General features: G+C 53.7%; 60 protein-coding genes (2 of these 60 cut by a window edge). 23 read left to right on the top strand and 37 right to left on the bottom strand.

Annotated features, from left to right (window positions below; all coding sequences use genetic code 11):
• On the bottom strand, positions 1-379 hold the 5' portion of the coding sequence (locus tag PS2015_RS04130; RefSeq protein WP_058021039.1) for an SDR family oxidoreductase. 314 nt of this gene lie to the left of the window's left edge; only the first 379 of its 693 coding nucleotides appear in the window; the start codon lies at positions 377-379; its stop codon lies beyond the left edge, outside the window.
• A gap of 178 nt (positions 380-557) precedes the next feature.
• Here PS2015_RS04130 and PS2015_RS04125 point away from each other — a divergent pair, with 178 nt between their 5' ends.
• A complete protein-coding gene (locus tag PS2015_RS04125; protein ID WP_058021038.1) occupies positions 558-1,847 on the top strand; it encodes a serine hydrolase domain-containing protein in 1,290 nt (429 codons plus the stop codon).
• A gap of 44 nt (positions 1,848-1,891) precedes the next feature.
• On the opposite strand, the gene PS2015_RS04120 is transcribed toward PS2015_RS04125, so the two are convergent.
• Positions 1,892-2,830, bottom strand: coding sequence for an alpha/beta hydrolase (locus tag PS2015_RS04120; protein WP_058021037.1), 939 nt, complete (start codon positions 2,828-2,830; stop codon positions 1,892-1,894).
• Positions 2,831-2,976: 146 nt separating this feature from the next.
• Positions 2,977-3,663: a zinc metallopeptidase gene (locus tag PS2015_RS04115; RefSeq protein ID WP_058021036.1), complete on the bottom strand. Its 687-nt coding sequence runs from the start codon at positions 3,661-3,663 to the stop codon at positions 2,977-2,979.
• A gap of 102 nt (positions 3,664-3,765) precedes the next feature.
• Between PS2015_RS04115 and PS2015_RS04110 the strand changes: the two genes are divergently transcribed.
• On the top strand, positions 3,766-3,993 hold the full coding sequence (locus PS2015_RS04110) for a hypothetical protein (protein ID WP_156412651.1): 228 nt from the start codon (positions 3,766-3,768) through the stop codon (positions 3,991-3,993).
• Positions 3,994-4,078: 85 nt separating this feature from the next.
• Here PS2015_RS04110 and PS2015_RS04105 read toward each other — a convergent pair whose 3' ends face one another.
• The gene (locus tag PS2015_RS04105; protein ID WP_058021034.1) at positions 4,079-5,224 is read right to left on the bottom strand and encodes an acyl-CoA dehydrogenase family protein; all 1,146 of its coding nucleotides are present in this window, start codon (positions 5,222-5,224) and stop codon (positions 4,079-4,081) included.
• Between the two features lie 14 nt (positions 5,225-5,238).
• Positions 5,239-6,489, bottom strand: coding sequence for an acyl-CoA dehydrogenase family protein (locus tag PS2015_RS04100; protein ID WP_058021033.1), 1,251 nt, complete (start codon positions 6,487-6,489; stop codon positions 5,239-5,241).
• 412 nt (positions 6,490-6,901) lie between these two features.
• Between PS2015_RS04100 and PS2015_RS04095 the strand changes: the two genes are divergently transcribed.
• Positions 6,902-7,258, top strand: a complete 357-nt coding sequence (locus PS2015_RS04095) for a helix-turn-helix domain-containing protein (protein ID WP_058021032.1) — start codon at positions 6,902-6,904, stop codon at positions 7,256-7,258.
• A 155-nt stretch (positions 7,259-7,413) separates the two neighbouring features.
• Positions 7,414-8,022 (top strand): Hsp20/alpha crystallin family protein, encoded by a 609-nt coding sequence (locus PS2015_RS04090; protein ID WP_058021031.1) that lies wholly within the window; start codon positions 7,414-7,416, stop codon positions 8,020-8,022.
• 10 nt (positions 8,023-8,032) lie between these two features.
• On the opposite strand, the gene PS2015_RS04085 is transcribed toward PS2015_RS04090, so the two are convergent.
• From PS2015_RS04085 to PS2015_RS04055, 8 genes are all read right to left on the bottom strand, one after another.
• A complete protein-coding gene (locus PS2015_RS04085; protein WP_237113370.1) occupies positions 8,033-8,992 on the bottom strand; it encodes a DMT family transporter in 960 nt (319 codons plus the stop codon).
• A gap of 31 nt (positions 8,993-9,023) precedes the next feature.
• Entirely contained in the window at positions 9,024-9,176 is a 153-nt protein-coding gene (locus PS2015_RS15575) for a hypothetical protein (RefSeq protein ID WP_156412650.1), read from the bottom strand.
• A 443-nt stretch (positions 9,177-9,619) separates the two neighbouring features.
• Positions 9,620-10,084 (bottom strand): hypothetical protein, encoded by a 465-nt coding sequence (locus tag PS2015_RS04080; protein WP_058021029.1) that lies wholly within the window; start codon positions 10,082-10,084, stop codon positions 9,620-9,622.
• 64 nt (positions 10,085-10,148) lie between these two features.
• Positions 10,149-10,550 carry a hypothetical protein gene (locus PS2015_RS04075; RefSeq protein WP_058021028.1) on the bottom strand — a complete coding sequence of 134 codons (402 nt, stop codon included), beginning with the start codon at positions 10,548-10,550 and terminating at the stop codon, positions 10,149-10,151.
• A complete protein-coding gene (locus PS2015_RS04070) occupies positions 10,543-11,817 on the bottom strand; it encodes a serine hydrolase domain-containing protein (protein ID WP_058021027.1) in 1,275 nt (424 codons plus the stop codon). Before PS2015_RS04070 ends, PS2015_RS04075 begins: the two co-directional genes overlap by 8 nt.
• Positions 11,818-11,886: 69 nt before the next feature.
• Positions 11,887-12,924, bottom strand: coding sequence for an alcohol dehydrogenase (locus PS2015_RS04065; protein WP_058021026.1), 1,038 nt, complete (start codon positions 12,922-12,924; stop codon positions 11,887-11,889).
• A 35-nt stretch (positions 12,925-12,959) separates the two neighbouring features.
• Entirely contained in the window at positions 12,960-15,062 is a 2,103-nt protein-coding gene (locus PS2015_RS04060; protein WP_058021025.1) for a 3-hydroxyacyl-CoA dehydrogenase NAD-binding domain-containing protein, read from the bottom strand.
• A gap of 51 nt (positions 15,063-15,113) precedes the next feature.
• Positions 15,114-16,328 (bottom strand): 3-oxoadipyl-CoA thiolase, encoded by a 1,215-nt coding sequence (locus PS2015_RS04055; RefSeq protein WP_058021024.1) that lies wholly within the window; start codon positions 16,326-16,328, stop codon positions 15,114-15,116.
• Between the two features lie 161 nt (positions 16,329-16,489).
• Between PS2015_RS04055 and PS2015_RS04050 the strand changes: the two genes are divergently transcribed.
• The 6 genes from PS2015_RS04050 to PS2015_RS04025 all read left to right on the top strand — a co-directional run bounded on the left by PS2015_RS04050 (position 16,490) and on the right by PS2015_RS04025 (position 22,993).
• Complete coding sequence (locus tag PS2015_RS04050) at positions 16,490-17,638, top strand: acyl-CoA dehydrogenase family protein (RefSeq protein WP_058021023.1); 1,149 nt, start codon at positions 16,490-16,492, stop codon at positions 17,636-17,638.
• Positions 17,639-18,400: 762 nt separating this feature from the next.
• The gene (gene speD, locus PS2015_RS04045) at positions 18,401-18,892 is read left to right on the top strand and encodes an adenosylmethionine decarboxylase (protein ID WP_058021022.1); all 492 of its coding nucleotides are present in this window, start codon (positions 18,401-18,403) and stop codon (positions 18,890-18,892) included.
• A 66-nt stretch (positions 18,893-18,958) separates the two neighbouring features.
• Positions 18,959-19,825: a polyamine aminopropyltransferase gene (speE, locus tag PS2015_RS04040; RefSeq protein ID WP_058021021.1), complete on the top strand. Its 867-nt coding sequence runs from the start codon at positions 18,959-18,961 to the stop codon at positions 19,823-19,825.
• Between the two features lie 75 nt (positions 19,826-19,900).
• Positions 19,901-20,812: a universal stress protein gene (locus PS2015_RS04035; RefSeq protein ID WP_169792267.1), complete on the top strand. Its 912-nt coding sequence runs from the start codon at positions 19,901-19,903 to the stop codon at positions 20,810-20,812.
• A 1-nt stretch (position 20,813) separates the two neighbouring features.
• Positions 20,814-21,560, top strand: a complete 747-nt coding sequence (locus tag PS2015_RS04030) for an endonuclease/exonuclease/phosphatase family protein (RefSeq protein WP_058021019.1) — start codon at positions 20,814-20,816, stop codon at positions 21,558-21,560.
• Between the two features lie 5 nt (positions 21,561-21,565).
• Positions 21,566-22,993 (top strand): phospholipase D-like domain-containing protein, encoded by a 1,428-nt coding sequence (locus PS2015_RS04025; RefSeq protein WP_058021018.1) that lies wholly within the window; start codon positions 21,566-21,568, stop codon positions 22,991-22,993.
• Here the strand turns inward: PS2015_RS04025 and PS2015_RS04020 are convergent.
• Positions 22,953-23,873 (bottom strand): universal stress protein, encoded by a 921-nt coding sequence (locus PS2015_RS04020; protein ID WP_058021017.1) that lies wholly within the window; start codon positions 23,871-23,873, stop codon positions 22,953-22,955. The two genes, PS2015_RS04025 and PS2015_RS04020, sit on opposite strands and share 41 nt — an antisense overlap.
• Positions 23,874-24,042: 169 nt before the next feature.
• On the opposite strand from PS2015_RS04020, the gene PS2015_RS04015 reads away from it, so the two are divergent.
• Positions 24,043-24,477 carry a universal stress protein gene (locus tag PS2015_RS04015; protein WP_058021016.1) on the top strand — a complete coding sequence of 145 codons (435 nt, stop codon included), beginning with the start codon at positions 24,043-24,045 and terminating at the stop codon, positions 24,475-24,477.
• Positions 24,478-24,479: 2 nt separating this feature from the next.
• Positions 24,480-25,244 carry a fumarate/nitrate reduction transcriptional regulator Fnr gene (fnr, locus tag PS2015_RS04010; RefSeq protein ID WP_156412649.1) on the top strand — a complete coding sequence of 255 codons (765 nt, stop codon included), beginning with the start codon at positions 24,480-24,482 and terminating at the stop codon, positions 25,242-25,244.
• Positions 25,245-25,270: 26 nt separating this feature from the next.
• Here fnr and PS2015_RS04005 read toward each other — a convergent pair whose 3' ends face one another.
• The gene (locus PS2015_RS04005; RefSeq protein WP_058021015.1) at positions 25,271-26,152 is read right to left on the bottom strand and encodes an MBL fold metallo-hydrolase; all 882 of its coding nucleotides are present in this window, start codon (positions 26,150-26,152) and stop codon (positions 25,271-25,273) included.
• A gap of 96 nt (positions 26,153-26,248) precedes the next feature.
• Between PS2015_RS04005 and PS2015_RS04000 the strand changes: the two genes are divergently transcribed.
• The 3 genes from PS2015_RS04000 to PS2015_RS03990 are packed head-to-tail and all read left to right on the top strand — an operon-like array spanning position 26,249 to position 27,478.
• Positions 26,249-26,593: an ArsR/SmtB family transcription factor gene (locus PS2015_RS04000; protein ID WP_058021014.1), complete on the top strand. Its 345-nt coding sequence runs from the start codon at positions 26,249-26,251 to the stop codon at positions 26,591-26,593.
• A complete protein-coding gene (locus tag PS2015_RS03995; RefSeq protein WP_211271216.1) occupies positions 26,593-27,027 on the top strand; it encodes a YeeE/YedE family protein in 435 nt (144 codons plus the stop codon). Before PS2015_RS04000 ends, PS2015_RS03995 begins: the two co-directional genes overlap by 1 nt.
• Before the next feature lie 19 nt (positions 27,028-27,046).
• On the top strand, positions 27,047-27,478 hold the full coding sequence (locus PS2015_RS03990; protein ID WP_058021012.1) for a DUF6691 family protein: 432 nt from the start codon (positions 27,047-27,049) through the stop codon (positions 27,476-27,478).
• Here PS2015_RS03990 and PS2015_RS15880 read toward each other — a convergent pair whose 3' ends face one another.
• Positions 27,479-28,369 carry a spermidine synthase gene (locus PS2015_RS15880; RefSeq protein WP_250636817.1) on the bottom strand — a complete coding sequence of 297 codons (891 nt, stop codon included), beginning with the start codon at positions 28,367-28,369 and terminating at the stop codon, positions 27,479-27,481. It abuts the gene before it with no gap.
• On the bottom strand, positions 28,366-29,010 hold the full coding sequence (locus tag PS2015_RS15875; protein ID WP_335338254.1) for a fused MFS/spermidine synthase: 645 nt from the start codon (positions 29,008-29,010) through the stop codon (positions 28,366-28,368). Before PS2015_RS15875 ends, PS2015_RS15880 begins: the two co-directional genes overlap by 4 nt.
• Positions 29,011-29,154: 144 nt before the next feature.
• On the opposite strand from PS2015_RS15875, the gene PS2015_RS03975 reads away from it, so the two are divergent.
• A complete protein-coding gene (locus PS2015_RS03975) occupies positions 29,155-30,492 on the top strand; it encodes an MATE family efflux transporter (RefSeq protein WP_058021011.1) in 1,338 nt (445 codons plus the stop codon).
• A 90-nt stretch (positions 30,493-30,582) separates the two neighbouring features.
• On the opposite strand, the gene PS2015_RS15570 is transcribed toward PS2015_RS03975, so the two are convergent.
• From PS2015_RS15570 to PS2015_RS03945, 7 genes are all read right to left on the bottom strand, one after another.
• Positions 30,583-30,732, bottom strand: coding sequence for a hypothetical protein (locus PS2015_RS15570; protein ID WP_156412648.1), 150 nt, complete (start codon positions 30,730-30,732; stop codon positions 30,583-30,585).
• 43 nt (positions 30,733-30,775) lie between these two features.
• Positions 30,776-31,309, bottom strand: a complete 534-nt coding sequence (locus PS2015_RS03970; RefSeq protein WP_058021010.1) for an SRPBCC family protein — start codon at positions 31,307-31,309, stop codon at positions 30,776-30,778.
• Between the two features lie 12 nt (positions 31,310-31,321).
• Positions 31,322-31,693 (bottom strand): DUF1428 domain-containing protein, encoded by a 372-nt coding sequence (locus PS2015_RS03965; RefSeq protein WP_058021009.1) that lies wholly within the window; start codon positions 31,691-31,693, stop codon positions 31,322-31,324.
• An 88-nt stretch (positions 31,694-31,781) separates the two neighbouring features.
• Positions 31,782-32,861: a phosphotransferase family protein gene (locus PS2015_RS03960; protein WP_058021008.1), complete on the bottom strand. Its 1,080-nt coding sequence runs from the start codon at positions 32,859-32,861 to the stop codon at positions 31,782-31,784.
• A gap of 29 nt (positions 32,862-32,890) precedes the next feature.
• Complete coding sequence (locus PS2015_RS03955; protein WP_058021007.1) at positions 32,891-33,592, bottom strand: histidine phosphatase family protein; 702 nt, start codon at positions 33,590-33,592, stop codon at positions 32,891-32,893.
• An 81-nt stretch (positions 33,593-33,673) separates the two neighbouring features.
• Positions 33,674-34,807, bottom strand: coding sequence for an acyl-CoA dehydrogenase family protein (locus tag PS2015_RS03950; RefSeq protein WP_058021006.1), 1,134 nt, complete (start codon positions 34,805-34,807; stop codon positions 33,674-33,676).
• 18 nt (positions 34,808-34,825) lie between these two features.
• The gene (locus PS2015_RS03945) at positions 34,826-36,025 is read right to left on the bottom strand and encodes an acyl-CoA dehydrogenase family protein (protein ID WP_058021005.1); all 1,200 of its coding nucleotides are present in this window, start codon (positions 36,023-36,025) and stop codon (positions 34,826-34,828) included.
• 197 nt (positions 36,026-36,222) lie between these two features.
• Here PS2015_RS03945 and PS2015_RS03940 point away from each other — a divergent pair, with 197 nt between their 5' ends.
• Together PS2015_RS03940 and PS2015_RS03935 are read left to right on the top strand one after the other, a co-directional pair.
• Positions 36,223-37,053 (top strand): SDR family oxidoreductase, encoded by an 831-nt coding sequence (locus PS2015_RS03940; RefSeq protein ID WP_058021004.1) that lies wholly within the window; start codon positions 36,223-36,225, stop codon positions 37,051-37,053.
• 50 nt (positions 37,054-37,103) lie between these two features.
• Positions 37,104-37,922, top strand: coding sequence for an undecaprenyl-diphosphate phosphatase (locus PS2015_RS03935; RefSeq protein ID WP_058021003.1), 819 nt, complete (start codon positions 37,104-37,106; stop codon positions 37,920-37,922).
• On the opposite strand, the gene PS2015_RS03930 is transcribed toward PS2015_RS03935, so the two are convergent.
• Positions 37,900-39,264, bottom strand: coding sequence for a lipoprotein N-acyltransferase Lnb domain-containing protein (locus PS2015_RS03930; protein WP_156412647.1), 1,365 nt, complete (start codon positions 39,262-39,264; stop codon positions 37,900-37,902). The two genes, PS2015_RS03935 and PS2015_RS03930, sit on opposite strands and share 23 nt — an antisense overlap.
• A 177-nt stretch (positions 39,265-39,441) precedes the next feature.
• Here PS2015_RS03930 and PS2015_RS03925 point away from each other — a divergent pair, with 177 nt between their 5' ends.
• The 3 genes from PS2015_RS03925 to PS2015_RS03915 all read left to right on the top strand — a co-directional run bounded on the left by PS2015_RS03925 (position 39,442) and on the right by PS2015_RS03915 (position 42,532).
• Entirely contained in the window at positions 39,442-40,995 is a 1,554-nt protein-coding gene (locus PS2015_RS03925; RefSeq protein ID WP_058021001.1) for an acetolactate synthase large subunit, read from the top strand.
• Between the two features lie 201 nt (positions 40,996-41,196).
• Positions 41,197-41,472, top strand: a complete 276-nt coding sequence (locus PS2015_RS03920) for a PLDc N-terminal domain-containing protein (RefSeq protein ID WP_335338253.1) — start codon at positions 41,197-41,199, stop codon at positions 41,470-41,472.
• A gap of 19 nt (positions 41,473-41,491) precedes the next feature.
• Positions 41,492-42,532, top strand: coding sequence for an amidohydrolase family protein (locus PS2015_RS03915; RefSeq protein WP_058021000.1), 1,041 nt, complete (start codon positions 41,492-41,494; stop codon positions 42,530-42,532).
• Positions 42,533-42,547: 15 nt separating this feature from the next.
• On the opposite strand, the gene PS2015_RS03910 is transcribed toward PS2015_RS03915, so the two are convergent.
• The 3 genes from PS2015_RS03910 to PS2015_RS03900 are packed head-to-tail and all read right to left on the bottom strand — an operon-like array spanning position 42,548 to position 44,288.
• Entirely contained in the window at positions 42,548-42,976 is a 429-nt protein-coding gene (locus PS2015_RS03910) for a PaaI family thioesterase (RefSeq protein ID WP_058020999.1), read from the bottom strand.
• A 3-nt stretch (positions 42,977-42,979) separates the two neighbouring features.
• The gene (locus PS2015_RS03905) at positions 42,980-43,195 is read right to left on the bottom strand and encodes an NF038104 family lipoprotein (RefSeq protein WP_058020998.1); all 216 of its coding nucleotides are present in this window, start codon (positions 43,193-43,195) and stop codon (positions 42,980-42,982) included.
• A complete protein-coding gene (locus tag PS2015_RS03900) occupies positions 43,188-44,288 on the bottom strand; it encodes a patatin-like phospholipase family protein (RefSeq protein ID WP_058020997.1) in 1,101 nt (366 codons plus the stop codon). Before PS2015_RS03900 ends, PS2015_RS03905 begins: the two co-directional genes overlap by 8 nt.
• A 174-nt stretch (positions 44,289-44,462) precedes the next feature.
• Between PS2015_RS03900 and PS2015_RS03895 the strand changes: the two genes are divergently transcribed.
• Positions 44,463-45,200: a tetratricopeptide repeat protein gene (locus PS2015_RS03895; RefSeq protein WP_058020996.1), complete on the top strand. Its 738-nt coding sequence runs from the start codon at positions 44,463-44,465 to the stop codon at positions 45,198-45,200.
• On the opposite strand, the gene PS2015_RS03890 is transcribed toward PS2015_RS03895, so the two are convergent.
• Complete coding sequence (locus PS2015_RS03890; protein ID WP_058020995.1) at positions 45,190-46,224, bottom strand: aminopeptidase; 1,035 nt, start codon at positions 46,222-46,224, stop codon at positions 45,190-45,192. The genes PS2015_RS03895 and PS2015_RS03890 overlap by 11 nt on opposite strands.
• Before the next feature lie 4 nt (positions 46,225-46,228).
• Positions 46,229-47,020: a glutaminyl-peptide cyclotransferase gene (locus tag PS2015_RS03885; protein ID WP_058020994.1), complete on the bottom strand. Its 792-nt coding sequence runs from the start codon at positions 47,018-47,020 to the stop codon at positions 46,229-46,231.
• Between the two features lie 72 nt (positions 47,021-47,092).
• Here PS2015_RS03885 and PS2015_RS03880 point away from each other — a divergent pair, with 72 nt between their 5' ends.
• A complete protein-coding gene (locus tag PS2015_RS03880) occupies positions 47,093-47,440 on the top strand; it encodes a histidine triad nucleotide-binding protein (protein ID WP_058020993.1) in 348 nt (115 codons plus the stop codon).
• On the opposite strand, the gene mtnA is transcribed toward PS2015_RS03880, so the two are convergent.
• The 7 genes from mtnA to rng all read right to left on the bottom strand — a co-directional run.
• Positions 47,437-48,552 carry an S-methyl-5-thioribose-1-phosphate isomerase gene (gene mtnA / locus PS2015_RS03875; RefSeq protein WP_335338252.1) on the bottom strand — a complete coding sequence of 372 codons (1,116 nt, stop codon included), beginning with the start codon at positions 48,550-48,552 and terminating at the stop codon, positions 47,437-47,439. The genes PS2015_RS03880 and mtnA overlap by 4 nt on opposite strands.
• Positions 48,553-48,638: 86 nt before the next feature.
• On the bottom strand, positions 48,639-49,052 hold the full coding sequence (locus PS2015_RS03870) for an ExbD/TolR family protein (RefSeq protein ID WP_058020992.1): 414 nt from the start codon (positions 49,050-49,052) through the stop codon (positions 48,639-48,641).
• A 155-nt stretch (positions 49,053-49,207) separates the two neighbouring features.
• Positions 49,208-49,792, bottom strand: coding sequence for a TetR/AcrR family transcriptional regulator (locus PS2015_RS03865; protein ID WP_058020991.1), 585 nt, complete (start codon positions 49,790-49,792; stop codon positions 49,208-49,210).
• 185 nt (positions 49,793-49,977) lie between these two features.
• Complete coding sequence (locus PS2015_RS03860) at positions 49,978-50,712, bottom strand: DUF445 domain-containing protein (RefSeq protein WP_058020990.1); 735 nt, start codon at positions 50,710-50,712, stop codon at positions 49,978-49,980.
• Complete coding sequence (locus PS2015_RS03855) at positions 50,712-51,578, bottom strand: carbon-nitrogen hydrolase family protein (RefSeq protein WP_058020989.1); 867 nt, start codon at positions 51,576-51,578, stop codon at positions 50,712-50,714. Before PS2015_RS03855 ends, PS2015_RS03860 begins: the two co-directional genes overlap by 1 nt.
• Positions 51,579-51,581: 3 nt before the next feature.
• Positions 51,582-55,637: a YhdP family protein gene (locus PS2015_RS03850; RefSeq protein ID WP_058020988.1), complete on the bottom strand. Its 4,056-nt coding sequence runs from the start codon at positions 55,635-55,637 to the stop codon at positions 51,582-51,584.
• Positions 55,638-55,646: 9 nt separating this feature from the next.
• Positions 55,647-56,553 carry the 3' portion of a ribonuclease G gene (gene rng, locus PS2015_RS03845; protein WP_058020987.1) on the bottom strand. The gene runs 578 nt beyond the window's last position, so the window shows 907 of its 1,485 coding nt (coding positions 579-1,485); its start codon lies beyond the right edge, outside the window; its stop codon occupies positions 55,647-55,649.

Here is a 56,553-nt window from a genome sequence, read left to right as displayed (position 1 = left end):
CGCCCTGTCGCAGGTTGGGCATCAATTTCTGCGTCAATAGCACGGGCGCGACAGTATCTATATTGAACACAGTCAACCAGTCCTCTGCCGAGAGTTTTCCAAATGATGCATCTCTCGGACCGTATATACCCGCGTTGTTGATCAATACATCAACCGGACGGCCATCAAGCTGGCCCACCAGTGCGTCAAAACTGTCCGGATCACCCAGATCCAGCGCAGCCAGGGTCAGCCCCGGATTAGACGCCGCCAGCTCTGTGAGCGCAGGCACCGCCTGTGGGTCTCGAGCCGTTGCAATCACCTCATGACCCGCTGCCAGCGTCTGTCTGACCAGCTCCAGACCTATGCCCCGATTGGTGCCCGTAATTAAATAAACTGCCATTGTTATACTCCCCTGCTTAGATAGCACCAAAGCTACCATGACTAACCGGATCTTGTCAGGTTATCGCGCGCCAACGCACACTTGTCGCTACGCTGGCATCTTAGCTGTGTCGCACGGTAACTGTTTGATATACACTGCTGAACAGTTGTTCGAATCAGTTAGGGAGTCGAGGAAAGTCATGAAACTACAATTAAAATCACATTACCTGCTCAGTCTGCTGCTGAGCGCTCTGCTGGCCCTTAGTAGCCCGCTTTACGCCCAGGACCGCGACCTGGGCCAGGCCAGCCCGGAAAGTGTTGGCTTAAGTGAGGCCGGTATACGCGAACTGGCCGAAGGCATGCGCAACGCTGTTGATGAAGGCAATCTGGCCGGCATCGTCAGCACCCTGATACGTAAGGGCAAGGTTGTGCACATGGACGCCTATGGTTATCAGGATCTGGAAAATCAGGTGCCGGTTAACGAAGACACCCTGTTCCGTATTTTTTCCATGACCAAACCGGTCACCGGTGTGGCGCTGATGATGCTGCACGAAGAAGGCAAGTTCAGCCTGGACGATCCGGTTTCCCGTTACATTCCAGAACTGCAGGGCCTGCAGGTGGCCAAAGAGGACGGTCCGAACGGTATCCCGGTCACTGAACCGGCAACCCACGAAATGACCATCCGCGAACTGATGTCGCATACTGGCGGCCTGACTTACGGTATGTTCTCCCGCTCCCAGGTTGACTCCATGGTTGTCGCCGCCAACCTGCTGGATGACACCAGTACCCTTAAAGACATGATCGACAAGCTGGCGAAAATCCCGCTGCGCCAGCAGCCCGGTACCCTGTGGCACTACAGTGTTTCAGTAGATGTTCAGGGTTATCTGGTGGAAGTGCTGTCCGGCCAGACCTTCGAACAATTTCTGCATACACGCCTGTTTGAACCGCTGGGCATGAATGACACCGGATTCTCCGTGCCTGACAGCAAGCGCGACCGCTTCGCTAAAATGTACCAGTCCACACCGGATGGTCTGGTGGCACCCGGCGATAATCTGGGCGGTGAGTACCGACATCCGGCTAGCTTCTTCGGTGGCGGTGGCGGCCTGGTATCCACCATTGGCGACTACATGAAATTCACCCAGATGCTGGCCAACGGCGGCGAGCTGAACGGCGTGCGCATCCTGTCACCGGAGTCCGTACTGACTATGCGCAGTAATCAACTGCCGGCCGGCATGGCGGAGATTCCGGGCTATCCGGGGAACCAGTTTGGTGTGGACTTTGCCATTGTCACCGACCCGGCGCGTAACGACGGCATGAGCGAGGGCAGCTATTGGTGGTGGGGCATCGGCGGCACCTGGTTCTGGATCGATCCGGTGGAGGACCTGGTGTTTATTGGCATGATCCAGAACCGTAATCTGATGTATGCGCGGCAGTTGCAGGGCATCAGTAAGCGGCTGGTTTACTCTGCCATTACCGAGTCGAATAAGTAAGACTTCGTTCTTTTCATGAGCGGCCCGGGCAAGGGTGAGCATCATCACGCCCGGCCGCATCTTGTGGTTAAATCGGCGCACGGCACCCAGCTGCCGAATACATATCGCAAACCTCGCGAAGAAATTGCCGCTGGTACTGACATATGTGATTCATCCGGAAAAATGTGGCTATGAATGCGTAGCCCCGGAAAACTGCGCTGCCGCAACTGATTGACCAGCCTGGGTACCAGATCCGCCACCTCCGGCCAGCCATGCTCGTCATTCCACGAAATCACCTGTTCAACCTGCTCTCTTAGCACAATATTTTTCTCAGCGATCTTCAGCGCATCGGCACGCAAACTATCTTTGTTCTCCAGCGCGCCTGCACCAACAAACACACTGGCAGGCAAATCTTTGTGACAATCTGCATAGGATTGCTCCCATTGCCAGAATTCTTCCTGCCGCCACCAGATGGCCGGGCTACCGAGAATGTAGTTCTGGAAGGCGCCGGGCTCAGTAAGCAACACCCACACCCCGAACAGGCCGCCCAAGGAGACCCCCTGTAACGTGGAATTTTTGGGATCGACCGGATAACGGCGCTCGATCAGAGGCTTCAGCTCCTCCTGCAAAAACCGGAGAAAATCCGCGCCGCCTGCTTTTTCAGTAGCCCCCAGCGCCCTTATCTCTGCCTCGCCAGGATCGCTTGGTGCGTAATCTCTGTTCCTCCTGGCCATGGACTCCCACAGAGTCTCACCCGGATAACCGATACCAATAACAAAAGACGGAGGCATTTCACCGCCTTGTGTGAGCATACGCTGGGTCCCAGTCAAAGAAGCGAATGACGCATTGCCATCAAGCGTATAAATCACGGGATATCTGGCATTGCTATCAAAGCCTGGCGGTTTGCCGACAAAGATTCGCAAGATACCTTTGGTATGTTTTGATTCGATGTCAAAGTATTCGCATGAGAATAGACCGTTCATGGGGATGGTGGACTGTGTCATGTTGTCTTCCCGTCACTATGATTGGACGGCTGAGTATAGGGGCCTGGCATCAAAAATTGCAGTCTTATATTTTCGCGACTGCTTTCGTATAATAAGTAACATGAGAGGCGGAAAGCGTTCTGTCTCCAGAGAAAAGGTCGGCAGATTCAACGGCGCAGCACCATTAGCCAGCGACCGATATTGACCACGCTGGCGAGCGCGCCCGCGAAGTAGGTGAGTGCGGCGGCTTTGAGGACCTGGCGGGCGCTGTGGAGTTGTTTCTCCTGCAGGTACTCGCCTTCGGCGAGGATGGGCAGGGCTTTGTTAAAGCTGGCGTCCCACTCTTCCGGCAGGACAATCAGGTAAGCCATGGCACCGGCCAGTTGCAGCAGTACGCTCAGTCCGATGACAGTACCGATGGCAATGGGTGAACGCAGCACCAGCGCCGCGACGGGGACGGACCACATCAGTGCAATGCCCATGCGGTTCAGTTTGGCGGCCAATGGCATGTACTTCTTGCGCAGCTCAAAAATGGATTCCTGGCGGTGGAACTGGATGGCGTGACCTACTTCGTGGGCAGCGACTGCCACGGCGGTGACCGATCGGCCGTGATAGTTGCTGGGACTGAGCCGCACCATTTGCGCCTGAGGGTCAAAGTGATCACGGCCTTCTTCGGTTTCTTCCACCTGAATGCCATCCAGCTTGAAACGCTGAATCAGATGCCAGGCCAGCTCGCCGCCGGTGCCGGGCATATCGGGCACCTCGCGATGGTGTCGCTGCATAACAAACTTCACCCATAGCTGCGGTGCGAACACCAGCGCAGCGAGCAACAGGCCAAGCACTAAAAAAATCATGCAGAAATAACCTCGCCCGGCTTGATTTCGGGCAGCACTTTAATGATAATGATTCTCATTACGATAAAAGCCAATATCAGTTCTCAAATAAGAGAGGTTAGCATGTCAGGATATTTCATCTACGCCAGTGTTCACGATGGCAAACCACAGCTTCAGGTGGTGGATGCCGATTCCAGCGAGACCTGCCTGAACTGGTCAGGCAAGGAAGATCAGCCACAGCCCTCAGATCAGGACCTGCAGGAACTGTTCCGACGACTGCTGTTACTGAGCTGCCGCCAGAAGCTGAAAGCGCGCATCGCACAGGAAAAAGACAAGGGCGCCCGGCACTGAGCGCCTCTGTCAGCATTAATCCGTTGCGGTCCATCGCATTACATACAGACCGAGCCCCCAGCTCAGAAGCCTGATATAGCCTGGTTCAGAATCCCCGCAGGCGGGCATAACGATCCCGATGAAAACCGGCATCACCCAGAGTCTGTTGCGCCACCCTTGCACGCTTCAGGAAGAAGCCGATGTCAAATTCATCAGTCATACCAATGCCGCCGTGCATCTGTACTCCTTCATTGCTGACCAGTTCATACACCTCAGAAAGTTTGGCTTTGCACATACTGGCCAAGGCCGGGATGTCTTCGGCATCATCACCGCGATCCAGTTCGGCGAAAGCCTTACGCACCAGCGACTTACACAGCTCAATCTCCGAGTACATGATAGCCGCGCGATGCTGCAGAGCCTGGAAGGCGCCAATCTGCACGCCAAACTGGGTGCGCTGCTGCAGGTACTCGACGGTGCGCTCGAACACTTCCTGCACGCCGCCCAGCATCTCCGCCGCCAGACCGATGCGGCCGATATCCAGGGTCTGCTCCAATGCGCCACGCCCCTGACCTTCAGCCCCCAGTAGCGCACCTGCAGGCACCTTGACGTTGTCGAACTGCACATTACCAACATTGCGGCTGTCGACCATGTTCAATCGCTGAACGCTGATGCCCGGCGTCTTGGCATCGACTACAAACAGACTGATACCGTCGGCATCGTCGGCTGCACCGCTGCTACGAGCCACCACCACAAAGTGATCGGCAACATGGGCATCCAGTACAAACTGTTTGCTGCCGTTCAGCACGTAACCGTCGCCGGATTTTTCGGCTGTCATGGCGATACGCGATGGATTGTGCAAAGCACCTTCTTCCAGCGCAAAGGCCAGCACTGTTTCACCGCCTGCCACTTTCGGCAACAGCTCAGCTTTCTGAGCTTCTGTGCCAGCCAGATTGATGGCGGTCGCACTGAGCAGCACAGTGGAAATCAGCGGCGTCGGTACCAGGGTTCGTCCAGTCTCTTCCAGCACAATACCCAGACCCGAATAACCAAACTCAAAACCACCAAAGGCTTCAGGTATGGCCATACCGGCCCATCCCAGACCCACCATGGCCTGCCACAGCTCATCCGAATAGCCGCGCGCATCCTGACTGTCGCGCAGTTGCCGTAGCACCGTCACCGGCGCTTTTTCGCGACAGAAATCGCGCGCCGATTCCTGCAGCATCACCTGATCTTCATTTAATACCAATGACATGAGTGAGTCCTCCCTTACTTCTTGCTACTGGTGTTGGCGACCATGGAGGTCATGTCCGGCAGCCCTAGCACTCGTTTGGCAATCACATTAAGCTGTACCTCGTAGGTACCGCCTTCAATGGAATTACCCTTGGAGCGCAACCACTGCCGCGTGGTATCGAGTTCCCTGGCGTCGAAGTCACTGCCATCATCAGTGAGCGACTCCCAACCCAGCGCCTGGGTGCCTGCTGCCTTCAATGCCAGTTCGTAGCGGCGCTTGTTCAGCTCACAACCGTAATTCTTCAGCATGGAGGATGTGGCATTTGGCCCCTTACTCTGCTTGGCCTCTTGCGCTGAGCGCTGCGAGGTCAGCGAGAAAGCTTCGCTGTCGATCATGAACTGGGCAATCTGATCGCGCAGCGCCGGATCTGACAGTTTGTCGGTATCACCCCGATAGTGCATGGCCGTCTGAGGCAGCGCGTCGGCCAGACCGCCCCGATTATTGCGCCCGCTGCTCAGGCCGAAGCCGGAGATCATGGTGCGCTCGTGCTGCAGCAGTCGCTTGGCGATGGTCCAGCCATCATTCAAACGACCCACCACATTGCCTGCGGGCACACGCACGTTATCGAAAAAAGTTTCGCAAAACACCGAGTTGCCACTGATCAATTTGATGGGTTTGGTAGTGACTCCGGGCGACGCCATATCAAACAGGATAAAACTGATACCGCTATGTTTGGGCGCCTCAAAATCGGTGCGCACCAGACAGAATATCCAGTCGGCCTTGTCGGCATAAGAGGTCCAGATCTTGGAGCCGTTGATGACGTACTCGTCGCCATCCAGGATGGCCTTTGTGCCCAGGCCGGCCAGATCAGACCCGGCACCCGGCTCACTGTAACCCTGACACCAGCGAATCTCGCCCCGCACAATCTTCGGAATATGCTCCAGCTTCTGCTCGTGGGTGGCCATCTCCAGCAGCACCGGCCCCAGCATGCTGATGCCAAAGCTGACCAGTGGCGGACGCGCTTTGATACGCTGCATCTCTTCTGCCAGCACCATACTCTCCGCCTTGCTCAGACCGCCCCCGCCGTATTCGGCCGGCCAGGTGGGTGTGGTCCAACCTTTATCAGCCATGCGCTCCAGCCAGATTTTGCTGTCGGGGTTTTTGAAAACAGCGTTGCGGCCACCCCAGACCACTTCATCTTCGGGCATGGGCGTGCGCATCGAGGCCGGGCAGTTTTCCTCCAGCCAGGCGCGGGTTTCCGCGCGGAAAGTTTCCAGATCCTGCAAGGGGCACCTCCAATAAGTAAGTCTTGATCACCGCCAAGAGTGTAGCAAGTCAAATCAGTTAAATCAGCAGCATCTATGTCAGTGTGGACTGAGATTCACAAGCGTTATTGCAAGTAAAATCCACTAAATGAGCATTAAATTACTCATAAATTATCATAATATTAATTTTTGAGTCTTATTCTGCTCAATAATTAACATATCGACAATTTATGAGCATTATATTGCGCACAAGTACAGGAGAAGTCATGAAGCTGACCATTCAAACCCATCTGGGAGGAATCTGGCACGACGCAGCCTTGCTGTCTCTGCATGATCTACTGCGCGATTGAGGCGTCAGCGATCGTCTGCTCAACATGCCAACATTCGGATTTCAGACACTCGACAATCGCCTGAAGAAGTGGGGATTACTGCCATGAAAAAACTCGACCTGTCTGCCACTGGTCGTGAAGATTTCTTGCGCGAACAGCTCCTGTTAAATCTGACGGGAACAATCTCCGAGGGAGAACTACTGAAACGCTTGCGCAAAGGCCTGCTTGGCATGAGCCAGTCAGACTTCTGCAAGCTGGCCGGCATCAGTCGTCGCTCACTTTCTGACATCGAGAACAACAGGGGCCCATCAACTACCGCCACTCTGAATGCTGCTTTCGGTATCTTTGGTCTGCGCCTGAGCCTGCTGCCCATGAATGCAGAGCTGACCAAGCTGGTGTGTGCGGATTTTCAGACCTTGGATGGGTTGCCGTTTCATATCAAGCGGTTCAGGCAGGAGTAGCTGGAGACCCAGTGGATCATCCCCACTTCCGCGGGGAACACGCGCCCCGGCCGAAGGGAGCTAAAGCCTGCCGACTCTATAACAACCCACAATACTTGAAATTCCGCCAAAAGCCCCTATCTGAATCATCGGATTTCTTCAGGAGGGTGACGCCCATGAACAAAACCATCTTGTATTCACTGGCTGCCGGGCTGGGTCTCTGCCTGACACTCATCGCCTGGCTGGCCTGGTCAAACTGGCAGCTGCAACAGCAGGTCGCAACGCTCAGCGACAACAATGTTGAACCTGAACCAGATTGGCTGCAGCGCCTGGCACCCGCTACCCCGCAAAACCAAGCCCCGGCCAACCTATGGGATCCTGGCTGGGATCCTTTTGCTGAGCTCGACCGCATGCAGCAGCAAATGGACCACATGATGCAGAGCAGTCTGTTTAACATGGGTGCAGGCATGCGCGGCAGTCAGTTCAACTTCCAAAGCGCGCAGCCAGACTTCAGGGTTGAAGAGGACGACGACGCCTACTACGTTCACATCACAGTCCCGGAAGGAAGCGAACTTGAACTGAGCTCTCAGCTTGACGGTCAGACATTAACCGTCAGCGGTACGGTCACGTCCTCGCAGAACAATTCAGCTAACGGCATGACCCGAAATTTCCGCCGCAGCAGTCAGTTCACACGCCAGATACCTCTGGGCAAACCGGTGGATAGTTTGGCCATGAGCACCGAGTCTGATGGGCAGCGGGTGTTGATTACATTGCCCAAAGCATGATGACGGGCAGTTAACGCAATCGGCTGCGCACCAGGCGTGGCAAACGACCGTCAATAAACGTGAGGCCCAGAAAAATCACCAGCATGCCGGTCAGATGCGATAGCAGAATCACTTCCTGAAGAATAACAGTCCCCAGCACAATGGCCGAAACCGGGGCGATCAGTGTAGTAGTCGAAAAGTTGGTCGCTCCCACCAATGGCAGCAACCGGTACATAATCTGAAAGGTAAATGCCGTTGAGATGAGGCCGATGGCCAGCGCCGCCAGCCAAGTGCCCGGCAAGGTCATCGCGGGCAGGCCTTCACCGATAAATGCGACCGGCAGCGATGTCACCGCAGCACCGGTCAATGCGATCGACGTTAATGCTGTCGGTTCCACATCACGAAAACTGCGCGCCACATTCAATGCCAGCGCGTAACACAGTGTGGCGAGAAGACAGGCACCAATCGCCCATAATCGCGTCTCACCGCCGCCTTTCAGTGCCGGCAAAGCCAATATGGTCACGCCGGCAAAACCAGCCACCACACCTGCCGCTTTGGTAGCGGTAATGCGTTCACCGTTCACCCAGAAGTGCGCAACAATGACCGTGACAATGGGTGTCAGTGCATTGACGATAGCTGCCACACCGCTTGCCAGACTGGCCTGCGCCATCGGAAACAGGGCAAAGGGTATGGCGTAGTTCAAAACACCGAGCATACCCAGCTTCAGCCACAACACCGGGTCTCGTGGCACCGATTTACGCATCACAAATAAAAACAGCCAGCACCCCAGCGCGCCAATGCTCACCCGCAATGCTGTCACCCACAGCGGCCCGACTTCTCTAATCAATAGAGCATTGAAAATAAAAGAGCCGCCCCAGACTGTGCCCAGAAACACAATCCAGAACCATTCGCGCGCTGTCATGATGGTTGTCCGATAAAGAAAAACGGGCGCATTATGCGCCCGATTGGGGTGGGTTTCCAGTAATCGCAAGTTTGGGTGTACTCCCCCAAAAAACCACACTCTACTGAAAGTCCGATTTATCTTCTTTACGCTTATGAATCCAGCGATATTCAACCCAAGTCCCGACTGTGATTGCTACCAGCAGAACCCAGACCGAGACTCCAGCCAAATATGCAGCGATAGCAATCAAACCTACAGCGATTGTTCCTGCCATGATGAGCATTCCTGATATCAGAATTAAATTGGCAATGCAGAGTTCACACTGCTATAAAAATGATATTAGTAGCACATAGAAAACAGTACTCTTTGATCCATAGCTAGAACGCATCGTAGCAAGGTGAAATCATTGTTCGCACTCAGTGACATAATATCTACTTATAGCCCAGCTGTTAATGGCATTCTTACTGCCGGGCTGGCTACAATCGTTATCCCCCGATATCTGCGAGAACCAATTACTGGCCGGTTCATTGGTTTCAAAGATAGCGCACTTATTTACATTTTTATCAGCTGGTACTTTTTTTCCTTTACCATGGTTGTGCCGAATTTTGGTTTCTCACTTGAATCCGTGTTTCGAACCTTAGCAGCAACATGTGCCCCCTTTGCAGGAGCATTAGTATTAGTCTGGTTGAGCGACAGGTTTCGATGGGATATCACCAATCAGATTCGAAATAAGTAGCGTTTTCGCAAATAAATACTCGCTGGAATTGAGAATATTACAGCCAAGACTACGAATGAAATTATGACTGACGGAGTACCCGAATCAACAAAAAACTGTTTACCCAAGAAGGAATATTCATAGCCAACATAAATCAAAAAGCTGTTTATCGCCGAGATCGCCTTCATACCCAAGAAGACTAGCGGCGTGCATAACAAAGCCATCCAGCCGGAATTAACCAGTGATGCTGCCCTTTTGTGATCGCTCTCCATTTTATAAATCATCGCGGTAGAGACAACAACCATCATGATGTTCACCGGCTCAAATAAATAACTCAATAGATCCTTGTCAACATAAAAGTGACTTCCCTCACTTTGAATCAATAGTGCGTAGTTCAGGCCCGCATCAATGAAGTGCAGGAGTGCAAATACCGAAAAGTAAGTCAGGGCAAATAATCGAGCGCCCATTTCACTTCCCCCTCTGGTCATCAAGCACTGGCAGCCTAAACCGCCAGCACTTTGTCATTAACAATCAGCTCTGATCTACGACATGCTGCACAGCAGCAAATGCAGAACCACCAACAATACCCTGAGCCGCCCAAACTGCAGTTGTTCGTACCGCTGTGTTCCCGGCAAGCAATCCAACTCCATAAACAACAGCCTGGATAGCAGGAATGAAACCACCACCAACCATTTCTATTTCGGTACAATCAAGCTCTCTCATGATCAAACTCCCTTTTGATTTATAAAGACAAACTGAGCAGCACAGCGCGAATAAGTATCGTTCGTGCAATGCATACCCTAAAGAGTTATAGATGAGAAAATCAGGAGTTTCAGATTTTTTTACAAAAAATCGTAAAATCGCAAAATCAAATAGCGAGTGCCACCGCCACACAAATTGCAGGGCGGCGGCCGTATGAACTTTATCAATCAATAATCGCCTGATTCACCACATTGTGGAATCCTTCCCGGATTTTAATGTGTGAGTAAGGTCGCACCTGCGTCAGGATGATGGCCACCAGCTCTTCTTCAGGATCTATCCAGAACAGCGTACCGAAGGCACCTCCCCACGAGACGGAACCTTCACTGTCAGAGGTATGTGCGACTGCACGATCCAGAACCACGGAATAACCCAGGCCAAAACCCATTCCGGGACCGCTGAGCCACAGTGGCAGATCACCGGTATGATTGGCGAAAATCAGCTCAACCGTTTTGGATCCAAGCAAACGCACACCGTCCAGCTCGCCACCGTTAAGCATCATTTGCTGAAAGCGGATGTAATCGTGCGCCGTGGACACCAGACCACCGGAGCCAGAAAAGAAATTGCGCGGTTCTGCGACGTAATTGCTGCGCTCATCACCCACCTCAGTCAGGCGTATACGATTTTCATTGCTGGCATCGGGTCCGTACAGAGAGGCAAAACGGTTCACCTTATCGCGCGGCAGATAAAAATGCGTGTCGCGCATCTGCAGGGGCTCAAAAATTCGCTCGCGGAAAAATGTATCCAGATCCTGTCCGGAAATCACCTCAACCAGCCTGCCGACCACACTGGTAGCCTGTGAATACTCCCAGCGGGTACCGGGCTCATAACGTAGCGGCAGAGTCGCCAGGCGCTCTGTCCAGCTGGCCAGGTTTTCCTCACCGCGCACGGCGGCGACTTCCGAATAACGCTGAATATCGCCGCGATAGCTGTTCATCAGTCCGGCGGTGTGGGTGAGGATATGCGTGAATGTGATGGGATTCTGTGCAGGCTCCAGACGAGTCGTGCCGTCGGCATTTTCGATCTCGATCATCATATTGCTGAACTCGGGCAGCCAGTCTGAGATCGGATCATCGAGCTGAAACCAGCCTTCCTCATACAGCATCATCAGCGCGACTGAGGCTATCGGCTTGGTCATGGACGCCATGCGGAAAATGGTGTCGGTGGTCATGGGCTGATTGCGTTCAACGTCTTTCATGCCCTGAGCACTGAAATGCACCACCCGGCCTTGGCGGGCAACCAGCGTGACAGTACCCGCCACCAGCTCATCATCAATATAGCGCTGAGTAAAATCGTCAATCCGCTGCAAACGTTCAGATGACATGCCAACGCTCTCCGGCGTTGCCATAGGCAAGCCGGAAAGCGGTGTCTGAGCGATAGCAGAGGAAATACCTGCCAACAATGCAGCAGCAATAAACGTTCGGGAAACCAGCCTACGCATCCATACCTCCAGTTATTCTTGTACAGGCAAACAAGAGATCAGTGTAGGCCAGAACCTCCCGGGAGACAATCAGGACCGCAGCACAACCCGGCCCTGCACCTTGCCTGCCTTCAGGTCCGCCAAAGCCTGGGTAACCTGATCCAGGGGTCGCTCTTCAATACGTATGGGCGCAATCTTGCCGGCCCGCACAAGCTCCATTAACTCGCCCATTTCCTGCAGGCTGCCCACGTAAGTACCCTGGATAATCCGAGCACTCATGGGGATAAACGGCAGCGGCACATTCAGAGCGCCACCGTACAGGCCGACGATAATGATCTTGCCGCCCTTGCGCAGGCAACCCATACCAAAATTGACTGATGCCTCTGCACCGACAAAGTCAATAGCAGCGTAAGCACCGCCATTTGTCATCTGCTTAATGGCTTTGACCGAGGCTTTATCGCCGGAATTAAAAACCGCTTTGGCACCCAGCTCTTTGGCGGCAGCCAGTTTGGCTTCATCAATATCCACCACAATTGGCTGAATTCCCTGCGCCAAAGCTATCTGTAACGCCATCATGCCGACGCCGCCGGCACCGATCAGCACCACTTCGTCGCCCTCAGTGAGCGGACCGACTTTTTTCAGCGCGCTGTAGGCAGTCAGACCGGAACAGGCATATGTAGAAGCCAGCGAGTCAGACACATCCCCTTTGTCAAACAGGTAACGTGGATGCGGCACCATGACATGATCGGCAAAACCACCGGGCGCTACGGTACCCAGACCACGTCCGGGTGTGCACAAATGTTCTTCGCCGCGACGACAGCTGGGGCAATCACCACAGCCGATCCAGGGATACACAACACGGCGGTCACCCACCTTCACGCCTTCAGCATCCGGGCCAACGGCAACAACTTCACCGAAAATCTCGTGACCCAAAACAGCGCCAGGTCGCCCAACCTCCAGTTTTTTACCGTGCCCCAGATCAAACTCGCCGTCATGCAGGTGAATATCTGAGTGACACACGCCACAGGCAACCATTTTCACCAGCACCTCAGTCCCTTGAGGCGCCGGCGTCTGTGCTTCTACTTTCTGCAGCGGCGCACCCGGCGCCGCAGTCTGATAGGAAATCATGTCTTCTCCTTGAGTGAGTCCGTATGGTCAGCGCCTCAGCCGTTTTCTTTGGCCCAGTCAGCAAAGGTCTTGCCTTCTTTGGCCAGTTTCTCAAGCAACGGCGCCGGCTGCCAGAAATCCGCACCCAGTGTGTCGCGGAATTCGCAGATGCGATCATAGACTTTCTGCAGTCCCACCTGGTCGGCATAGAACATGGGACCACCCTTAGCGACCGGGAAACCGTAACCATACAGGTATACGATGTCGATATCCCCGGGACGCTGGGCAATGCCCTCTTCCAGGATCAGTGCCCCCTCATTGATCAGCGGGAAGAACAATCGATCAACAATTTCCTCTTCACTGATGTCGCGCTGGGTAATACCCAGCTCTTTGGCTTTATCCTTGATGAGCTGCTCAACTTCAGGATCGGCCTGACGGGCACGAGTCGCCGGATCGTATTTGTAATACCCGGCACCAGACTTCTGACCCAGACGTCCGGACTCGACCAGCGCGTCAGCAATAATGCAGGTACGTGGATCGGGTTTCTCTGCCAGCGCCTGACGGGCCTTGTAACCAATATCCAGGCCAGCCAGGTCGCCTACCGCCAGCGGCCCCATCGCCATACCAAACTTTTCAGCGACCGAATCCACCTGTGTCGGTGTTGCGCCGTCCAGCAATAACATGTGTGCCTGACGACCATAACCAGTCAGCATGCGGTTGCCGATAAAGCCGTAGCACACGCGTGACAACGCGCACACTTTGCCAATCTTCTTGCCAAGCTGCATTACAGTAGACAGCACATCATCGGCAGTCTTATCACCACGCACGACTTCCAGCAACTTCATCACGTTAGCCGGACTGAAGAAGTGCATACCGACCACATCCTGAGGACGTTTGGTGGCTTCGGCAATCATGTTCACATCCTGGTAGGACGTGTTGGTCGCCAGAATGGCACCCTGTTTGACTGTGGCATCGAGCTTGGTGAACACTTCTTTTTTGATATCTGGATTTTCGAATACCGCTTCAATGACCAGATCTACGTCTTTTATATCGTCATACGAGGTAGTACCCGTGATCAGAGCCAGGCGCTTTGCCATGTCGGCTTCTGAGAGCTTGCCCTTTTTGACGGTGATGCTGTAATTCTTCTGAATAACGCCAAGTCCGCGATCCAGCGCCTCCTGGTTCAGTTCTACCAGCTGTACAGGAATACCGACGTTGGCAAAACACATGGCGATACCACCGCCCATGGTGCCACTGCCAATAATGGCCACTTTTTTGATGTCACGTACAGGTGTATCTTTCGGCAAGCCCTTGATCTTGGCTGCTTCACGTTCAGCAAAAAACGCATGTCGCATGGCTTTGGACTGGGGCGAAGTGATCAGCTCTGAGAACAGCTTGCGCTCCACTTCCAGGCCTTCATCCATAGGCAGGTTTACCGCCGCTTCAACACAGGAAATGATTCGATCCTGCGCGATCTGGCCGCGCGCGCGTTTGGCGACCTGCTTGCGGTAATTGTCAAAGAAGCCCGGCTCGATGCTGGCCGGATCAATGGTGATATCGCGAACTCGATTATGCAGAGCGCCGGATTCGACCAGTTCTCGAGCGTAGGCAATGGCTTCAGCCTGCAGATCCTGGCCTGCCAGCACTTCGTCAATCAGCCCCATGTCATTGGCCTGTGCAGCAGGAACCGGATTACCGGAAGTAATCATTTCCAGAGCCGCTTTAACACCGGCAATGCGTGGCACACGCTGTGTGCCACCGGCGCCGGGCAACAGACCCAGTTTGACTTCCGGCAGACCCACTTTTGCAGACGGCACCGCACAACGGTAATTACAGGCCAGTGCAGTCTCGAATCCACCACCCAGTGCTGTGCCGTGAATCGCAGCAATCACCAGTTTGGAAGAGCTCTCAAGCACTGCCAGCATCGCCGGCAGTGACGGCTCCATTGGCGGCTTACCGAACTCAGTAATGTCGGCACCGGCTATAAACGTGCGACCTTCGCACATCAGCACAATCGCTTCCGATTCATCCTTCTGGGCGGCCTGAACCGCATTCAGAATGCCCTCGCGCACAGCTTGGGACAGTGCGTTAACGGGTGGGCTGTTGACCTTGATGACACCAACATTATTGATCACTTCGTAACTGACAACACTAGACATGAGTGAATCCCTTACTTGTTTAATTTGTGAAAAGAAAAGTTTGACTGATCGTTAATCCAGCCGTTCGATGACGGCGGCAACACCCTGACCGATACCAATACAAAGACTGATGACGGCGTATTTGCCCCCAGTACGCTCAAGCTGACGCAGGGTTGTGATTGCTATGCGCGCACCGGAGGCACCCAGCGGATGCCCCACAGCGATAGCTCCACCGTTGGGGTTTACGCGCGGATCGTTGAAATCGACCTCCAGCATCTTCAGACAACCCAGCACCTGGGTCGCGAAGGCTTCGTTGATCTCTATGACATCCATATCTTTCAGGCTGAGACCTGCACGTTGCAGGGCCTTGCGAATTGCAAACACCGGACCCAATCCCATGACGCGCGGCTCAACACCGGCGATGGCTCCGGAAATAATGCGGGCACGTGGTTTCACCCCGTATTTTTCACCAACAGCCCGGTCGCCTATAATCAGAGCAGCCGCACCATCGTTGATGCCGGATGCATTACCGGCCGTCACGACGCCGCCTTCAAACAGCGGACGCAATCCGCTCAGTGCTTCTATAGTCGATTGCGGACGCGGATGCTCGTCGGCATCGACAATCAATGGCGGTTTCTTGCGGCCCTGCGGCACCTCGGTCGGGATAATTTCCTCAGCAAAAAAGCCGGCTGCGCGTGCTGCCTCATATTTAGCCTGCGATGCTGCAGCAAAGGTATCACTTTCCTCTCTGCTGATATTCAGATCGCTGGCGATGTTATCGGCCGTTTGCGGCATGGTATCGTCGCCAAAATTTTTGGAAATCAGCGGATTGGTGAACCGCGCACCCAGGGTGCTGTCGGCAATCTGCTGACCACGATCAAAAGCACTCTGCGCCTTTGACAGAATCAAGGGGGCCCGGCTCATGGACTCCACACCACCGGCAACAAACAGAGATCCCTCGCCTGTTTTTACACCCCGACTGGCGTCGAGCACAGCAGCCAGACCTGAACCACAAAGCCTGTTAACGGTCAAACCGCCGACCGTTGTCGGCATGCCGGCCAGAAGCGCGGCAAAGCGCCCGACGTTGCGGCAATCTTCACCGGCCTGGTTGGTGTTACCCATGATGACATCTTCATAAGCATCCGGGCTGAAGACATTGCGACCCACTACCGTGCGGATCACATGCGCCAGCAGGTCATCAGGACGCAGAGGCGACAATGCACCGCCATGGCGGCCAAACGCCGAACGGGCGCCATCATAGATGAAGGCTTCGTGTAATTGACTCATAGAAATATTCTCTTGTTCCCCATAACATACAGAATTTGCAGGCTGGCAATGGTAGCACAAGCAAACCTGAGCGTGCAGATCGACTCCGGGAGCCGTTCGGGGTATTATGTCGAACTTTCGTTCGATGAATAAAGCACTGCTTTTACTTACAGAGGTTACGCATGATCCGAGACCAGGAAACCCTCAATCAACTGATTGATATCGTTGAGCGTTTTGTCCGTGACAGATTGATTCCGATTGAGCAGGAAGTGGCCGAAAACTACAAAGTTCCGGATGAAATCATCCAGGAAATGAAGGAGCTTGGCCTGTTTGGCATGACCATTCCGGAAGAGTACGGCGGTCTGGGTCTGACCATGGAAGAAGAGATTTACGTCGCGTTTGCACTGGGCCGCACCTCCCCCGCATTCCGCTCCATTCTGGGCACCAACAATGGCATTGGGTCAGCAGCAGTCGTCTTTGATGGCACTGAAGAGCAAAAGCAAAAATTCCTGCCCAAGTACGCCAGCGGCGAATGGGTTGGCTGTTTCTGCCTGACCGAACCGGATGTCGGATCTGATGCCGGTTCCCTGAAAACCACAGCCGTGCGTGACGGCGACCACTATATTATCAACGGTACCAAGCGTTACATCACCAATGGTCCGGTGGCAGACACCTTTAACGTGATGGCCCGCACCAATCCCGATATTAAGGGTGCGCGGGGTATTTCAGCGTTTATCGTCGAAAAAGGCACACCCGGCATTACCCTGGGCGCCATCGACAAAAAGATGGGCCAGGCCGGCTCACTGACCTGCGATGTGATTTTTGAAGATTGCCGTGTGCCGGCAGAAAACCTGATAGGCGCCGAAGGCGAAGGTTTCATTACGGCCATGAAAGTACTGGACCGGGGCCGCCTGCACATCGCCGGTTTCAGCGTAGGCATCGCGGATCGTCTGATCGACGATGCACTTAAGTACGCCATAGAGCGCAAGCAATTTGGTAAACCCATTGCTGAGCATCAACTGATCCAGGCCATGCTGGCCGACTCCAAAACAGAGTCTTATGCGGCTCGCTGCATGGTTCTGGACGCAGCCCGCAAGCGCGACGAAGGGTTGAACATCAGCACCGAGTCCGCCGCCTGCAAACTGTTCGCGACTGAGATGGTGGGCCGCGTGGCTGACCGCGCCGTACAAATCCACGGCGGCGCCGGATACATCTCCGAGTACGCCGTTGAACGCTTCTACCGCGACGTGCGCCTGTTCCGTCTCTACGAAGGCACCAGCCAGATCCAGCAGATCATCATCGCCCGCAACATGATCCGCGAGGCTCAGTAGTTCTATTGACCCCGGGCAGGGACGCCCGTGCTTGGCACAAACCGGCAGGAGGCAGTATGCAGGAGCAGACCGGCAGCATATTTTCCCCGGCCTCCCGGCAGGGGGGAACTCGACCTCGCAGCAAGCTGCTCGGGACTCGGACAGTCCCGCCCGCTTTTCGGGAGGCCGGAAAAAATATAAGCGCTGCCTGAATGGTCTGCTCCTGCATACTGCCTCCTGCCTGAAAGGTTTGCGCCAACCACGGACCTCCCCGCCCTCAATGCCACGCTGCAGCAACGCTCCCCTCGCAGACTTTCCTTGAAAGCAACCGGAACACGCCCGCAGAGTGGCACAAGGGCCGGGTGGCGGGTCGCAGAATTGCGCCCATTCAGGTCGCGTTTATCCTTCTGCCACTCAGCCGATCAGCGGGCGGGACTGTCCGAATCCCGAGCCGCGCAGCGGCGAGGTTGAGTTCCCCCCCGCCGGCTGAGTGGCAGAAGGATGCGGCCGGGCGCAATCTGCGACCCGCCACCCGGCCCGATCTCTAATCGAAGCTCCTGTGCCGACTGAAAAAAAGTGCCCAAAGCACTTGTATTTCCGCAAAAAATCACTAAACTGCTCCCCCTCTGTCGCTTCTTGCAAATTTCCGCAGATCAGCATCAGACAAATCATCTATTTTAACAACGCATGGTGTGGAGGCTTATAGTCCAGACGGCAACTGCTTAATCACAGCAAAACAGACGGCCTATGAGTTCACCGCCATCTTTTTTTGGGGAAAGGAATATGAGCGCAATCTCCTCCTTTAAAAAAGAGTCTCTCAAACCAACCGACACCAGTGCGAATGAGAGTGAATGGCCAACGTTTACCGGGGAACCGGAAGCTGAAGCGAAAGACCATTTTATCCGCAGAAATGGCCTTGAATTTGCCGGTACACACCTGCTGATCGATTTCTGGGGTGCCGAAAACCTGACTGACCTCAACATCATGGAACAGGCTTTCCGTGATTGCGTGGTTCAGTGCGGCGCAACATTGCTGCATATACATATGCACCACTTCACACCCAATGGTGGCATCTCAGGTGTAGCGGTGCTGGCAGAATCCCATATCAGCGTACATACCTGGCCTGAGCGTGGTTATGCCGCTTTTGACATATTCATGTGTGGCGATGCCCAGCCAGAGAAAGCCGTACCGATCCTTAAAGAAGCCTTCCGTCCGACCCGCGTTACCGTCGGCGAGCAACTTCGCGGTCTGACCCAACCCGGTAGCGAACAATAACCAACTGACCAATCCAGGCGTGCACTACCAGACGGTAAGGCACGCCTTTTTTATTGGAGTTTTCTGATGAGCGAACGTCAGTGGACTGAAACTCTGTATACCGGCTACGGTCAATCATTCAGTGTTGACAGCGTGCTGTTTGAACACAAGACCGACCATCAGCACTTGATGATTTTCGAGAATCAGGTCTTCGGCCGGGTCATGGCTCTTGATGGCGTCGTGCAAACGACCGAACGTGATGAATTTATTTACCACGAGATGCTGACGCACGTGCCAATCATTGCTCACGGGGCGGTCAAACGCGTTCTGATTATTGGTGGCGGTGATGGTGGTATTCTGCGAGAAGTGTGCAGGCACGCCAGTATCGAGCACATTACCCAGGTCGAAATCGATCAGTCCGTGATTGACATGGCCATCAAGTATCTGCCATCGCACAGCGCCGGAGCCTACAATGATATCCGCGCCAATATCGTCATCAGCGATGGTTTTGACTTCGTGCAGACCACTGACCAGACCTTTGATGTAATTATCTCAGACTCAACCGACCCACACGGCCCCGGTGAAGTGCTGTTCACCAAAGACTTTTATGCCGGTTGCCAACGCTGTCTGAACCCCGGCGGCATTCTGGTCACCCAGAATGGCGTGGCCTTCATGCAAACCGATGAGGTTCGCAATACCGCGCAGCGATTCAGTCGCCTGTTCAAGGACTCGCACTTTTACAGTGCAGCGGTACCGACCTATGTCGGCGGCATCATGGCCTTTGCATGGGCCAGCGACACACCAGCTCATCGTCAGCTGGATGTGGCGACGGTCCGGCAGCGATGGCAGGCGGCAGGCATCAAAAGCCGCTATTACACGCCCGATATCCATGTCGCCTCATTTGCACTGCCTGAATACTTGATGCAGGCCATATCCGGCACCATTCATTCTTGACAATACCAGCGACGATTACCCAATATGGGCGCTGACAATAATCAGGCAGCGTCCGGGGTAGCAGTTGTGAACAAAATGGATAGAATTCTTGTCATTGTCGACCCGGACAATGACAAGGACTTTGTAATTGAACGTGCCATATTACTGGCCTTTTATTATCGTGCCCAGGTTCTGCTGCTGATGAACAAGCCTAATGTGCTTGATCAGCAGGACGCCGCCACCAGCAGCCTGACCAGTCGCTTTTTCTCCTCTCAGAAAAAACTGTTCGCCGAGCACTATCAAGCAAAACTGGATGCGCTTAAAGAGCGCTTCGAGGCTCAGGGCATTTCCGCTGAAACACAGTTCAGCACAGACAAAAACAGCGCCGCGATGTTGCTGCGCAAGATTCGGGAATTCAAACCCGATATCACCTTGAAAAGCGTTCAGCAGCAAGGTCGCCTGGCACGCATACTGATCACTAATACAGACTGGAAGCTGGTAAAAAACTGCCCTTATCCGCTGTTGCTGGTCAAAGCCCAGCCCTGGGCGGAAGACGGTTCGGTCATGGCCTCAGTGGACCCGATGCACAGCAAGTCTCAGCAAAACGAACTGGACCACCTGCTGGTGGAAACAGCCACCAGCCTGGCTAAATCAATGCAGCTGAATAAGCGGGTTTTCCATTGCTATTTCCCTGACATGAGCACCATGTTTCCCAAAGTGACTGGTGCAGACACCTATCTGCGCAAAGTCAAAGAGGCTCACTGGCAAAAACTGTGCGAGCTGATCCGTGATCACGATATTGATGAGGATGACGTCATCATGGCACGTGGCGATGTTGCCAAAACCCTGAGCCATGTAGTCAATCGCGAGAAGGTGAACATTCTGGTACTGGGTGCCTTATCCCGCAACGTTGTTGAGCAGGCCATTGTCGGCAGCACAGCCGAAAAGATCCTGTATGACACTCCGTGCGATGTGCTGGTCATGAAACACAAGCGTCAAACCAACTGATATGACGGCAACACAGTTCCGGATTCTGACGCTCAATATTCATAAGGGCTTTGCGACAGGTCCACGGCGTCTGGTGCTCTCTCACATCAGGGAGCATTTGCGCGCCAGCAAAGCCAATATCGTCTTTCTACAGGAGGTGGTCGGTGATAACCGACGCCATCGCGAGCGCCTGCAACAATGGCCGGATGATTCACAGATGGAGTTTCTGGCAGACTCGGTCTGGTCTCATCATGCCTATGGCAAAAATGCCATCTACCAGCACGGCCATCACGGCAACGCAATCCTGAGTGAACTGCCCTTTGTCAGCTGGGATAACATCGACGCCTCTTTCGTTAACTTTTCGCAACGCGGCTTTTTGCATGGCACTATCGCGGATGGCGTTCACTTGCTATGCATCCATTTAGGACTGTTTGAGCGAGAGCGCCGTCTGCAGACACTGCACTTGATTGATTACATCAACCGCACAGTGCCCGAAGGTGCACCCATGATCATTGCCGGCGACCTGAATGACTGGCGGCGCACCACGCATCGCACGCTCAAAGATTCCCTTGGCCTGTGTGAAGCCCATGAAATTGTTCACGGTAAATGCGCCGAGACATTTCCGGCGTTTTTCCCTATGCTGGCCATGGACCGGCTCTACCTGCGCGGCTTCAGCATTCAACACTGCGAGCGCATTGCCGGCGATAACTGGCGCGACTTCTCTGATCACTGTGCATTGATGGCGGACGTTACACTGACTAGCGGATAAAGCTCATGTGGAATGACTCAACGCAATCTCTGATGCTTTGGTTACTGCCACTGTTAATCATACTGGCAGGATTGCTGACAGCCGGTCATGCTCTTCTGAACAAGCGCGACTCACGCTCTGCTTTTGGCTGGATCGCACTGTGTATCATTCTGCCAATTGCCGGCCCGGTCCTTTATCTACTGTTTGGCATCAACCGCGTAAGAACCCGGGCAAGACGCGATTACAACACCAAAGTGCACCGCGATGCTCTGCAGACCATCATCCACCCGGACGGCACCGACTTTCGTCCGCTTTCCACGATCGGCGAAAACCTCTCTCGCAAAGGCCTGAGCAGTTGCACGAACTTCACCATCTATGAAAATGGCGAAAGTCTTTATCCCGCCATGATCGACGCGATCAATCAGGCCAGCGACAGGATTCTGCTGGCCTCTTATATTTTTGACAGCAACAATGCCGGCCAGGATATCGCCAGAGCGCTGGCGGCAGCGCAGCAGCGCGGCGTAAAAGTCAGAGTCATTCTGGATGGTCTTGGGGAGCTGATGAGCATTCCCCGAATCGGTCGAACTCTCAAAAAGCTGGGCATCCGGTTCACACGCTTCAATCCGGTCAAACTCTTTCCGCCATCCCTGAACATTAACCTGCGCAACCACCGCAAAGTGATGATTGTTGATGGCCTGACGGCATTCACAGGCGGGCAAAATATCGGTGACCGTCATCTGGCCGAAATAATTCACAATCGCCATCGCGTGCAGGACATTCATTTCAGCATGCAGGGCAAAATAGTTGATGAACTGGAGTGGACATTCTGGCAGGACTGGTACTACTGCTGCGCAGATCCGGATGCGCACCATTTTCGTGGCACTAACGTCAACGAAGTCGACGCAGCGGTCTGGAGCCGGGTTATCCTGGATGGGCCGAACAAGGATCTTGATAAGCTCAGCCACTTGATCAACGGGGTTATATCAGCCGCCAGACATCAGGTGCTGATCATGACCCCGTATTTTATTCCGACATTCGATTTGATCGGCGCACTTATTGCGGCCCACCTGCGCGGTGTCAAGGTGACCATCCTGCTGCCGGGGCACAACAACATAAAATTGGCGGACTGGGCGTCGCGGAATTCAGTCAAACAATTGCTGGAAGCAGGTCTGGATATTCGCTATCAGCCAGCGCCGTTTGTACACAGCAAATTATTACTGGTTGACAGCAACTACTCTCTCATTGGCTCGGCCAATATCGACCCGCGCAGTCTGCGTCTCAACTATGAATTGGGGGTTGAGCTATTCTCCGAGACAATTAACGCCCAACTCCAGGATTATTTCTGGCGCAAAGCTGACCTGGCTGACGCGGCCACATTGAACTGGCTGCGTGAACGTTCTTTGCCAGTCAGGCTCAGAGACTCGTTGGCATGGCTTTTTTCACCGTATCTCTGAAACCCTCAGGTTTCAATACCAGCACATCCTGATGGACTTTATCCAGTAAACGCTCTGCCGTGCTGCCAACCAGAAAGCGATCCAGCGCAGAGCGTGATACGGCACCCATCACCAGAACACTCGCATCAAGTCGCTCAAGCAGTGCCGGCAATGATTTTTTCACCTCAGCTTCTTCAATATGCAACTGCTCATCGCTTAATGAAAAATTGCTTAAAATGTCAGCTGTCTTTTGCTTGTACAGCTCCAGATCGACCTTGACTGGATAAAGACCGGACACCGGCGGTTGATAGCAGGAGTGGAAAATATGTAACTCGCCTGTTGTCAGTTCCGCAAACTTTTGACCAGCGGCAGTGAGCTGGTTATCCAGTTCGGCGGGTTTGTCATTGACGTGTGTCGGATCCACAGCTACTACAAACACCGGGTGAGCCGGCCACGGTTTGTCTTTCACAAGCAGCAGCGGACACGGGCAGTAGCGCAGCAATTGCCAATCCTGGTGGGACAGCAGCAGCCGTGAAATTTTTTCGTGATGGCGGCTGCTTTGCACCAGAAGGTCAGGCCCGGACTTGAGCACCTTATCAATAATGCGCTTATAAGGCGGATTTCCCCACAACGCATCAACGCTGACTGTAAACCCTTGCGCACGGATGACAGTTGCCATCTCTTCCAGCAACTGACGATGATTGGCCACATGCTCTTCACGCAACTGACGAGCCTGCAGCGGATCAAAATAATAGCCATCTTCCAGGTAGGGGTTGTGGTCGCAAATCAGCAACTCAAGCTCAGCACCGGATTCTCTGGCCAGACGGACAGCTTTATCCAGTGCCAACTGTGAATCCTGCTCAGGCTCAATGATGACCAGTATTTTGCTCAGCGTCTCCATGGTGATCTCCCGTCCCCTGTTTAGTTTGCGCTATTGGAGCCAGATTAAGTCAAACCACAACCTTAATCAATCAGATAACACTTACTCTGGCCAGCTTCTCATTTAGGCAGCTCTCGGTTACACTTCAGACATTAAAAAAGCAAGACCAGCAGAGGCGGGAGAAATCAGGATGGCGTATACAACAATTCTGGTAGCGGTGGATTTGTCGAACGAATCCGCCAAAGTCATCGAACGTGCCGTGGAGCTGGCTGACGGGGATGTGTCGAAACTGTTTCTGACGCATGTCGTAGAGCCGGTAGCAGCGGCGTATCCAATTGATGCTTATGCCATCAATATGACCAAGTTGCAGGAAGAGGCGATGGCCATTGCAGCGGAAAGGTTAGCTGACATCGCCGCCAAGACCGGCATCGATAAAGATCACCAATACGTGCTGGCTGGTGCAGCGGCCACGGAAGTCCGAAACAAAGCGGAAGAACTGGGCGCTGACCTGATTGTTATCGGCAGTCATGGCACTTCCGGATGGAAGCTGCTGCTCGGCTCAACTGCCAACAAAGTCCTGCACGGCGCCCCCTGTGACATCATGACGGTGCGGGTTGGAAAATGACAATGAATGAAGCTCGAGTCCCTAACCTGGCCAGCAGCGCCAATCCAATGCGCGCCCGCCCGTGTCCGCACAATCCCAGTGTCAGTTGCAGCAGTTGTCGGCTGAGCGATCTGTGTCTGCCCATTTCTCTTAACAAAAGCGAAATCGTTCAACTTGACGAGATCATCGAGCGCAACCGGCCGCTGCGCAAGGGCGAGCATCTGTATCGGCAGAATGACGAGTTTCGTTCTGTGTTTGCAGTGCGCAGCGGAAGCTTCAAGTCTTATGTGCTTGGTGCCGACGGCCAGAGCCGCGTCACAGGTTTTTACATGCCGGGAGAAATTATCGGTATGGATGGCATAGCGACACGCAAACATGGAGTGTCGACCATGGCGCTGGAGCACTCTTCGATCTGCGAGATCCCATTCTCGCAACTGGAAAAGCTCAGCCACCAGCTTCCCAACCTGCAAAGCCGTTTTTTTGCCATTATGGGCAATGAGATAGTCAAGGATCAGCAGATCCATACTCTGCTGAGCAGCTACACAGCAGAACAGCGTCTGGCCTCCTTCCTGCTGAGTCTTTCCAGCCGTTACGCCCGCTGCCAACTTTCACCAGATCGGTTTATCCTGCATATGACACGCAGTGATATCGGTGAGTATCTGGGTCTGACGCTTGAAACAGTGAGCCGGGTATTTTCGGCGCTGCAGAAAAAAGAGCTGATCACGGTAAAAAACCGTGAAATTGAGATTCGTGATATGCCAAAGTTACGCGCCATCCTTGGCGAATAACTTCAGCTCAGGTTAACTGCCAATCATTACAGCTTGTTGACAGGAATCTTGAAGTATACCGTGCCGTTGTCTTCCGGCGGCGGCATTTCACCAGCACGGATGTTCAACTGAATGGACGGCAGGATCAATCGCGGCATCTCCAGTGTCGCATCGCGTGCTTCGCGCATAGCGACAAACTCGTCTTCACTCACCCCGTCGTGAACATGAATATTGTGCTTTTTCTGTTCTGCGACTGTTGTTTCATACTGATGCTCACGACGATCACCGGGGTAGTCGTGACACATAAACAACCGTGTTTCATCGGGCATGCTCAGCAGATGTTGTACTGATTTGTACAATGTTCGTGCATCACCGCCCGGGAAGTCACAGCGCGCCGTGCCCACATCTGGCATAAAAATGGTGTCACCCACAAACACAGCATCGCCGATTCTCCAGGACATATCAGCCGGCGTGTGACCAGGCGTGTAGATCACCTCCCCTTCTATGTCCCCAACATAGAACTTTTCACCCTCGGCAAACAGTTTGTCGAACTGGCTTCCATCCACCAGGAACTGTTTCTCAAGATTAAAAACATCCCGGAATATCTTCTGCACAGCCACAATGTTTTCGCCAATCGCAATTTTTCCACCGACATTGTCACGAACAAAAGGCGCCGCTGACAGGTGATCGGCATGTGCGTGCGTCTCCAGTATCCAGTCCACAGTCAGTTGCTTTTGCTTAACAAAATCAACCAATTGCTGAGCCGTGTCAGTGCGCGTGCGACCAGACTTGGGATCGTAATCAAGTACGGCATCTATGACCGCAGCATGGCCGCCTTCATGGTCATAAACGACATAGCTGAAGGTTTCCGAGTCATTATCAAGAAATGCCTGCACTTGCGGTCTTAAAACTTGAGCTGTGGTGTTCATAGTAGCCTCCTTAAAAGTGTTGATAACAAAATACTTGAAAACAATATATTTGTAAATATAATATATCTATCGAAATCATAGAGTGAGGATTCAAGCATGATGGAAGCCATCAAACTTGAGGACATGCGCAGCAATGCCGACAAGGCTGTTAATTTACTGCGCTCGCTGGCACATGAGGATCGGCTGATGCTACTTTGTCAGCTATGCCAACAGGAAATGTGCGTCGGTGAACTGGAACAGGCCCTGGACATCCGCCAACCCAGTCTGTCCCAGCAGCTGGGTGTGCTGCGCCGCGACGGATTGGTATCAACCCGGCGACAGGGCAAACACATCTATTATCGGGTGAAACAGGGCCCTGCACTGGATCTTCTGCAAGCTCTGCACAAAGTCTATTGCAATCCGCAATCAAACCAGGACAGTAAATTAACGGGAGAACACTGATGACTATCGATTGGGCTGCTTTTACCCCATGGGCCGCGCTTGGTGGTGGGGTACTGATAGGTATAGCCGCGGCTATGTTCATTCTTATAAATGGCCGTATTGCCGGTATCTCCGGCATTCTGGGCGGCCTGTTGACGCCACAGAAAGGTGATATTTTGTGGCGTGCTCTATTCATTGGCGGGATGGTGCTTGCCCCGTCAGCATGGTTGTTGTTTGCCGACCTGCCGACCATCCAGATTGACGCGGATTATCCTCTATTGATCATTGCCGGGCTGTTGGTGGGTATCAGCACCCGTTACGGCGCAGGCTGCACCAGCGGTCATGGTGTATGCGGAATATCCCGGATGTCGCCTCGCTCAATCGTCGCCACCCTGTCTTTTATGGCCACGGGTTTTATCACCGTTTTTGTCGTTCGTCATGTCATTGGCGCCTGAACCACAAAAGGAGAATGCAATGAATAAATATTTCGTAAGTGCATTTGTTACGGGTCTGATTTTTGGCATCGGCCTGCTGGTTTCGGGCATGGCAAACCCGGACAAGGTTTTATCGTTTCTGGATCTGGCCGGCGCCTGGGATCCCTCACTGGCCTTTGTGATGGGTGGTGCGATCGTGGTGGGCGTGATCGCCTTTACATTCGTGCGTGGCCGCACCCATTCGTTGCTGGGAGCCCCGCTGAAGCTGCCCACTAAAAAAGACCTGGATAGCCGTCTCATTATGGGCAGCCTGGGTTTTGGCATCGGCTGGGGACTGGCAGGGTTTTGCCCGGGTCCGGCACTGGTTGCTTTTGGTGCCGGTGAAATGAAAGCGATTGTGTTCGTGGTTGCCATGCTGGCAGGCATGGGCATCTTTGAACTACTGGAGCGACGACCAAAGGCGACAGCCTGATCAGTTCAGCAGATTCGCCGGTGAAAACTGATCTGTCAGCACCCGCGCCGACTCGTCCCAGTCGGGGCGGGTGCTGAGCAGTGCCGGATACTCCAGTATATTAATGTCGTAAGGCAACAGACGCTCATACAAATCACGAGCCGGTTGCCGCAGTTCCCCCTGCGGTGGCAGCTCTGATTTCATGGCAATAATAATCCGGTTACCACTGCCTGCTCGTTTGAAGTTATAAAACTCCCCAAAAGCCGCCTGATACGTCACCGATTCGTAATCGTATAATTGACTGGAGGCAAATGTATTGGCGACCACCACGCCATCGTCGCTCAAGAGCGTTTTCACCTCCTGCAGGAACTCCAGCGTCAACAAGTGTTCCGGAATGTATTCACCGGAAAAAGCGTCAAGCACAATGTAATCGTACTGCCGACCCTGCAAACCGGCCCGCTTGATGAATACACGCGCGTCAACCACATGCACCTGATGACGCTGGTCCTCTTCATAATTAAAAAATTCTTTTGCAACATTCACAACGGCCTGATCGACTTCCAGTACATCAATTGTTGCCTCAGGAAACAATTCACGCATGACCATCGGGATGGTGCCACCACCCAGACCCGCGACCAAAATATTGTCAGGGTCAGGATTAAGTAACAAACCGGCAAAACTCATTTTGGTGTAGTTAAATACCAGACGCTGCGGGTTGCGCAAATCAATGCAGGTCTGATTCATGTCGCCGCGGTGAATATTGAACAACATACAGCGCTGGCCGTTAAATTCCGTGACCAGTACGTTGCGGTACTGTGAACGCTCTTCATGAATGACTTCGCGCTGGGCACTCACTGCAACGCTGAAAGCCAACATTAAAAACAAGATGCTGAGGCGAGTGTACGCCATCATGTCCGGACTCCTGATTGTTGTTTTCCAAGCGTCAGCGCAATCATCAATGCACAAGCCAATAGCGCTGCGACGCAACCCCACATGACCTGGTTAATCTCAAACCACATGACAAAATAGAACGACGTACCCAGTGTGCCAAGCGCACTGCCCAGCGTTGACACGAAATACAGCATGCCAGCCACTCCTCCGCTTTCCGACTGACTTAGCACCAAAAGACGGACTGAGTAAGGGGATACCATGCCCATCACACAGATTGGCGCAAAATAGAGCAACATGGCCGTAATCAATGAGCCATAACGCGGATCTTCCACGTTAAGAAAAATCTGGGTCATCACCGGATCGGCGAAAAAAATAATGGGTAGACACAACAGGGCGGCCAGCAGAAAAAACGCAATAAAAGTATTGGGACCCGGATTAGTCAGTGACAACCGCCCACCCCACAAATATCCGAGGGATAGCGACAACATAAACACGGCGATAATGCTGCCCCAGACGTGCACACTGCTTCCGAAATAAGGAGCCAGAACCCGCCCGCCCAGCAATTCGATGGACATGATCACAAAACCATTGATGAATGCGACACACAACACAGCCAGTCGGCTGGCAGCGGTCGTAGAAATGCTTAAATCTGCCTGAGCCAAGGCTGTTCTCCGGATAGATGATATGAGTCAGGCCGCAAAGAGTACCACAGCACCGCGATAATTTGCCAAATGCCGGCAGCAGGCGTATCCTCTGCGCCCATCACGCCAGGCGGCGTCCCCCTCATTGCATTACCGGTACCCAGTATGGCTGCTTCACCTGTTTCAGCTCCGCGCCTGAGTCTGTTCAGACTGGCAGGACCAACTATTGTTGGCAACCTGCTGTTGTCACTGGTTCATCTGGCGGCCATCAAAATCGTCGCGGCACTGGGCGCTGAAGCTGTGGCGGCGGTCATTGCCGCCGATCGTATTTACATGGCGATTCAGTTGATAATCTTTTCGATCACAGCGGGAACAACAACTATGGTGGCTTATGCCTGGGGTGCACAAAACCCGGCAGAAGCCGATCGGGTGGTTAAACTGTCGGCAGCTTTATGCCTTGGCGCATCACTTTTGCTCTGGGTAGCGATTCAGTGGCTGGCAACGCCCATGGTGGCGATCTTTGGGCTGCAGGGCGACATACTGACTGAGGCTGCCAATTATCTTAAGGTGTTGATCTACTTCAACGTGTTCTTCTCCTTTCTGGCGGTTATCAGCGCAGCGCTGCGGGCCGCAGGCGATGCCATCACGCCCGTGTGGGTGGCCGCCATCGGCAATGTCATCAACATCGTTCTTGCTTATCTGTTTGTCTATGGGGCGGGGCCGGTACCGGCCATGGGCATCATCGGCGCTGCTTACGCGGCCGGATTGTCCTATGCAGTGGTCGGTGCAATTTTTTACTGGTTATGGATGCGCAATCGCTTGCTGTTGAAACCGCAAAAGCAGGCATTTTTTGACAGGGACCGCATGCGTCGCCTGGTTCGCATTGCCGTACCAGCCGGACTTGAACAGTCCATCTTCAACTTCTCCATTATTGCCTTTATGTGGGTGGTGTCATTGTATGGAACAGAGGCTTTTACCGCATACGGAATTGGAGTAAATATTCTGTCCGTATCGATTGTGATCGGCATCGGGTTCTCAATCGCCACAGCAACCATGGCCGGCCAGAATCTGGGTGCCGGACGCCCGGATCTGGCGGAGCAGGCAGCCTGGCGAAACCTGAAAGTGTCGTTTGGCATCATGGCAGGACTTGGATTACTAATCGGCGTGAATGCACGCCTGATCGGCTCGTTTTTCATCTCGGACCCGATCGTACTGGATTACCTGGTAGCCTTGGTTGTGATGGTTGCCATCGTGCAACCCATGATGTCCATCGAATTCACCCTGGGCGGGGCGCTACGCGGCGCGGGCGACACCCGCTCTCCGGCACGCATCATGTTCACCGGCTTTGCATTCGGGCGCCTGGCGCTGACCGGCGTCTTCTACTGGCTGGAGATGAGTGTGTACTGGGTATACGCCGCCCTGATCGCTGACTACATCATCAAGTGCGCCATGTACCTGGTGATCTTCCGGCGAGGCGCGTGGAAATCAGCCTACGGTGGTTGATGCGCGGGGGACGGAGGCGGTCTACGTCCCCATTTAAGCAATTGGGTTGCGCGTCTTGATGGTACACGACATTACGGTCGGCCACATCCCTTACGGGAAATTCCGGCGCTGCAGAATCTCGACGTCGCGGCTGCGCCGCTCCGGACTCAGACAGGCTTCGCGCTTTATCGGAATTTCCCGTAAGGGATTAACGTGGCCTGATTGACCGTAATGCCGTTCTCCACCAAGACGCTTGATCACCGCCAGTGCACTGGGGACGTAGACCGCCTCCGTCCCCCGCGCATCAATCCAGGTAGGACTTTAGCCCACCCAGTTGAAGCCCCTGGACCTGGTCCACTACTGGTGCAAGCTGCCCGAAACCGCCAGGCGTGTATCCGTTTACCCGGTAGGTCAGCGTCACCTCGGTAAGCTGTGGATCAGCCTCATCCGGCACAATCTGCCAGTCCAGCGCACCACTCAGGCCCAGCCCCTGCAACGGCCCAAGCCCCCCAGTCATGCGCAATAACTTACCGGGGTCAACCATACTGATGGCCATGTGTTGCACAGAACGTTCACCACTGCGTTCACAAAAACAACCACCAGCATGCGGGTCGATGGAGAAAGTGCCTGCCCACCAAGAGTGATCCTTGGGCCACCAGGCGTCCACATCATTGACTAATGCCTGCCAGACAACATCGACCGACTGCTGAATCTGCACCTTGTTTTCAACCGCAAATCCTGCATCCGCGGTATACAAAACCTCAGCCCTGACCCAACTGTTTGTAAAAGGCACGCACAAAGTCAGAGAGATGCAACAGGAGCGAATCAGTTTTCTCATGACAGGCGCCCCCTATTTTGAGAGATCCACAACAACTTCAAACCCGCCAAAAATAAGCCGGGCCCCATCAAAAGGCATGGGGTTTTTATCCGGATCCATTCGAGGATCGCTCTGCATGGTCTCATGCAGCCTGGCCATAGCAGCATTGCGAGTTTCTTTGTCCGGCCATTCCACAAATGAAAAACACACCGCCTCATCATCAGTAGCTTTAACTGCCCCATAAAAATCCGTCACCTTGCCTCTGGGTACATCATCCTGCCAGCACTCCACCACACGCAAGGCGCCCGCCTCAGTAAACACTTCATCGCCCATACTTGCATGCGCGATAAACTTCTCCTTGTTAGCCTTGGGAACCGCCATGACATATCCATCGATGTAAGACATTTTCTATCCCCTCTGTTTTATTGTCATTGTTAAATACAGCCTCAGAGCATTGAAACGCTGGGGACGGAGGCGGTCTACGTCCCCAGCGTCACAGATCGGAGCGTTTCACTACCAGCTCACACATCTGCCTCAAACTGTGCACCTTGTCGATCAACCTGGCAAAGCGTTCGTCTTTGGTGAGCCCCTGCGCATAGCGATAATAGATCTGTTGGCCGATGCCTGCCAGACGGAACAGTCCAAAACAGAAATAGAAATCAATGTTGTCAACGTTAATGCCTGTCCTTTCGCTGAAGCGGGAAACGATTTCCGCCCGAGTCGGAGCACCGGGTGCGTCACTGGGCATGGCGCGATACTGGCGGAAAAAGTCGGGATCGCTGGCTTCCGCCCAATAGCCCAGAGTGCAACCCAGATCCATCAGAGGGTCACCCACAGTGGCCATTTCCCAATCCAGGACACCGATCAGCCTCAGAGGATCCTGCGGCGACCAGATGACGTTGTCGAGCTTATAGTCATTATGGATGATGCCAACAACGCCACTTTCTGCCGGCATTTTATCCAGTAGCCACCGTATTATCGGCTCAAAATCCGGTGCATCTGAGGTCATCGCCGCCACATAACGCTTGCTCCATCCTTCTACCTGCCGGGTCACATAACCCTGGGGCTTGCCGAAGTTATCCAGACCTGCCTTTTTCAGGTCAACAGAATGTAATTCTCCGAGCACATCAAACAGAGTGAAAAACTGCTGACGCACCTGCTCCGGCGTCAGCTCAAGTCCGTCGGGGTACTCCCTGCGAATAACCAAGCCTTCTATGTAGGACATCAGATAAAAATCGCAGCCCAGAATGCTGTGGTCCTCGCAGAAATGAATCGGTTTGGGCGCGTAGGGGAATACTTTCTCAAGCGCCGACAAAACTCTGAATTCGCGACCCATGTCGTGGGCTGATTTGACCTTGCTGCCAAACGGCGGGCGACGCAGCACCCATTTTTCATTACCGCTGCTCAACAAATAAGTGAGGTTTGAATAGCCGCCGGGAAACTGCCGAACGCTTAAATCATCAACCAATCCACCCAGAACCGGCCTGAGGTAGTCACGCAGCACATTAAGATCAATTTCCTCGCCTTCCCTGACTGCCTGTGCCTGATCCACCAGAATTGTTTGTTGTGTCATGCCCTGTTCCTGTTGTTATTAAGCAGTCGCTACCGGAACGTAATCAGATCCTGATACTGTGGTTTTTCCAGATGCGACAATGTGTTGAAGCTGCCCAGTGACACTCTGCCGCGGCCATAGACCAGGCGGGTCACTGAACTGTTATGAACCATCCAGTTGGTGGCAATAGTGTGATTATCAGGCAACTGCAGGGCGCGCTGCAACGCGGTGGCGATGACACCGCCTGAGGTAGACAGTACCACCTTGCTGCCTCCCCGGTGGCGCGCCATGATTTCATCCAGTGTGTTATGTACCCGTGCCTGAAAAGCGCGCCAACTCTCAAAATCCTCATCCTCTGATGAGGGCTGAAGATTGCCATCCAACCAATGGCGGGTCGCCGCTTCCAGCACCAGCTGAAACAACTTGCGATCCTTGATGGGGCCTGCGGGCACATCAAATCCTTCGTTACGGGCGTGGTCGCGCAGGTAAATTCTGAATAACGGTTCGCCGTTATACTCGTTAAGGCCACTGTGTCGCTCGACCTCTGCCTGCCCGATCACTGGTGCCAACAGCTCAGCCGTTTCCTGTTGACGCAGCAGATCTCCGGCGTAAGTTACATCGTAACGCTCTCCCAGCTCTTGCCAGTGGTCTGCCAACAGACTGACCTGGCGAATGCCGGTATCGCTTAATTTGTCATAAGAATCGGCGCCGAAAGAGGCCTGCCCATGGCGCACCAGAATCAATTCACTCAATGTTATCTTCCTTATTGACACAAAAACGGGGCATTGCCTGAGCGCTGCCCCGTTTTTGTCGATATCCAGTTTAAGACGGGATTACAGACCTGCGTAACGCAGTGTGTGGTAATCCGTATTGCCAAACAGATTCTCGATTGCCGTCACTCGCTTGAAGAAATGCCCCACATCAAGCTCATCTGTCACCGCAATACCACCATGAATCTGTACAGCTTCCTGGCCCACTTTACGCATCGCACGACCTACACGGCTCTTGGCGGCTGAAACGGCCTTGGCTTTATCTGCGTCAGATCCGTTTCCATCCAGAGTCATAGCCGCCATAATGACGATTGAACGTGCCAACTGACACTCGATGAACATTTCCGACATGCGGTGCTGCAATGCCTGAAAGGTGCCAATGGCCACACCAAATTGCTTACGGGTTTTAGCATACTCCACGGTCTTCTTAAGCAGGCTATCCATGGCTCCGACAGCTTCAGCGCTCACAGCCACGGCCGCGCGATCAATAACTTTTTCCAACGCGACCAGTGCCTGACCTTCGGCACCCAACAGGGCATCAGCGCTCACCTTAACATTATTCAGATGCACTTCCGCCGCTCGGTGGCCATCCACATTGGTGTAATTGCGAGTTGTCAGACCTTCGCTGCCGGCATCAACGATAAACACAGAGATGCCCTCGCGATCCAGCTTGTCACCGGAAGTGCGGGCAACAAGCAGAATCTTGTCAGCAGCAGGGCCATTGAGAACGACAACTTTGTCGCCATTAAGCGTGTAGGAGTCGCCACTCTTGTTGGCGGTAGTCCCAACTGAAGCCAGATTATACCGGCTGTCAGCTTCGGCATAGGCGGTTGCCAGTTGCAGCCCGCCCTCCATGATCGAAGAAAGCAAAGACTCTTTCTGCTCTGCATTACCCAACTCACTGATCAGGCCACCACTGATCACAGCAGTCGGCACAAATGGCTCAACAACCATGCCTTTGCCGAACTCTTCCATGACCACCATCAGATCAACAGCCGAGCCACCAAAACCGCCATCTTCCTCTTTGAAGGGCACAGTCAGCCAGCCCAGCTCAGCAAACAAATTCCAGTTCTCGTCACTGAAACCCTTATCGCTCTCTATAACCTTATGTCGCGTGTCGAAATCATACTGGCTGTGTACAAATTTCTGAACGCTGTCCTGCAGCATCTGCTGCTCATCACTATATGAAAAATCCACGTTAAAAATCCTCGTCGCTTACAGGCCCAGTACGGCTTTACTGATGATGTTTTTCTGGACCTCGTTGGATCCGCCATAGATCGACTTCTTGCGATTGTTAAAGTAGGTATTGGCGCTGGCAGCCAGAGAGCCGACGCCCACATACTCACCGCTGAAACCCTCTGCGAACTGCTCGGGCGCATGAACCATATTGTGGTAAGCCGCCACTTCCATATACAGCTCGTCGATAAACTGGGTCGCTTCTGTGCCGACGATTTTGAGGATGGAAGATTCCGGCCCCGGTGCCTTGCCAACGCTGACCGCAGCCAGTGTGCGCAACTCCGCATACTCCAGCGCCAGCACCTGAATATCCACCTCGGCCAGCTTGCGGACGAATACCGGATCATTCAGCAAAGTACCGCCATTACCGTCTGGTGTTTTGCCAGCCAGTTCCTTGAGTTTACGCAGCTTCAGTTTGGAGTTGGGCACCTGAGCAATGTTGGTCCGTTCGTGGGTCAACAACACCTTGGCGTAGGTCCAGCCTTTGTTCTCTTCCCCAATCAGGTTTTCAGCCGGCACCCGGACATTGTCAAAGTGCACTTCATTCACTTCCGGCTCGCCATCCAGCAGAACGATGGGAGAGACTTTAATGCCGGGGGTCTTCATGTCGATAAGCAGGAAACTGATACCTTCCTGCTTCTTCACTGTAGAGTCGGTGCGCACCAGACAGAAAATCCAGTCCGCGTACTGCCCCAGGGTTGTCCAGGTTTTGGTGCCGTTGACAACATAGTGATCGCCATCGCGCACGGCAGTCGTCTTGAGAGAAGCCAGATCAGAGCCGGCGTTGGGCTCGGAATATCCCTGACACCACCAGACGTTGCTTTGCAGAATATCTGGCAGGAAGCGCTTTTTCTGTTCTTCATTTCCGAAGCTGTAGATAACCGGTGCCACCATTTTGACACCAAACGCGACCGGCTCCATGGCGCCATAAAGACCCATCTCCATGGCGAAGATGTATTTCTGAGTGGCTGTCCAGCCTGTGCCGCCGTACTCCTCTGGCCAGTTTGGTGCTACCCAGCCTTTCTTGTACAAAATCTTCTGCCAGCGGACAAAGTCGTCTTTTTCCAGCCGGATCCCATTATCCACCTTGTGTTTTATGTCTTTGGGAAACTCGGCTTCGAGAAACTCCCGGACCTCTTTCTGAAACGCTAACTCTTCTGCAGTAAACTCGGCATTCACTGGGAATCTCCTGAAAAACTATAGATACCTGGAAAATAAGCTATCGGACTTTATCACTTTTATCTGGCCTTGAAAACGATACTTCGAACGATTGTTCTATGAATACGTTCATTTCAGCATAGCAGTTTACCCAATCGCTGGGTATCATCCGACGCTTAACTTAATGCCAGACCACAATCAGACCAGGACGTATATTAATGAAGGACTCACCACTGGAGATCTTTAAACCTGACCTGTTTAAAGGCCGCACCGCTTTGATTACCGGCGGTGCCCGCGGCATCGGACTGGCCATCGCCACAGCGTTTGCCCGTTACGGCGCCAGTGTTGTCATCGCCAGCCGCAATTCGGAGAATCTGCAGTCTGCGCGCGAACAGCTAGCAGCGATAAACCCGAATTGCCTGGCGCAACAGGTCAACATCCGGGACACGGCCGATGTCGAAAACCTGGTCAGCGCCGCCAAAGAGCGATTCGGGCGCATCGACTTCCTGATCAACAATGCCGGCGGACAGTTCCCGGCCCGCCCCTCGCAGATTTCCGATAACGGCTGGCGGGCAGTGGTCGATCTGAACCTGAATGGCACCTGGAATATGTGCAGCCGGGTGGCTCCGTTGATGGTTGACCAGGGCTTTGGCGCCATCGTCAACGTGGTGCATGTCTATTCCTTCAACCGCGGCGCACCGCCGTTTGTGCATTCCGGCGCCGCCCGGGCAGGTGTTGTTAACATGACCCAGAGCCTGTCCTATTATCTCGCTCGCAAAGGAGTGACAGTCAACGCCCTGGCACCAGGCAGCATCGATACCCAAGGCATACACGAAGAGGAGTTCGCGTCAGCAGAATACGGCGACCTGGCCGAATCCACCCTGCGTGACGTGCCAGCACACAGAATGGGCACGGCCGAAGAGATGGCAGCCATCACGCTGTTCCTGTGTTCACCCGCTGCCCGCTATATTAACGGCGCCAGCATCGTTGCAGACGGCGCGCAGTTTATGGGCAATTGGGCGCCCATGGTTGACCCCGAGCAGTTTTAGCCGATAATGCGACTTCATTAAACAACAACACGTTTACAGGCAAATTCGGCATGGATTGGCTTCAGATTCTGGTACTGGCAGTGGTACAGGGCATCACCGAGTTTTTGCCTGTTTCAAGCTCAGCGCACCTGATTCTGGTACCGGTTCTGACAGGCTGGGATGATCAAGGCCTGGTATTTGATGTCGCTCTGCATTTTGGCAGCCTGGCTGCCGTTGTGCTTTACTTCAGGCATGAGCTGATTGCCATGAGCCGAAGTTGGCTTATTTCACTTACCCGCCGCCAACTGGATCAGGATGCCCGCCTGGCCTGGGCAGTGCTGTTTGCGACCATTCCCGTTGGTCTGGCCGGACTGACCTTCAATAACATCATAGAGTCAGCCCTGCGCTCCCCACTCTACCTGGCAGCCGGATTGATCGTGTTTGGTCTGGTGCTGGGCTGGGCTGACTGGCGTCGAAAATCAGGCCGTACCGAATATCAACTGGGCTGGAAAGATGTCCTGTTGATTGGCCTGGCGCAGGCTCTGGCGCTGTTTCCTGGCACCTCACGCTCGGGCATAACCATCACTGCCGGATTACTGTTGGGTCTGGGACGAGAAGCCGCCTCACGCTTTTCGTTTTTGCTGTCGATCCCGGTTATTTTTATCGCGACCGGGCAGCAGACCAAAGAACTGCTGGAGTCCGATGTGCCAATCATGTTTACGGCTCTGGCCTCAGGGACTGTGCTGTCAGGCATCAGTGCTTACCTGTGCATTCACTATTTTCTGGCTTTTATCAAACGCATCGGCATGCAGCCCTTTGTGATTTATCGTCTGCTGCTGGGCGCACTGCTGATTTATTTCTTTGGCATCAACCCCAGCGAATCGATCTGACCGGCTGTATACCAGCGATCATGCTGACCAGACTGAACAGAATCAACAAGGGCAGAACAAACAAGGCTATCGTGCCAAGCGACTGACCACTAAGTCCGAACAAAGCCATCACCACGTAAACCAGGGCGGCCATCAAATGCAGGACCAGGTAAGTCACGATGATTTGTTGTCGGATGGTGCTGACGCTGTAGGCTCGCCCTTTAAGAAGCCAGCTAAACACCATACCCAACGCCAACAGATCAGTCGGCCAGAACAGGAGCAAATTGACATTGGCATGGACATCCTGATGCCCGGATAGCCACCAGCCCAGGCTCAACATCAGTCCATAAACACCACTGAACAGTGCCACGATCAAACCGACCAGTCCAAGCAGCCGATAGGAAAGCTGCGGCCAGCGCAACGTAAAACCTGGTTGACTGGAAAACGAAGCAATTGATGCCCGTCGCACACTCAACAGCAGACCCAGAGTGAGCAATGCCATGAGACCACTGACCAGATGCCCACCCGGCTGTGTCTGTGGTGCAGGGAATTCCATTAATATTTCTGACTCATCAAGCAGCCCCTGACGCTGTAGCTGCGACCTCAATTGCGCCGGCAAAAACATCTGCTGCCACTGCGTCATGCGCTGATCGATCCGCTCATTCATCAGCACATTCAATGAGAAACCAATCAGCGGCACACTGGCATAATGACCCAGTACCTCATCGCGAAAAGTGCGCTGCGTCAGCGCCCGACTGCCGTCAGCCAGCGCTCCATTCAGCGCCTCATCAATATAATCACGAACCCGCGTTGTGCAGTTATCGTAAAAATAATCATAGTCATAGCTGATGTTTTCTGGTCGCACATTCCAGGCCAGACGCTGGTACAAAGTGCGTTTCTGGGCATTATTCAAACGCAGCCGATCCTGCCATACAGTACGATTTTCCTGCTGATAACGCCCGAATTCCCATGACGGCGGCGACACACCCAGTTGGTAGTTCATGATGCCCAGCGCAAAATTGGTGGCAAACCGGAACACGCCCACACTGGTATCAAACAAGCCCCAGTTAAACACCAGATCCGTGTCAGAACCCAGATCAACCATGCGCAGCGCCGTGTGCCCGAAGTTATCCCAGACACGGTCGCCCACATCAACTGTCACCAGATAAAACTCTACCTGATTAAAATCGGCAGGCATGCGGATATCTGCCACGTTATCGATGACTGGCTGTGCTTGCAGTGCCGTCAGCGGTATGCCCGCCAACAACAGCGACAACAACAGAGTAGTGACTGCCAGACGAAAACAGGACAGCAACGCGTATGTGCCCGGCCGGGCAGCAGAACTGGGGTCAAGTGAATTCAATGATCAATCAGGCTTCTATAAATTATTGTTGAATGGGCGTGTTCCGATGGTGGCCTCATCATAACAAAGAAACCACCGTGATCAAGAGCGCGCAATGTTTGCAGCCTTGCTGTCAGCCGCCGCAGTGCCTATGATAACCGTTTTTACCTGATGAGATGCCAGAGCGGAGATATATCCATGAACGGAGCCAGAGCGCTGATTGAAACCCTAGCCGATTGCGGCGTTGAATTGTGCCTGGCCAATCCCGGCACCTCAGAAATGCATCTGGTACAGGCGCTGGATCAGGTTCCGCAGATGCGCAGTGTTCTTGCGCTGTTTGAAGGCGTCTGCACCGGCGCTGCCGACGGTTATGCAAGGATGACTGGCAAGCCTGCCGCCACGCTGCTGCATCTGGGGCCGGGCCTGGCAAACGGTATCGCCAATCTTCACAACGCCCGCAAGGCCGGCAGCCCTATCATTAACCTGGTGGGCAATCACCCACAGTTCCATATTGGTTACGACGCACCTCTGACCTCCGACATTGATACGCTGGCACGCAATTTTTCCTGCTGGATCAAGTCGTGCAGCACCGCCGATACTCTGGCGCAGGACGGCGCCGATGCTTATACGGCTAGCTTGCGGGCCACGCCCGGCTCACAGGGACAGATCTCCACGCTTATTCTGGGGGCCGACGCCGCCTGGGGTGATTCGCCCGGACCTGCCCGCCCCAATGGCCTGCCGCAGCGCGCCAAAGTTGATGCCGGAAACATTGAACAAGTAGCAAAGGTGCTGCAAAGCGGCGAGCAAGCCATCATCATCCTTGAACATGACGGCGCCACTGAGGCTTCGCTGGAAGCCGCAGCTCGTATCGCCAGTCATACCGGTTGCCGGATCATGACAGGCACCTTCCCGGGACGAATTGATGGTGGTGCAGGACGCGTGAATGTTGAGCGTATGCCCTATTTTCCCGAGCATATACTGGCCTCATTTGCCGGCGTGCAACACCTGATTCTGGTCGGTGGCCAGACCCCGGCCAGCTTCTTCGCCTATCGCACCACACCCAGCCGTCTGGTGCCGGAAGGATGTCAGGTGCACACCCTGGCTCGTATTGAAGAAGATGCAAACGATGCCCTGAACAGTCTGGTTGATGCACTGGGTGCGTCCAAGGCCACCATTCAGCGTTTTGAGAACGCACAAATGCCCGTCCCGCAGGGGGACATGAACACCCGCAATATGCTGCAGGCAATCGCCGCCACCCTGCCCGACAATGTGATTGTCGCCACCGACTCAGGCGCCGGCAATGCGGCCCACCCGGTTTGTCAGTCGGCAGCTCCCCATAGCTGGCTGAGTCTGACAGGCGGATCCATCGGTCAGGGGAGTCCCGTTGCGACTGGTGCAGCGCTGGCCTGTCCTGACCGGCGGGTACTGACACTGCTGGGTGATGGCGGTGCCGCCTACACCATACAAAGTCTGTGGACTCAGGCACGTGAAGGGCTCAATGTCACCACGGTGATATTCGCCAATCGCAAATACAATATTCTCAATATTGAATATGCACGACTGGGCGTAACCGAGGTCGGCCCCATAGCAGAGAGCCTGTTTGATATTGGCAACCCGGACATCAACTGGGAATCGTTGGCCAAGGGTTTCGGTGTGCCGTCTGCCACAGCCAACACCGCTGAGGAGTTTGCAAGATTGCTGGAGAAGAGCTACTCGACACCGGGTCCCTTCCTGATTCAGGCCATGTGTTGATACAGCGCAACAGACTATTATGGCTTTATGTTAGTTTAAGCCAATAAGTTGCGAAATCGGCCAAGGAATGGCTGACTTGCCACGCCCAAGCACCAAAAACAAACCCTAACTAACTGAATTATATATTATTTAATTATTGGCACGGATCTCGCTTTAACCACACAGTATCAACTGTATTTATAGCGAGGGGAGCCGAAAACCATGGATCTGATCAAAAATCTTTGTACCATTATCGTTTTTTTGATGCTGGCCGTATTAGCTCTGCCATTGATTGGCGCGGGCCTGGGGCTGATGTTCGTAATTGCTGCTTTTTTTGTATGGCTGCTGCCAATTCTGATCATCCTGAATTCCGACAAAACCTCCGGCGGCGAAAAACTGGCCTGGATACTGGCCATTATTTTCCTTTCATGGTTTGCCTGGATATTTTATTTCCTGCTGGCTCCCATCAAACCCCGCAGGGACTACTGGTACGAATAACCTGATCAAGAGAGGAACTATGAGCGCGACTGACAGTACACTGCAACCCGGAAGCAATGACTGGCTGGCTCAGGTACAGGAAGCAATACTCGAGCCCGAACGTCGCATCATCGACCCCCACCATCATCTGTGGCGCAAAAGACTCGGGCACGACTACATGCTTGAGCACTTGTGGCAGGATACCGACAGCGGCCACCGTATTGAGCAGACTGTATTTATCGAGTGTCGGGCTTTCTACGACAAAGAAGCCAGCCCCGAGCGACAATCTCTGGGTGAGACCAGAGCAATCACGGAGATTGCCAGACAGAGCCACCAGCAACCGGACAAAGCACAGATCAACGGCATCGTTGGCAAAATAGACCTGACCCTGGGTGAACATCCGGACTTGCTAAAAGAGATTATTCAGGCTCACCAGGAAACAGCCGGCGATCTGTTCAAAGGTGTACGTTTTGCGGGTGCCCGCGATTCTCGCCCGGAGGATCTGCTGATCGCGTTACAGGCTTTACCGTACCTGTACGGTCGAGAAAATTTCCGGCAGGGACTGCGCATTCTGGGCGAGCTTGGCCTGACCTATGACACCTGGCACTACCATCATCAGAATGTCGATTTCTGCGATCTGGCTGAAACGGTTACCGATACCACCCTGATACTCGATCATTTTGGCACTCCACTGGGCGTGGGCATTTATCGTGGTGCCGGGGATGCCATCTTTGAGCAATGGAAGGACGACATCCGGCGTCTGTCACGCTGCCCCAATGTCATCGCCAAGCTGGGTGGTCTGGCCATGCCGGATAATGGTTTTGGCTGGGATAAACGCGCCACGCCGCCGGACTCCGATGAAATCGTGCGACGTCAGAAAAAATACTATCTGCATACCATAGAGTGCTTTGGACCAGAACGTTGTATGTTTGAAAGCAACTTCCCGGTGGACCGGCTGTCAGTCAGCTATCCTGTGATATGGAATGCGTTCAAGAAGATGGTTGCCGACTTTTCTGAAACGGAAAAACACGCCTTATTTTACGGGACGGCAGCGCGCACCTACGGACTGCCGCAATCCTGACACAGTGCTGCTTATTTAACCGCGACGCTGTACCAGCTTCAAGACGGCACTGGCGGACAACACTGGCCTGTCATCAACCGTCAATAGTGTTCTGGCAAATACGATAGACTTGCCCTTGCGCAGCACTTCACCGTGACCTGTCACCAACTCGCCTTCATAGGCCGGACCCAGGAATTCACTATTGCAGGAGACAGTGAGCACGCCATCGTGACTGCCGCCTATAGCGGCCAGGCACAGGGTATAGTCAGCAAACATCATGGAAATGCCGCCGTGCAATGTCTTATGAGCATTGCAATTCTCCGCTCTGACGCGAAACGCCGTTTGTATGGCGTTGCCGTCAAGACAGAAAAAGAACGGGCCGTTCTGATCCTCCGCATTGTCACCATCCCAATGCTCAAAATGGGCCGGAATACCAAAATCTTCAGCTTTAAATTTACTGCTCACTGTTCAGTCTCTGTCCTTGTCATCTTTTTCATCGTCACCACTGGCGACATCCACAACGGCACCGGCGACCTTAAAAGGCACCTTGGCCACTTCTAATGTGACATCCACCGCGCTGCCAACTACTGTCCCCAGGCAGCCAGTCAGGCTCAGTGCCAGAGCGGTTGTTGCCAGCAAGCGGCCAGGCAAAAACTGAGTTTGTTTGTTGTTCAATTCAGACATGTTTTTCCCGCATGATAGCGAACGGCTCAATGACTGATGCGACATCAGTACCCATATCAACCAGCTCGCTGAAATAATTCCCAAGGCGCTCGCTCTCAACAAGCACCGCGCGCCAGTATGCTAACCGTTGTGACTCGCTCATGCGACCGAAATCGTTCCGGTCCGGTATTTTTCCATAAGGCAATCGCTGCACAAACTCTTTGCCCGGCGTCACCAGCAGCACGTTATCAAAGTGCTCTCGACGGGCATGGCGCCATGGTACAAATTTATCGAACCATCCTGGTGTAACACTGGCGTAAAAGTGAGGATAGAGAACCAGTCCACCCAGTTGATTGTAGGGCAGATCCAGATGGTAGTCGGTAATGCCGCCATCTCGAAAAACACTGCGACCCGCACCACTTACATCAGTAACCGCTTCCATGATTTGTGGGATGGAGCCACTGGCCATCAAAGCCTTGTGTACATTCTTCTGGTGCAGTGGGATATAACGTGTCGACAAGTCAAACAACGGTAACTCTCTGGCACCGTCATCGAAGGCGTTATGAAAAACATGTCGCTGAAAATGCCAGTTTATAGCCCGACGGCTGATCATATTGCTCAATGCCGCTGCCGCCAACCCGGTGTTAAGCAGCGCCTTATTCTCTTTTTTCAGTATGTGGCGAGCACGATCGGCAATCACATACAGGCGGTATGCATCATTGTGGGCAATAAACGTGGCCGCCTCATCACCCTGCCCTGACTCGATGACGGCCGCCAGCATGGCACGCGCTTCCCGACTGATCTCGTGGCGATCAGGCTTGCTTGAATAAGTCTGACCAGAGTAGCGCTCGGCCAGCGTCTGCAGCGCCTTTAAAGGCGAAGGGCAGGCATAGCAGGCCAGCCGCCATGCTCCTGCGGAAGAACCGACCATTCGCAGCGGCACCTGACGATCAGCAAAAAATTGTCCCGCCAGATACCGGTCCAAACCATACAGAACGAACCATTTGGGGCCGCCAGAGGCTCCGGCCAGCCAGGAAAAATCCTGTCCCCGCAGACCATGGGCAGCGATCCTTCGACGAGCTTCTGGACCTGCAAACAGTCGTAAATCTGCCATACTCTTATCTATCCGTTTTTTGCCTGTTCGGATCATATTAAGGACATTATAATTGCAAGTGATAATATTGCGATGAAAGCGTGTCACAAATTATTGCAGCTTGTTAGTTTCATGGCATGGTTGCCAGTGATACGTGCAGTTACTATGGTGCCGAACATTATCAGGTGACAGACAATGACATCTATCAGAAAACTTATTACTTCATTCGCTATTTCTGCTGCGATCGGTGGCACCGTGATCATGCTGCCAGTAGCGCCAGCCCTGGCACAGGGCGCGACACAACACGAACGGGCAGCCGCAGGCACACAATCTGAACTGGCCCAGCGCCATTATCGTCGCGGCAACACCTATAACAATCTGGAGCGCTACGATGAGGCCATCGAGGAGTATCGTCTGGCGGTAGCCGCTGATCCAAATCTGGCCGACGCCTATCGTAACCTGGCCAATATCTTCCTGGCCCAGGAACGCCCCGATGATGCCATTCCCATGCTGGCACGATTCATTAATCTGCAGGATCAACCCAGTACGCCGCTAACGGCCTCGCTGAAAACGATCGGTGATCTGCTGCGTCGCGCCGAGCGACTGGAAGAGTCTTTTGAGTTCGATCTGCGGGCGATCCGCGCCGACCCCAGGGATGACTCTCTGGTGCACATCATGGGTAACATCTATGACAATGCCGGACACACCGACAAGGCTATTCAGATCTATGAGACAGCCGCTGACGTCATGCCCGGCAATGCGTTCATGAATCGCACACTGGGACGGCTGTATGAACGCGAGGGCCGACTGGAAGAGGCGCTCGACCAATACCGGCAAGCAGCCGAGAAAGATACCGGTTCACAGTTCTATCGAGAGCTGGTGCAGAACCTGGAAGCGCGCCTGACTGGCCAGCCTCAGCAGGCTAATGGCTGAAAGATTGTTCCAATAGGGCTTGCAGGCGCTGCTGTCGCTCTGGTGGCTCGGCGTCGGCAAGTTGTTGTACCTGGTCATAAAATGGCTGCAATTTGCCATCAAGCTGCTGATACAGCACCTCGAAAGCCGGCACCCAGTCATAATATGACGATACTGTTGCCAACTGGGCATTGTTGAGTGGCCCAGAAAACCAGCCACGATAGCCGGCCCCGTCATCACGACTCAGCCATTCAGCCCGCATCTGATCCTGCAATCGCGTTTTCTGCTGTTTTACGTCATCGGGTGACTGACGATACAGCTCTTCAAAGCGATCACGCCACTCAGCCACAAAACTGGTAAAGACCAGTTGCTGTGCCTGCTCCCGCCGATAACGCTCAAACGTGTCGCTATCGCCTTTCGCAGATAACCAGCGACGCAAACCCTCCTGCTCGACAAAGCTGGCAAAACTTTCATTAAAGCGGGTATCGTTAGCCGCATAGACCCGCTGATGAGCCAGCTCATGAAAAATCAAGCCGGCCAGTCTGTGAGCCGGGCGTTGCATAATCGTGGAAGGGATGGGGTCGCGAAACCAGCCCAATGTAGAATACGCATCAACGCCGGCAACATAGACGTCAAATCCACGACGTTCCAGGCTATCGGCATAACGTGCGGCTGCATCAGCACTGAAATAACCACGATAAGTCACGCAACCGGCAATCGGAAAACACCACTGTAGCGGATCTGTTGAATCTGCAGGCGCTGCGAATACGTTCCAGACAAGGTGCTCTCTGTCGACGTCAACATATGAGGTATAGCTGCCATTATCCGGCAAATGCAAATCATAGACAGCAAACTGTCTGGCTTGTGCAATCAGCTCAAGAGACTGTCGCTGGGTAGTCGGCAAATCCTCATCTTGCAGCAAGGACTCGACGGATTGCCGATGCCACAGCAGGGATAATTGTCCAACAGCCGCCTGAGTATAAAACGTGACAGGTGTGCAGGCGCTCAGGGCAATCAACATACTGAATGACGCCAGCCGCCACATACCTCTACTCCCGCAAGACAAGTTCGATCTCAAAAAGATTAGCCCAAAGTTTACCTGTTACAAACAGACGTCGAGTTGCCTCATCCCATGCAATACCGTTCAACACGGCTTCACTGCCCCCCACTGTGGTTTGCTGACGCAATCCAGACAAGTCGATCACGCCAGTGACGGTTCCGCTGACCGGATCGATTCGCACAATCTGCTCAGTCATCCAGACATTGGCCCAGACCTCTCCGTCAATAAACTCCAGTTCATTCAGGTTGCGGACCGCCTGTCCCTCCGCCTGCACCGCAACAATGCGCTTGGCCACCATTGTCTGCGGATCCAGGAAATACAGTTGATGGCTACCATCACTCAGTATCAGGTGTTCTCCATCCCAGGTCAGGCCCCAGCCCTCAGTCGGGATAAAGTGCGACGTGATACGCTCAAAGCTCTGCAGATCATATACAAAGGCGGTATTTTCCCGCCAGGTCAGTTGGTACAGCCGATCTTCGACCACAGCGATGCCTTCACCAAAGTAACGTTGCGCCAGATCGACCCGCTGCAGGGCTTCGCCGCTTTGCAGATCCAAGCGCAGCAATGATGACTGCCCGTAACGCCCGGTTCCCTCATACAGCTTGCCGTCATGAATCAACAAGCCCTGAGTAAAATACTGGTCATTGTGCGGGTAGGTATTGATTATTTTGTAGTCATAGACGGGAATCTGGGCAAGCAGCGGCGCCGCCAGCATAGCCCCCAGAGCCATTAGACCTAATTGACACCAACGGATTGCAGGATGTTTTCGACTGATCAACATGATATGTTTTTACCCCTGCGCGTTTGCACGCGACCACTACTCAGTCCGTCAGTTTAGGGAGGAAGTAAAGTTATGACAAGCCAGTGCCTGTTCTGCGGCATTGCCGCCGGAGAAATACCATCGGACAGCGTTTACAGTGACGAGCATGTTTACGCCTTCAGGGATATCAACCCGGCAGCACCAACGCATATTCTGGTTATTCCACGCAAGCACCTGAGTCGGGTGAGCGAAGCCAGCAGTGATGACGAGGCGCTTTTGGGGAAAATTCTACTGGCAGCCAACAACATAGCCCGACAAGAGGGCCTCGCAGAGGACGGATTTCGCCTGGTGATCAATACCGGCGACCTGGGCGGTCAGACAGTGCACCACCTGCATCTGCACATTCTGGGCGGCCGACAGATGCAATGGCCACCGGGCTAGGACCGCAAAGCCTTTTCTATGCGACCCAGCCCTTCACGACTGGCGTCAAAGGTGCCGAGCTCGGTAATCAGGCCGGTCACCAGACGGGCCGGTGTCACATCAAATCCGAAATTACTCACACGGGTCGCTGACGGGGTCACTGCAACACGGCTGATATCGCCGCCTTCAGCAGCACCCTGCACCAGTCTCACTTCGTCGCCGTCGCGCTCTTCAATGGGAATTTCAGTCAGACCATCCATGCTGTTGAAATCAATCGTTGAACAAGGCAGCGCTGCGTAAAACGGCACTCGATTATCAAATGCAGCCAGCGCTTTGAGATAGGTTCCTATCTTGTTGCAGACATCACCCTGTGCTGTTGTCCGGTCACTGCCTACCAGACACAGGTCCACCATGCCATGCTGCATCAAATGTCCACCGGCATTATCCACAATGAGGGTATGCGGCACTCCGCTGCGTCCCAGCTCCCAGGCAGTCAAGGATGCCCCCTGATTGCGCGGACGGGTCTCATCAACCCAGACATGAACCGGCAATCCGGCCAGATGGGCCTTGTAGACCGGCGCCAGTGCTGTACCCCAGGCTCCCGTCGCCAACCAGCCAGCATTGCAATGGGTCAGGATATTCAAAATCACGTCCGGCCCATGATCCTTTTGTTTTGCTGCCAGCAGGTCTTTGATAATGGCCAACCCGTGATCACCAATAGCACTGCAGGCCGCCGCATCCTCGGCAAGCAGATGGTTGGCCAGCTGCAGTGCCGCTGCTTCACGTTGATTCAGCGGCAAGTCCTGCAAAGCCTGCTCCATACGTGTCAGCGCCCAACGCAGGTTGACCGCTGTAGGTCGTGTCTGCAGCAGACTATGGCATACCTGTGCCAGTGAATCCGGTTGCTGCTGCATGGCCAGCCATACACCGTAAGCGGCTGTGATACCGATCAACGGGGCTCCGCGCACTTTCATATGCACTATGGCATTAGCAGCGTCGTCTGCAGATTGCAGAGTCAGTATGCTGAGGGTATGGGGCAGCAGCGTCTGATCAATGTATCGGACACAGCCTTCCGCAGTATCAAACCACAGAGTTTTCATCTGCTCGGCAGCGGGTAATTGATTGGCAATCATAGATTACTCCGACAACAAAAAACGCACCCTTGGGTGCGTTTTTACCAGCGTGGCCCCTGCACAAAAAAGCAGGGCTTACAGCTCGATCAAGGTTCAACAATAGAAATGCTGAAAATACCTGCCTGGCGCGCTGCATCCATGACCATCACCATGGTCTCGACGTTGGAGTTGTCATGAGGACGGATGATGACAGAAGCAGCCGGGTTTTCAGCTTTCAGACGGTCGATGTTAGCGCGGATCTGACTGGGCAGAATCGCACGCGGCTCACCGTTAAAGGTAATCTCGTTATTCTGGCTCAATTCCACCAGAATATTCTTCTTGTCATCTTCCTGCTCTGGAGGCGTGTCATTATTTTCGTTGCTGGCCGCATCTATGGCCTGCTCTGACAGGAAGGTTGCTGTCACAACAAAGAAAATCAACAGAATGAATACCACGTCGAGCATCGGGGTCAGGTCGACATTACTTTCGTCGTTCTTGCGTTCGCCAGCCAGTTTTTTCATTATTTGCTACCAGAGTTATCTAACCAATTGTTTTTATTGACCATTAATCAAAATTTTACTCGATTACAAGCTCAACAACAGCTTTCGCCGAGATGTGACTTTTGTCCAAGTATACCTGATATCAGGCTGACGACAACACCCCTGACAACAATCAATCAGCGCAATGTGCTCAGGGTGAAACTGACCACTTGAGCCATCTGCTTGACAGGTTTTCCCTCGCGCGAGTGGACACGAAGACCGCTAAGCGTGTTCATCAGCACATCAGCCGCCAGATCAGCAGTTACGCCGCTGCCCAGCTGTCCGGCCTTCTCAGCCTCGCTCAGGCGGCTGAGCAACGCCTTTCGAATAGTATTGTAGTAAGCTTTGACCAGCTTCTGGATTTCTTTATCGTAGTTAATGCTTTCGCAGAAAGAATTGACCAGCAGACAGCCCATGCTGCGACGCTTGTTGGTAACCGATAAAACAGTCACATCAAAGTACTTTTCGATAGCGTCCCAGGGTGACAGATCCGCGTTATTCAGAGAGGCCGCCAGATCTTTGTCTACCAACTTGCTGTAGTGATCCAGACAGGTCCGGAAAAATGTGTCTTTATCGCCAAAGGAGTTGTACAAGGTACCTCGATTGATACCAGTCACATCCAGTAACTTCTGTACTGAGCTGGCTTCAAAACCTTCGCGCCAGAACTGTTCCATGGCATTGGTCAATACATCTTCGTAAACGAACTCAACGGGTCTTGCCATAATAATTCACACACCTTGTTTCAAGTAAATGACGCAGCCACAAAAGTCGATGCAATGCGCCAACAAATAAATAGCCTGCGATTCTATGCGATCAACCGGGGTTTTTACATCTACTGATACAAAATGCCACAATTATCTCGTAATTCATGATTTTACGTTCACGAACTGTAACAAGCAGTCGTCAACTAAATAGCTGAAAGATTGGTAAACAATGCAACCAGAAACCCCAGTATCCCGCCAATCACACCACCCCAAACCACTAACCAGCCAAGATGACGACGAATCATATCCTGAACAATCTGCTTGACTTGCTGAGGGGTCAACTCCTGCAAGCGGGCATCGATCAACCCCTCTACACGAGCCAGTACAGCCTCGCTGTGCGTGGCCTTACCGAGGCGGGCAGTGAAACCCGCCTTAAATTCAGGCGATTGCACAAACCGCAGCAGATAGGCTTTCATGCGCAGGGCGAACGGTTCACGCAGACTATCAAGCGCCTTAACACCGCCAACAAATCCCAGCATGCCACCCATGGACGAAGACATGATCGCCTCAGTCAGCGAGTCGAACGCTGGGTCGAAATCAAGCTCCTCAATCATCTCCGGCAGCAATTCATCCATGCCACCATGCATCACAGTATCTGAGTCGAAAAACCGATCCAGGTTCTCAGCACTAAAAAACTGCGACATGATCATTTCGCGAATCGTAGTTTTGAACGACTCGAAATGCAAAGTAATGACACCAGACCCGTATAATCCTGGCACCCTTTCAAACAGCATATGAATGGCCAGTGAGTTGGTCAGCGCACCGGACAACGCGAACAAGCCTGCGCTCAAGACATATGGCGCTGCTGCACCCGGCATCATCAAACCGATCACAACCAGCAGTGCAGACGCCAGGTTTGTGACTAAACCTTTTTCCATTACCGAATTCGCCTGTGACTGAAGACCGGCATTTTACGCCGTATCTCATATAACTTTTCAAGATCAATATCTGCGCAGACAACACCTTCGCCAGTCTCCTGCATGGCCAGCACTTTGCCCCAGGGATCCACAATCATGGTATGACCAAAAGTTTCGCGCTTCTCATTGTGCACACCGCCCTGGCCGCAACCAATTACATAACTTTGATTTTCAATGGCACGGGCGCGCAGCAAAACTTCCCAATGAGCCTCACCAGTCACCCTCGTAAAAGCGGCCGGCACGGTAATCAACTCGGCCTGCTCCCGCAGCAAATGCCGGTACAACTCAGGGAATCTGAGGTCGTAGCATATCGACAGCCCAAGCCGGGCAACAGCCGTATCGGTCACAACAATCTGGTCACCAGCCTCAAAGCTGTCCGACTCCGCATACCGCGCCTGTTTGTCGCCAACCTCAACATCAAACAAATGCATTTTGTCGTAACGCGCAATGATCTGGCCGTCGGGGTCAAACACCAGCGACGCCGGACGCACGCGCCCATCTTCAAGTATTTCAGGGTCTGCGCCCTGCGGAGCCGGTCGTGTTATCAACGGAATTGTGCCTGCCACAATATACACACCAAGCGCCCGGGAAAGTGTCGACATGGTGCCCTGCAACAGACCATCCAAATCACCTTCTCGCTCTGCGTACTGAGTCTGCGGACCACCGTCAAGAACCGCAAAATTTTCCGGCAGGACAACGAGCTTCGCACCCTGGTCTGCAGCCTCCTTTATCAGTCGTGTTGCGCTGGTAACATTTGACTGCACATCCGCCGTACTGACCATCTGTACCGCCGCCACCCGACGGCGGAAGTTAAGTTTTTCAATCATGATCTAATTACCTCCCCCGGTAAAAACCTGATTCAACCTGGGCTCCAGCCCATCCCAGGGTCCTTCCAGTCTATAGTGGGCGCTGGTCAAATTATCGACTTGATCACCAAATATCTGATCGAAAATAAATACGCCAACAGCCAATTGCCAGTTAATCAGGTTGTTCAATACTGCCAGACCACCCAGCCAGGGAATATTGTCGCTGACCGGCAAGGTTATATAGAGGTCGCCATCAATCGTCTGTTCCGCCAGGTTTACGGTACCTGCCAACTGAAACAGACTCGCCGGGCCGATGATCTGTAGCCTGTCTTCGATTGTCACTATGCCCTGGCTCAAGTTTACCCGGCCGGTTATCTCATCATAGGACAAACCCGTACGTGCCAGGTCTCCGCTAAAACGCAGTCGCCTGACCAGCGAATCAAAATTAATGATACTGATAAGCCGCAAGGCGCTGTTAGCCACGCCCGCGCGCTGACGGAAGCGCCCGTTGTTGACTTGCAGATCGATGTCACCATTTAGCCCCAGTGCCGAAAAATACGCAGGACTGCCATCCCAGTGCAGGCGCGTATCGAAAATTGCAGAACTGCTCTCCAGACTGGGTGCGTAGCCGAAGGCACTCAATACCGGCGCCAGATCCGTAGCACTGACCTGACCGTTCAGAGCACTGCGATGTTGCTGGCCGTCATAGACCCATCGAAACTCTGCCGGCTCTTCCTCACTGCCGATACCAAGACCCCTGACGTCCAGGACCAGATCACTGAACAAGGCACCGGAACTGTCAGGCCTCACCAGGAATGACCAACTGCCAAAATCGGCGTCACCCAATGTCAATTGGGCGATATTCAAACGCATGTATGGCAACTGACGCGGATCAAAACCGGCCAGCGGGTCCTCCCTCGGCAGTTCATATTCAACAGTTGGCAGTTCTTGCAGATCCAATTCCTGGCCACTGCCCTCCGCGAGCGCCGGCTGGGCCGTTTCAAGTACATCGTCAAATACTTCAATATCCAGTCGCAGGCGATCAAAATCAGCCGTCCACGGCTGATCGGGCCGGACCGGAATCAGCAGTCTTCCCTGAACAGCATCGCCCTGTGCGCCAAGATCCCAGGCAGAAGCCGTTTTGTTCACGGACACACTGACATTGTCAAAGCGTTCACCGAACACATCAAGCTGCCCGACGGTGACACCGGCCGTACCAAGCAATTGGTCCGTGCCCAGACTGGAATTTCCTGGACTGATATTGATCATGTCAGTCAATGCCTGCTGCCAGGCCTCAACATTCAGCTCATCTATCCGCCCCAGTACCTCTATGCCGGGCGCGCCGGGATTCAGGCGTCTGACCCGCATACCGTCAGCGGCCGGCCCCAGGAAAATCAGACCACTGATCGCACCGGTATCAGAAGAGAGCGCCAGATTTGTCTGCAGACGATTGAGCAGGCGCATATTGACTCGGGTGCCCGATGGGGCAAACTCAAGACCCAGTGTCATCGGCAGATCTTCGTCGGCAGCCTTGCTGAATGGCGCCGGAAAATCCAGCTTCACCTGATTCAGGTCCGAAGTGATCATCAGCTCCGGCGTCTGCCCCAGTCGTAATGTCGTTCTATGGGAAAACGTCCCACTTGCCCTGCTCAGGACAGGCTTTAACACTCCTGGCAATCCCGGCCAGTCAAGCAAAGTAGCAACGTCGCTGTCGCCGCTGACAGCAACCTGGGTCAGCAGTGCTCCTTCATCCGTTGGCAGCGAGTTGATGTTAATGTCGGCGGGGCGTCCCATGATCGTCGCTGTGATATCTTCTGACTGCAGCCCGTCACTGGCCGAGTACCTGAGCAGCCCTGACAGCCCCTCAGCACGCAAATCATAATCTGGTATATATAGCTGGTGATCCTTGAAACTCATGTCCAGGACAACATCCGGGCGCGCATCCGTTGCGCTCAGGGGAATGTTAAGAGACAGGGTAAACTCCGTATCACCCTGCGCCTGCCAGTTGGCCAGGTACTGCGCGAACTCCTGAGTCACCGGAGTCTGTTGCAAATACTGCAAGCCCTGCGCAGCGCTTCCTTGTCCGGTACCGCTGACTGTGAGCCAACGGCCCCCGCCCTGCTGTGTGCGAACCTGAGCCTGAGTCTGCTGAAAACCGATACCAACACTTTCACCGGCATCCGCCAGAACATCCACATCGCCGTCAAGCACGGTGACGGTGCCGCTGACTGATTCCAGTGCAGGCCACTGCGGATCGAACATCAAATGCCCGTCGTCAACCCGGAAAAACATCTGCATGGTTCGCTCAGCAGGCTGCGACCCGGCGTGCACATGTCCTCGGAAAATAAAACCGCTGCCGGCACCATTGCCACTCAAGACGGCCTCATCAACCCAGCGCAGAACACTCTGAGCTGCGGCGGGCGCCCGAGGCGCCATCGGCAAATACTGACTTTTTTGGCTGACATCTGCCTGCAGTGCGCCGATCATCAGCTCCAGATTGATCAGCCGATCCTCACCAGTCTGAATATCCAGGCCGAATTGCCCATGCGCTGTGACCGCAGGCGAGTCGACAGAAATAACACTGCTGCTAAGTCGCAACTGAAGTTCATCCTGCTGCCGTGCAGTAATAGATACCCGGCCATTTACATGATCATAATCCCAGCGCTCAGTAAACAGGTCAGGAATGTGCATGGCCACTTCATGCGCATCCACCTCGACCACACCATCATAAACTCCGCCAGCCTGATCAAAGTCCAGTTCGGCGTAGCCGTCAATACCCCAGAAAGCCGGCACTCCCTGGTGAGCATCAATGGCGCCATCAACAATATTGGTAACCACTTGCCCCTGGCGCAAACCCTGCGCGTCTGACAGGGTGTTAACCACCAGATTTTGTAGCTGTCCGCGGACATTGAATCCATCAATTTCCTGTCGCAGCGGTCCCTCAGGCAGCAATGCAGTAATCAGGCGCCTGGCCAGACCGGTATCTACCGCATCAATATGTAAACGCGTGGAGCCGTCGGGAAAATAATCGAATATCATGCCGCCGCTGGGCCAGCGACCACCGTCATATTGGAACCCAAGGCCTTCAGTTTGAAGGTACCAGCTACTGTCTGGAGAGCGATAATACTTGAGCCAGTCGACAGCCAGCTCGTCCACCAACACCCGCTCAACGACCTGCTGCTGATCGCCGTCCCAGACCTCCAGCTCTGCCTGTCCACCGCCCTGCCAGATCAGCTCTGTTAGCTGACCCTGCAGCAGCTCAAACCAGAATTGCCCGAACAATTGAAAGGAAGACAGCGACAGGCGGTCGGCACCCAGATCGGCCAGGTTCAGGGAGGTGAGCAATTCAGCATATTCGGCGGGCGGGGCATTCAGATAAACGCGCCCCTGCAGCTCTGCGAGTGTAGGGCCACTCAACTCAGCACTTAGCTGAAGCAAATCGGCCGCCAGGTCAGGCTGCGCACTCAGGAATAAGGCATAACGATTGTTGCGGCTCTGAAACTGAACCTGGGTATTGCCCAACTGCAATGGCGCACCGGCATCAGGCCGAAAAACCAGGTGTGCGTCACGCAAATTGAGATTGCTCAGGCCGGTCACCCAGTCAAATATCTGCGCGACATCCACTCCCGGCGTAGCACCGGTGCCAAGCCCGCTTAACTGCCAGCGCCCATCAGGCTGCTGGGTAAAATCAAGATTCAACTGATCAATGCGGGTTGTAGCCAGAACCAGCTTGCGCTGCAAAAAGCTGGCCGGGATGTCGGCCTCGATCTCAATGGAGTCCAGCTCAAGCGCCGTGTGTGACTGCTCGGCACCACGGCTGCCCCCGGCTATTCGCAAGCCGTGCAGGCGGAAACGGGGACTGAATCCCTGCCACTGGCCTGTGACTGACTGCAGGGTGACCTGCGCATCAAGTGCTTCGGACAAACGCTGCTCAATGTCAGCCTGATAGTTGCTCACCGACGGCGTCAGCTGGCGTCCCAGACTGACATACAGTGCAAGCAAAACCAACATCAGCAACAATGTCCAGAATACAACGCGCAGCAACCACCTGCCCGTTGCACGAGCCATCTGTATGATCATGATATTCCGTCAATACAGCACGACATCATATTGTTCCTGAGTATACATCGGTTCCACTTCAAAGCGGATCGTCTTGCCGGTTAACACCTCCAGATCCGCCAGTGTACTCGATTCCTCATCCAGCAGCCGATCGACGACCAGCTGCGAAGCCATAACCAGCAGCTCATCATTCTCATAGACCCGCGCAACGCGCACAATCTCCCGGAATATTTCGTAGCAGATGGTTTCTGCAGTTTTCAGTCGCCCTCTTCCCTCACACACCGGGCAGGGAGCACACAATGTCTGACCCAGACTTTCCCGGGTTCGCTTGCGGGTCATCTCCACCAGGCCCAACTCGGAAATCGCGGTCACCATGGTTCTGGCATGGTCTTTTTCCAATGCCTTGTTCAAGGTCCGTATCACCTGACGCTGGTGTTCCGGATCGTCCATATCGATGAAATCCAGAATGATGATACCGCCCAGGTTGCGGATACGCAGCTGCCTGGCAATGGCGGTGGCCGCTTCAAGATTGGTCTTCAGAACGGTTTCAGCATGATTTTTACTGCCGAGGTAAGCGCCGGTGTTCACATCTATGGTTGTCATGGCCTCAGTCTGATCAATGATCAGATCACCACCTGACTTCAGCCTGACCTGTCTGCCCAGAGCCTTATCAATTTCATCGTCAATGCCGTAAAGGTCAAAAATGGGTCGCTCACCACTGTACAGTTCAATTCGAGTCAGAAACTCCGGCATAAAATCGCGGATAAAATCACTGATTTCTCTGAATGCATCTGGCGTGTCGATGCGTATTTTTTCGACACACGGTGTAAGCAGGTCTCGAACCGCGCGCAAATACAGCGGCAGGTCTCGATACAGTACGCGAATTTCTTTACCCCGTTCAATGCGTCTTTCTACAGCGGCCCACAATTTTTGCAGA

It is taken from the genome of Pseudohongiella spirulinae (assembly GCF_001444425.1).
GTDB classification, from domain to species: Bacteria; Pseudomonadota; Gammaproteobacteria; order Pseudomonadales; family Pseudohongiellaceae; genus Pseudohongiella; species Pseudohongiella spirulinae.
This window is presented reverse-complemented; position numbering and strand designations above follow the sequence as displayed.

Excerpts from the sequence above, each read along its gene's own strand:
- PS2015_RS04125 (WP_058021038.1), top strand. The coding sequence starts at position 558 with ATGAAACTACAATTAAAATCACATTACCTGCTCAGTCTGCTGCTGAGC.
- PS2015_RS04120 (WP_058021037.1), bottom strand. The coding sequence starts at position 2,830 with ATGACACAGTCCACCATCCCCATGAACGGTCTATTCTCATGCGAATAC.
- PS2015_RS04115 (WP_058021036.1), bottom strand. The coding sequence starts at position 3,663 with ATGATTTTTTTAGTGCTTGGCCTGTTGCTCGCTGCGCTGGTGTTCGCA.
- PS2015_RS04110 (WP_156412651.1), top strand. The coding sequence starts at position 3,766 with ATGTCAGGATATTTCATCTACGCCAGTGTTCACGATGGCAAACCACAG.
- PS2015_RS04105 (WP_058021034.1), bottom strand. The coding sequence starts at position 5,224 with ATGTCATTGGTATTAAATGAAGATCAGGTGATGCTGCAGGAATCGGCG.
- PS2015_RS04095 (WP_058021032.1), top strand. The coding sequence starts at position 6,902 with ATGAAAAAACTCGACCTGTCTGCCACTGGTCGTGAAGATTTCTTGCGC.
- PS2015_RS04090 (WP_058021031.1), top strand. The coding sequence starts at position 7,414 with ATGAACAAAACCATCTTGTATTCACTGGCTGCCGGGCTGGGTCTCTGC.
- PS2015_RS15575 (WP_156412650.1), bottom strand. The coding sequence starts at position 9,176 with ATGGCAGGAACAATCGCTGTAGGTTTGATTGCTATCGCTGCATATTTG.
- PS2015_RS04080 (WP_058021029.1), bottom strand. The coding sequence starts at position 10,084 with ATGGGCGCTCGATTATTTGCCCTGACTTACTTTTCGGTATTTGCACTC.
- PS2015_RS04070 (WP_058021027.1), bottom strand. The coding sequence starts at position 11,817 with ATGCGTAGGCTGGTTTCCCGAACGTTTATTGCTGCTGCATTGTTGGCA.
- PS2015_RS04065 (WP_058021026.1), bottom strand. The coding sequence starts at position 12,924 with ATGATTTCCTATCAGACTGCGGCGCCGGGTGCGCCGCTGCAGAAAGTA.
- PS2015_RS04060 (WP_058021025.1), bottom strand. The coding sequence starts at position 15,062 with ATGTCTAGTGTTGTCAGTTACGAAGTGATCAATAATGTTGGTGTCATC.
- PS2015_RS04055 (WP_058021024.1), bottom strand. The coding sequence starts at position 16,328 with ATGAGTCAATTACACGAAGCCTTCATCTATGATGGCGCCCGTTCGGCG.
- PS2015_RS04050 (WP_058021023.1), top strand. The coding sequence starts at position 16,490 with ATGATCCGAGACCAGGAAACCCTCAATCAACTGATTGATATCGTTGAG.
- speD (WP_058021022.1), top strand. The coding sequence starts at position 18,401 with ATGAGCGCAATCTCCTCCTTTAAAAAAGAGTCTCTCAAACCAACCGAC.
- speE (WP_058021021.1), top strand. The coding sequence starts at position 18,959 with ATGAGCGAACGTCAGTGGACTGAAACTCTGTATACCGGCTACGGTCAA.
- PS2015_RS04035 (WP_169792267.1), top strand. The coding sequence starts at position 19,901 with ATGGATAGAATTCTTGTCATTGTCGACCCGGACAATGACAAGGACTTT.
- PS2015_RS04030 (WP_058021019.1), top strand. The coding sequence starts at position 20,814 with ATGACGGCAACACAGTTCCGGATTCTGACGCTCAATATTCATAAGGGC.
- PS2015_RS04025 (WP_058021018.1), top strand. The coding sequence starts at position 21,566 with ATGTGGAATGACTCAACGCAATCTCTGATGCTTTGGTTACTGCCACTG.
- PS2015_RS04020 (WP_058021017.1), bottom strand. The coding sequence starts at position 23,873 with ATGGAGACGCTGAGCAAAATACTGGTCATCATTGAGCCTGAGCAGGAT.
- PS2015_RS04015 (WP_058021016.1), top strand. The coding sequence starts at position 24,043 with ATGGCGTATACAACAATTCTGGTAGCGGTGGATTTGTCGAACGAATCC.
- fnr (WP_156412649.1), top strand. The coding sequence starts at position 24,480 with ATGAATGAAGCTCGAGTCCCTAACCTGGCCAGCAGCGCCAATCCAATG.
- PS2015_RS04005 (WP_058021015.1), bottom strand. The coding sequence starts at position 26,152 with ATGAACACCACAGCTCAAGTTTTAAGACCGCAAGTGCAGGCATTTCTT.
- PS2015_RS04000 (WP_058021014.1), top strand. The coding sequence starts at position 26,249 with ATGATGGAAGCCATCAAACTTGAGGACATGCGCAGCAATGCCGACAAG.
- PS2015_RS03995 (WP_211271216.1), top strand. The coding sequence starts at position 26,593 with ATGACTATCGATTGGGCTGCTTTTACCCCATGGGCCGCGCTTGGTGGT.
- PS2015_RS03990 (WP_058021012.1), top strand. The coding sequence starts at position 27,047 with ATGAATAAATATTTCGTAAGTGCATTTGTTACGGGTCTGATTTTTGGC.
- PS2015_RS15880 (WP_250636817.1), bottom strand. The coding sequence starts at position 28,369 with ATGATGGCGTACACTCGCCTCAGCATCTTGTTTTTAATGTTGGCTTTC.
- PS2015_RS03975 (WP_058021011.1), top strand. The coding sequence starts at position 29,155 with ATGGCTGCTTCACCTGTTTCAGCTCCGCGCCTGAGTCTGTTCAGACTG.
- PS2015_RS03970 (WP_058021010.1), bottom strand. The coding sequence starts at position 31,309 with ATGAGAAAACTGATTCGCTCCTGTTGCATCTCTCTGACTTTGTGCGTG.
- PS2015_RS03965 (WP_058021009.1), bottom strand. The coding sequence starts at position 31,693 with ATGTCTTACATCGATGGATATGTCATGGCGGTTCCCAAGGCTAACAAG.
- PS2015_RS03960 (WP_058021008.1), bottom strand. The coding sequence starts at position 32,861 with ATGACACAACAAACAATTCTGGTGGATCAGGCACAGGCAGTCAGGGAA.
- PS2015_RS03940 (WP_058021004.1), top strand. The coding sequence starts at position 36,223 with ATGAAGGACTCACCACTGGAGATCTTTAAACCTGACCTGTTTAAAGGC.
- PS2015_RS03935 (WP_058021003.1), top strand. The coding sequence starts at position 37,104 with ATGGATTGGCTTCAGATTCTGGTACTGGCAGTGGTACAGGGCATCACC.
- PS2015_RS03925 (WP_058021001.1), top strand. The coding sequence starts at position 39,442 with ATGAACGGAGCCAGAGCGCTGATTGAAACCCTAGCCGATTGCGGCGTT.
- PS2015_RS03920 (WP_335338253.1), top strand. The coding sequence starts at position 41,197 with ATGGATCTGATCAAAAATCTTTGTACCATTATCGTTTTTTTGATGCTG.
- PS2015_RS03915 (WP_058021000.1), top strand. The coding sequence starts at position 41,492 with ATGAGCGCGACTGACAGTACACTGCAACCCGGAAGCAATGACTGGCTG.
- PS2015_RS03905 (WP_058020998.1), bottom strand. The coding sequence starts at position 43,195 with ATGTCTGAATTGAACAACAAACAAACTCAGTTTTTGCCTGGCCGCTTG.
- PS2015_RS03900 (WP_058020997.1), bottom strand. The coding sequence starts at position 44,288 with ATGGCAGATTTACGACTGTTTGCAGGTCCAGAAGCTCGTCGAAGGATC.
- PS2015_RS03895 (WP_058020996.1), top strand. The coding sequence starts at position 44,463 with ATGACATCTATCAGAAAACTTATTACTTCATTCGCTATTTCTGCTGCG.
- PS2015_RS03890 (WP_058020995.1), bottom strand. The coding sequence starts at position 46,224 with ATGTGGCGGCTGGCGTCATTCAGTATGTTGATTGCCCTGAGCGCCTGC.
- PS2015_RS03885 (WP_058020994.1), bottom strand. The coding sequence starts at position 47,020 with ATGTTGATCAGTCGAAAACATCCTGCAATCCGTTGGTGTCAATTAGGT.
- PS2015_RS03880 (WP_058020993.1), top strand. The coding sequence starts at position 47,093 with ATGACAAGCCAGTGCCTGTTCTGCGGCATTGCCGCCGGAGAAATACCA.
- mtnA (WP_335338252.1), bottom strand. The coding sequence starts at position 48,552 with ATGATTGCCAATCAATTACCCGCTGCCGAGCAGATGAAAACTCTGTGG.
- PS2015_RS03870 (WP_058020992.1), bottom strand. The coding sequence starts at position 49,052 with ATGAAAAAACTGGCTGGCGAACGCAAGAACGACGAAAGTAATGTCGAC.
- PS2015_RS03865 (WP_058020991.1), bottom strand. The coding sequence starts at position 49,792 with ATGGCAAGACCCGTTGAGTTCGTTTACGAAGATGTATTGACCAATGCC.
- PS2015_RS03860 (WP_058020990.1), bottom strand. The coding sequence starts at position 50,712 with ATGGAAAAAGGTTTAGTCACAAACCTGGCGTCTGCACTGCTGGTTGTG.
- PS2015_RS03855 (WP_058020989.1), bottom strand. The coding sequence starts at position 51,578 with ATGATTGAAAAACTTAACTTCCGCCGTCGGGTGGCGGCGGTACAGATG.
- PS2015_RS03850 (WP_058020988.1), bottom strand. The coding sequence starts at position 55,637 with ATGATCATACAGATGGCTCGTGCAACGGGCAGGTGGTTGCTGCGCGTT.